The organism is Sphingomonas adhaesiva, assembly GCF_036946305.1.
GTDB classification, from domain to species: Bacteria; Pseudomonadota; Alphaproteobacteria; order Sphingomonadales; family Sphingomonadaceae; genus Sphingomonas; species Sphingomonas adhaesiva_B.
Window position 1 is genome coordinate 1 of sequence record NZ_JAQIJJ010000010.1, and the last position, 57,671, is coordinate 57,671.

Sequence of the window (57,671 nt, forward strand, 5' to 3'; positions counted from 1 at the left end):
CCTATGAGGTGCTCGCGCGCCACGGCGGGTAGGCGCCCCACCCAGGGGCGCCGGGCCGGTCGTCAGAGCGGAAAGTAACCCGATTTGGGGCGACGTCTTGCCAAGGCGTCGAAGCAGATCAGATAGGAGATCATTGGCACCAGCCACATCACCCGCGACTGGTATCGCTCCGCATTGCCCGAGATAGCCCCGCAAATCATGGCATTGATCGTCAGGCACAGCAGGATCACGACCAACAAGGCGCCCCCACTTTCGCACCATGGAGCGGTTTTTGGCCATGACCACCGCGGCGGCCGCGGTCGAGATTATCAGAAAAAAACCAATGATGCTGTTCGCCAAGCGATAATCGATCTTTGCGGCGCAACTCATCTGTCCGGTACGACAAGCATCCGATGGGGGACAATGGCGGTGAAGACGGAGAATGCCGGATCCCGCCAGCGATAACTCCGGTCCTCCAAAACCTCTTGGACACGAAAATTGACGAGAAGCCGACCAACGTTCTCCACCACTGCGCTCATCAATTCGACCGGTCGCTCCAACAAAACGGCAGTCACGAAGGCCGGTTGTTGCTTGATAAGACGCACCCGGCTGTCATAGTCAGCATTCTGGAACGATCCAGAACGAATGCTATCGTCCCACAGGATAGTGTTATTATCCGTCAGATCTTGTCGAGATAACGACACCATTCCGAGACAGGACGCTTTGGACAGTTCTGCTGGAGATAATGCAGTCCCGGTCCATCCGCAATAATGCGTGCGGCGACAAACGGCGGAGAGTAGATATCCTCACCACGCGTTTTCTTCACGAAGATCGGGAGGCGGCGTTAGCAAACAACGACACGCCACAAATCACCGCAACGAGAACGGCGCCACGGCGCGACAGCACATCAGGATGGCGTCTTATCAAGAGTAGACAGCCGTCATCGCCATCAGCGTACACACGAGAAGCAGATTGGATGTATGAAAAACGCACGCAATCAATAACGTGACGGACAAAAGCGCGATACGTGCCCAAGACAGCATATTCCATTTCAGGACAAGCAACGCGAACGCCAGGATGCCAAGCGGAGAGGCGAAATCAGGCATGATGAAAAAGATGAAAATCGCCGCTGACGTGGTGAATGCCAGCAGCGCAACCGTCAGTTCATAGAATAGCCAAACCTCGAACAAATCCACGACAATCCAGATCAATGCCGACGTCAGCAACGATTGCAGGGCAACGAGCAGCCATGCCGACCCAATCCGCGACCCGCTATAAAGATACAAACTATAGTACGGCGACCGGGATGCGGATACGGTATAGGCTAGCCTAACTTCACGCGCTTCGGCCGCCGCCCCACCGCCTTTCCCACGCAAGCTGACAGCCTCGGACTGCACCGGTGCGATCCCGAGCTTCTCCCCGACCGCCTGCCCCAAGACATAGTATGACTTGGTATCCGAAAAGACCTGAGGCTGCCCCGAAATGATGCAAGGCACCATCAGGATGATGGTCGCCAGAAGCAGGCGACCTAAGAAAAAGCTGTTTCCTTGCAACGCCCTAGCAAAAAAAACCATGCGCCCCCGGCTCAGTTCATCGCCTAGCGGATCAATGCTGCACCTGCACTGCTAGCAATCCAGCCGGGTCACCGCTACAGGAAATCTTGTAGCAACGATCCGCTTCTGGGGAATCGACGAACATGGCTGCCAAGATTGCGGTGCTGCTACCGTGCTATAACGAGGAAGCCGCCATTGGCGAGACGGTCGCGGGTTTTCGCGCCGCACTGCCGGAGGCGACGATCTACGTATATGACAACAACAGCGTCGATCGAACGGTAGAGGTCGCCAGTGCCGCCGGAGCCGTCGTGCGACGCGAGCGCGCCCAGGGCAAAGGGAATGTCGTACGCCGGATGTTCGCGGACATCGATGCCGATATTTACGTCATGGCGGATGGCGATGCGACCTATGATGCGACGTCTGCCCCCGCCCTGGTCCGTCGCCTTGTCGATGAGCAGTTGGACATGGTCGTGGGCAGCCGTATATCGACGGCGGACCTTGCGTATCGCCGGGGCCATCGCTTCGGCAATGCGCTGCTGACGGGCATGCTGGCCAGGCTGTTCGGTCGCAGCTTCACTGACATCCTGTCCGGCTACCGGATTTTCTCCCGTCGGTTCGTAAAGAGCTTCCCGTCCCTCTCTGCAGGTTTCGAAATCGAGACGGAGATCAGCGTTCATGCGTTAGAGCTTAAAATGCCCTGCGCGGAGATGGAAACGTCTTACTTCGCGCGCCCGGAAGGCTCCATCTCCAAACTGTCGACGTACAGCGACGGGATCCGTATCCTACGAACCATCGTCATGCTGTATCGGGTCGAGCGTCCGTTGCTGTTCTTCGGTGCCTTTGCTTTAGCCCTCGCCTTGCTGGCAACCGCCCTTACCATCCCGCTCGCAATCACCTACGCCCAAACAGGATTGGTACCGCGTTTCCCGACCGCCATCGCGGCAACGGGATTGGTAATCCTCGGCGCGCTGAGCTTATTTTCGGGAATTATCCTCGACACGGTGGTACGCGGCAGGCTGGAGGTTCGGCGACTGGCCTATCTGAGCGAACCTGCGGTGAACTCCGACCTGTTCGAAGATGAGAGAGCCGTTGCACCTGTATCACCTTCGCACGACGCCACACCCGAATTAGCGCGCTAGAATGGATGAGACTTGGCCCGGATGAAGTCGGCAAGCGGTGACACCGTCATCCCGATCGTGAACCAGAGCGCATTCCCTAGACGACGGCCGGAAGAGAAGATCGCTCTTTTCCCTCAATAACTCCGCGGCAGCCCCAGCACATGCTCGCCGATGAAACTCAGGATCATGTTCGTGCTGATCGGCGCGACCTGATACAGCCGCGTCTCGCGGAACTTGCGCTCGACGTCATATTCCTCCGCGAAGCCGAAGCCGCCGTGGGTCTGGATCGCCGCCTCGCCCGCAGCCCAGCTCGCCTCCGCGGCCAGCATCTTCGCCATGTTCGCCTGTTCGCCGCACGGCTCGCCGGCCTCGAACCGGCGCGCGGCGTCCTGCACCATCAGTTCGGCGGCGCGCATCTGCGCATAGGCGCGCGCGATCGGGAATTGCACGCCCTGGTTCTGCCCGATCGGGCGCCCGAACAGCACGCGCTCCTTCGCATAATCGCGCGCCTTTTCGATGAACCACTTGGCATCGCCGACGCATTCCGCCGCGATCAGGATGCGCTCCGCGTTCATCCCCGACAGAATGTAGCGGAACCCCTTGCCCTCCTCCCCGATCAGATTGGCGGCGGGCACCTCGACATTGTCGAAGAAGACCTCGGTGGTGGAATGGTTCATCATCGTGCGGATCGGACGGATGGTCAGGCCACCCGCCGCCTTCGCCGCGTTCATGTCGAGCAGGAAGATCGACAGTCCCTCGATCCCGCGCGCCACCTGGTCGCGCGGGGTGGTGCGCGCCAGCAGCAGCATCAGGTCGGAATGCTCGGCGCGGCTGGTCCAGATCTTCTGCCCGTTGACGATATAGCGGTCGCCATCGCGCACCGCGACCGTCTTGAGCGCGCCGGTATCGGTGCCGCTGGTCGGCTCGGTCACGCCGAACGCCTGTAGCCGAAGGTCGCCGCTGGCGATGCGCGGCAGATACTCCTGCTTCTGCGCGTCGCTGCCGTGGCGCAGCAGCGCGCCCATGATGTACATCTGCGCGTGGCAGGCGGAGCCGTTGCACCCGGCGCGCTGCACCTCCTCCAGCACCGCCGCCGCGGCCGACAGCGGCAGGCCGGAACCGCCATATTCCTCCGGGATCAGCGCGGCGAGATACCCCGCTTCGCCCAGCGCGGCGACGAACTCCGCCGGATAGGCCATGTCGCGGTCCAGCCGCCGCCAATATTCGCCCGGAAATTGCGCGCACAGCTTCGCCACACCGGCGCGGATCTCGGGAAAATCGGTTCCTTGCAGGCTGCCCGTCATCGCCTCTCCTCTCGTCGCCCACGCTGTCGCGTGGTCGACCGGCGATGTCCAGCCGTTTAAGCCGGGCGCCTTACGTCAGGCAGCGGTATCCTGCACGCGCGGCGGCTGGCGTCCGATCTTCTGGGCCAGCGCGACCGGATCGGTCAGCGTCACGCGGCCGCCCTTCCATTGCAGGTCGCCGTCGCGGCGTGCCTGCTGGACCATGCGATTAACGTGGACGGAGGTCAGCCCCAGCGCATCAGCCACCGCCTCCTGCGTCAGCGGCACGTCGAACGCATTACCGCGCGCCAGCCCGTTGAGCGTCAGCCGCTCGTGCAGTTCCAGCAGCAGGTCGGCGATCCGCTCCTGCGCGTTGAAGCGACCCAGCCGCACAATCTGCGCCAGCAGCTGCGCCTCGTCCATCGCCCGCGCGATCGCATAGGCGGCCGCCAGATCGGGCAGCTGTGCGGCATCCGGCGGGGTGCACACCATCACGTCGGTCACCGCCACCACGGTCGCGGTGGCCAGCGGCTGCGGCACATCCGACAGGCCGATCACGTCGCCGGGCACCAGGAAATTCAGGAACTGGCGGCGCCCGTCCGGCAGCAACCGGACGCGGGCCGCCCAGCCGCGCACCAGCAGCTGCGGCGCCTCGATCGCGCGCCCCTCGCTCAGCAGCTCGCGGCGCGCGCGTACCGTTTGCACATGCGCCACCGCCACGGCCAGCGCGGACAAGGTCGCGGGGGCGAGCGGCGACAGCGCCGCCAGCCGCAGCAGCGCGGCTTCATGTCCCTGCATCGACAAAGCGGTGCGCATCATTGCTTCTCCGGTGCGGCAACCAGCCGTTCGATGGCGCGCACCACGGCGCCCGGTGGAAACGGCTTGGCAAGCCGTGGCGTGTCGCGATAGGCGCGCGGCATCGCCCAGTCATCATAGCCGGTCACGAACATGAACGGAACACCCAGTTCCGCCAGGCGGTCCGCGATCGGATAGGATTCCGCGCCGTCCAGATTGACGTCGAGGACCGCCAGATCGATCGGCTCCGCCGCCGCCACCGCGGCCAGCCCGGCATCCAGCGACCCCACCGGCCCCAGCACCACCGCATCCTGATCGCCCAGGGCACGCTTCAGGTCGGACGCGATGAAATATTCATCCTCCACGATCAGGATACGCTTTCCAGTCAACGGATGGACATTCATCGACGACCCTCGGCCTCCTCGACCAGCGGCAGGACGATGGTGCATCGTACACCACCGCCCAGAAATTCCAGACTGGTCTTGGCCCCCAGCCGATACGGTAGCGCCTCCTCGATCAACTCGCTGCCAAACCCCTGACAAGACGGGCGAACCGACAAGGCGGGCACACCCTGTTCCGTCCATGTAAGGGTGAGACGGCGGCGATTTCCTTCATCTGTATCAACCTGCCAGTGTATGCAAACGGTTGCATTGGCGAACTTGAACGCGCCATATTTCACCGCGTTGATCGACAGCTCGTGGATCGCCAGTCCGAGCGACTCCGCGACCGATGGCCGCAAGGTCACATCCGGCCCCTCCAGCGTCAGACCGCGCCCGTCGCTGACGCCGACGCTCAGCAATTCGTCGCGGATCAGGTTCTCCAGATCGACGTCCTGGCTGGCGGTCTGCGTGACGATCACCTGCGTCCGCGCGAGCGCATCCAGCCGGCCGCGGAAATGGTCCGCCACATCCTCCAGCGTGCCCCCGTTCTCCGCGGTGCGTGCGAAGACGGAGCGGACGACGGTGAGGATGTTGCGCACGCGGTGCTGCAACTCGCCCACCAGCACGCGCTGCTGCTCCTCCAGCATGCGCAGGTCGTGGACATCGGTCGCGGCGCCGAACCAGTGGGTGATTACCCCGCGGCGGTCGCGCACCGGCACCTGGCGCACCAGGAACCAGCGATAGCCGCCGCACCGTTGGCGCATCCGGTATGGCAGCTCCATCGGCGCGCCGGTGTCGTAGCTGCTGCGGAACGCCTCCGCGACGCGCGTGACATCTTCCGGATGGACCGTGTCGAGCCAGGTCCAGTGCTGGACGTCGTCGATATCCGCGCGTCCCGTGAAGGCGGTCCATTGCCGGTTGGAGGTCGCACCCTCACCCTGCGGCCCGCTGCGCCACAGCATCGCGGGCACCAGTTCCAGGCTCAGCCGGCGGATCTCCTCGCTTTCGCGCAGCGCCTCCTCGCCGCGCTTGCTGCGCAGTGCCTGGACGATCGCTGGCGCCAGTTCCTCCACCGCCTCGCGATCCTCCTCGCGGAACCCGCCGTCGCGATTGCCGAGCGCAATCAACCCGATCGTGCGCCCGTCGTGACGCAGCGGCACGCCCAGAAAACTGCGCAGCGGCGGATGCCCCGACGGCACGCCGATCCGGTCGGGATGACGATCCGGCTCGTTGGCGATCAGGCTGGCGTCGTCCAGGATCACGCGCCCGTGCAGCCCATTGACGTGCAGCCCGACCGGCAGCTTGCCATCGGGCCAGCGCGGATCGTCGGCGGTGAACGCCTGCCAGCCGCGCTCGCTGATCGCCAGATCCTCCAGCCGCCCGCTATCCTCGTTCACCTCGCCCATGAAGCTGAACGCGGCGCCGGTGATATCCTCCGCCACGCGCAGACACACCTGCCCCAGCGCCTCGATGGAATGCGCCGACAAGGCTTCGCCGAAGATGCGGTTGATCCCTTCCAGGACCGCATTCTTGCGCTTCAGCGCATCGGTCAGAATCGCGTTACGCTGTTCCATACACGTCACCCACCGGTCGCGGTTTGAGGCTCCGTCCCTTTGTTTACAATGACATGATTAACGCACGCCGACCGTTTGGCCGGTCCGATAGCGGTCGAACCAGCCCAGAATCGCGGATGCCTTGGCCGCCGCCTGCGACGGGCGCGCGGCGATGCCGCCGTGGCTCGCGCCGGGCACCTTCACCAGCGCGGTGGGCACGCCCTGAATCTGGAGCGCGGCATAATATTGCTCCGCCTCGCTCACCGGGGTGCGATAATCCTCGCTGCCCACGACGACCAACGTCGGGGTCTTCACATTGCCGATCAGGCTGATCGGGGATCGGTTCCAATAGCCGACCGGGTCCTCCCACGGCTTCTTGGTGAACCAATATTGCGAGGTGAACAGCGTGTTGTCCATGGTCAGCGCCTCGCTGATCCAGTTGACGACCGGCTTCTGCGTCGCCGCCGCGCGGAAGCGGTCGGTCTTGCCGACAATCCACGCGGTCAGCAGCCCGCCGCCCGATCCGCCGGTGACGAACAGGTTGGCGGGGTCGGCAGTGCCGTCCGCGATCGCGGCATCCACCGCGGCCATCAGGTCGTCGTAATCCTGCGCCGGATAGGTCTTGTTGATGAGGTTCGCGAACTCCGCGCCATAGGAGGTGGACCCGCGCGGATTGGTCCACAGCACGGCATAGCCGCCCGCCGCATACAGTTGCACGTCGGTGCTGAACGAGGGACCATAAGCGGAATGCGGCCCACCGTGGATCTCCAGGATTAGCGGCAGGCGCTGCCCCGGCTGGTGTCCCGGCGGCACCGCCAGCCAGGCGTCGACGGGACGGCCGTCGGGCGCGGTCACAGCCAGCTTGCGGATCGGTGCAAGCGCCTTGGACGCCGCCATCACCGCATTCAGTTGCGTTAGTCGCCGCGCCTTCCCGCCGGACCAGACCCAGACGTCCGCCGGAACCGAGGCGTCACCTCCTGTAAACGCAACGGTGCCGTTGCGCGCGACCGAGAACTCGCCGCCGGTATAGGGCCGGTCGAGCCCGTCGCCCGCCAGCGTATCGGTGATCGGCGTCACCCGGCCGTCCAGCGCGATCCGTGCCAGCTTGCGCCGGCCATGATCGTCGTAGCTGGCATACAGGCTGCGCCCGTCCGCGGCCCATTGCGCGGCCTCGATGCTGCGGTCGAGCGATGCGGTCAGCGAACGCGGCGCGGCGCCATCGCTGCCGCCGACGTACAATTGCTGGTTCTCATAGGCGCGGCGGGTATCGTCGAACCCGGTCCAGGCGAGTCGCGTGCCGTCGGGTGACCAGATCGGGCTACCGTCCGGACCATCGCGCGTGGTCAGTTGCGTCAGCTGGGCGGAGGCGACATCGACCGCGTAAAGGTCGCTGTTCATCACCTGACGCTCGGCATCCTTGCCGCGGATCGCGGAGAAGACGACGCGGCGCCCGTCCGCGCTCCAGTCGATCGGGCCACCGTCATCGAACCGCCCGAAGGTCAGCTGCCGCGCCGCGCCGCCGTCCGCCGCCACGACGAAGACATGGTCATAGCCCGGCTTGCGATAACCCGGACCGTCGTTGCGATAGGTGACGCGGTCGATCACCTCCAGCGGCGGCGCCCAGTTCGCACCCTCCGGCTTGGGCGGCGCCTTGCCCAGCGTACTCGCCTCGCCCGCGACATTGGCGACATAGGCTAGGCGCATCCCGTCGGGCGACCAGGCGAGCGAATTGGGTTCGTTGGGCAGCGCGGTGACGCGCGTCACCGCACCGCCCGCGCCGTCCGACCCGACCCAGCGCACGAACAGCTGCGACCGGTCGCCATCCCGCGCGACATAGGCGATGCGGGTGCCGTCGGGCGACCAGCGCGCGCCCGATCCGTCGCTGGCGAACGGCACCTGCCGCCCGCTCGCCACGTCGATCAGCCACAGCGACGACACCATGCGATCGCTCATCACGTCGCCGCTGCGCCGGACATAGACGATGCGGCGGCCGTCCGGGCTGATCTGCGGATCGGCGGCGATCGCCAGCCCGAACAGGTCGCCGCCGGTGAAGCCGCGCACCGGCGCGTCGGGCGCCGCTGCGGTCGGCTGAACCTGCGCGACACTGGGGGCGGAGACGAGCAGCGCGATCAGGGCAAGGGTGGCACGCAAGGCAATCGACTCCCGGAATGGATATGCGCGCAGTCAATGCCGCACGGCCGCCGGGGTGCAAGCCGTTTCGTTACGGGTGCCGTACCAACCTATGTTGGACCATCGGGCGCAAGCCGGCCCGTCGGGTCAGCGCTGCCCCGCCAGATAGCGCGCCAGCGGGTCGATCATCTCCTCCGGAATACGCCGCGCGATCACAGCCATCGCATCCTGCGGCAGCCGGGCGTCGACCTCGCCTTCCTCCGCGCGCCAGTCGCGCAGCCGCTGCGCCAGATAAGTTGCGCGCTGGCCGGCGAGCACCGGTTGCGCCTTGCCGGGGGCGTGACAGGCGGCACAGGCGGGCAATTGTCGTTCGGGCAGGCCGCGCTCGACGATCCGGCGCGCTGCCGCCGATCCGGCAGGCGTCGCGCCCAGTCCCGGCATCGCCGCGAGATGCGCCGCCAGCGCGCGACGCTCCGGCGCGGTCAGCGTCGCGGCGGCGTTCGCCATCACGGCGCTGGCACGGCGACCATCGGCATAGGCCGCCAGTGCCGCCTCCAGATAGCGCGGATTCTGCCCGCCGAGGATCGGGATGTCGGGCTGGCCGCGCCCGCGCCCATCGCTGCCGTGGCAGGCGACACAGCCCGCCAGCACCTTGCCGCCCAGCGCACGCGCATCGGTCGTCCCCGCGCCCGTCGCCGCGCCGCTCAGCCGGCGATACTCCGCCGCCGACATGCCCGGCAGGCGGCGGACGAAGGCGACCATGCGGCGCACCTCGTCGTCGCGCCCCCCGGCACCCCAGGCCGGCATGCCGGTGAACTTCACGCCGTGTTTCAGGATGTAGAACAGCTCGGCATCGCTCCACTTCTCCTTCGTCTCGCCGGTGGTCAGGTCCGGCGCGTGCGGCGTGGCGCGCTGCATCACCGGCGAGGGACGCTGCCCCGGCGCGCCGTGACAGGTGGCGCATGCCGCGGCAAAATGCCCCGCCGCACTCACCAACTGCCCGTCCGTGGCGATCGGGTTCCGAGGCGCCTCCAGCAGCGTATGCGTGCGCACCGAATTGCGCATCGTCCAGTGCAGGAACCAGTTGCTGATCGCCCAATGCCCGGACGAGGCGGCGATGTTGAACACCCCCGACCAGGCGAACAGCAACCCTGCCAGCGCCAGTGCCACCAGCGCCGCCGCGACGCGCCTCCAGGTCACGCGGATCGTCATGCGGGTCGCGCCTCCCTCAGGATCGTGCCAAGCATCCACAGCCCGCCCAGGCAGTAACTGGCGCCCCCCACCAGCAGCATGACCACCCCGCCCAGCTGCTGGTCCGCCAGCGCGTCCAGTCCCGGCGCGGGATGCATCGCCATCATCGCATAGAGCGGCCGGTCAGCCAGCCCGATCAGCGCACCCAGCAACGTCATGTGCATCGACGTCAGCAACAGCGCCGCCGCCCCCGCCGCGGGCTGCGCCAGCGCGGCGCGCCACAACGCGATGCCCAGCACCAGGAACATCGCCTGCTCCAGCAGCGCCGCCGCGACATACATGTCCGCGACATCGCGCAGCGCCGGTGCGTGCCAGCCCCATACCACCACGAACTCCGCCATCGCCCAGGCCAGCGGCGCGCCGGCATGAACCGCGCGCGGGCAGCGCAGCGCCGCCGCGATCACCGGCGCGGCGACCGCCACAGCAACCATGTGCGCGGCCATATGCCCGGTCATCCCCAGTCCCGCGAACGCCAGCAGCGTCGCCGCCAGCGCGATGATCCACCCGGTCGCGCGCGCCGCCATCACCGGCAATCCGTCAGCATCAGCGCGGGCGCCGCGGTGAACACGACCGCGACGAAGCTCAGCGCCGCCAGCAGCATCGTCGCATGCGCCAGGAAGCGCAGCCGGTCGATGTCGGTGCCCTCGTCGTGCGGGGGCGGATCGCCCGGCGTGCGCGACTGGATCCAGGCGACCCACCCCGATGCCGCAATGATCGCCAACGCCACGCCGGTGCCGATCAGGAAGGCGGTGGTGAAGCGCGGGAACGCCCCCAGCTTCGCGCAACTGACCGCGACCCACAGATAGCAGAACAGGAAATGGACCGCCCATACGCCCGGCGGAACGATCAACGTCCATAAGGTGACGCGCAGCCCGCGCACCCGCTCGCGCAGCCCGCCGCGCCCTTCGTTGGGGGTTTCGTTCTTCATGACACCCCCGGGAACAGCCCGATCGTCGCATAGGTGACGATCGCGGTGACGGCCATGAAATGGTGATAGACGGTGATGTTGCGGACGTCGGCGTCATAGCGCGGCGTCATCCGCCCCGCGAGGCTGCGCGCCATGGTGTAGAATTGCATGATCGCGCCGACCGCATTGTGCGTCACCGTCCAGATCACCAGCGTATAGACGATCGCGGGATAGACATGCAGGCTGGGCTGCAGCCCGGTCGTCACCGGCCCCGCCACCCCCGCGCCGATCGCCGCCAGCGACACCAGCCCACCGATGCCGAGCAGCGCCCGCGCCGCGCCCTCGCCGCCGCGCGCGTTCAGCTCGCGCGCGGCGACGGTCATCGCCCAGGCGGCCAGCGTCAGCGCCAGCGCGACCATCGGCCAGAACGTCCCCGGCCCCTCCATGCCCACGCCCGTCGGCGGGAAGTCATCCGCCCGCGTCCAGAAGAAGAAATAGCCGAAGACCAGCCCTGAGAAGGCGGTAGCATCCGCCATCATCGTGATGAACATCGCCCACCACCCGCTCGACGACGCACCCGAGCAATAGAGCGGCACCGACAGGCCGTGGCCGATCGCCTTGCGCTCCTTCTCCGGGATCTCGCCGGTGCCGGTCCACAGCCAGTAGAGCACGCACGCCAGCGTCGCCGCGACGCCGACCGCCGCCAGCCAGTAGAGGTGGTAGGTCGTCAGGATGAACACGCTGCCCAGCACGCCCGCGGTGACCATCGGCACCACGCTGGGGGTGCCCAGCCGGATCACCTGGATCGGCCGCGCGTCCAGCACGGTGGTGACGATCGTCTCGCGCCGGCCCTCTTCCGCATCGGGCAGGAAATAGCGCCCCTCATCGACGTTCCTGACGAAGTTCTTCTGGTCCCAGATCGGATAGCGGCTGCTGATGAGCGGGACGGAACGGATGCCCCAATCCTCGTCGTCCGGATGTGCCAGCCATTCCAGCGTCCCCGCCTGCCACGGGTTGCGCTCGGATTTGGCACGCCATGGGCTGCGCGCCAAATCGATGCAGATCATCAGCACGCCGGCCGCGAACACGAACGAGCCGATCGTCGAGGCCATGTTCAGCCCCCCGATCCCCAGTTCCGCCGGATAGGTGAAGACGCGCCGCGGCATCCCCATCAATCCGCTGAAATGCATCGGGAAGAACGTCAGGTTGGCGCCCGCGAACAGGAACCAGAAGGCGGTGCGCCCGATCCGGTCGGACAGCTTCTTGCCGGTGATGAGCGGCCAGTAATAATACAGCCCGCCGAACAGCGGGATCAGCGTGCCGCCGATCAGCACGTAATGCAGATGCGCGACGATGAAATAGGTGTCGTGCGCCTGCCAGTCGAACGGCGCCACCGCCACCATCACGCCCGTCAGCCCGCCGATGACGAAGATCGCGATCGATCCCGTGGCGTAGAGCAGCGGCGTCGACCACACGACGCGCCCGGCCCATAGGGTGGCGATGAAGGCGAAGATCTGGATCCCGGTCGGAATCGCCACCGCCTCCGACGCCGCGGAGAAGAACGCCAGGCTGATCTTGGGCAGCCCGGTCGTGAACATGTGGTGGACCCACAGCCCGAACGACAGGAACGCCGTCCCCACCGCCGCCAGCACGATCCAGGGATAGCCCAGCAGGTGCCGCCGCGCGAACGTCGGCACGATCATCGCGAACAAAGCGATCGACGGCAGGAAGACGATATAGACCTCCGGGTGGCCGAAGATCCAGAACAGGTGCTGCCACAGGATCGCGTCGCCGCCCTTCGCCGCGTCGAAGAACGGCCAGCCCATCAACCGTTCCAGCTCGAACAATATATCCCCGGCGATCAGCGGCGGGAAGGCGAACAGGATCATCACCGCCACGACCAGGATGTACCAGGCGTAGAGCGGCATCAGGTTGAGCCGCATCCCCGGCGGCCGCGTCTTCAGCACGCCGACGATCAGTTCCACCGCGGCGGCGACCGACGACACCTCGATGAAGCTCAGCCCCAGCATCCAGATGTCCGCGCCCAGCCCGGACAGGTCGGTGCGCGTCGTGAACGGCGGATACATGAACCACCCGCCATCGGGCGCCACGTCGAAGAAGATCGATCCCGCGACGAACACCCCGCCGATCAGGAAGCTCCAGTAACCGAACGCCGACAATCGCGGGAACGGCAGGTCGCGCGCACCCAGCAGCTGCGGCAGCAGGATCACCGCCACCGCCTCGAACATCGGCACCGCGAACAGGAACATCATCATCGACCCGTGCAGCGTGAACAGCTGGTTGAAGGTCGATGGCGTGACCAGATCGTTGCCCGGGGCGGAGAGCTGTGCGCGCATGATCAGCGCCAGCACGCCCGCGAACAGCATGAAGGTGAAGGCGGTCAGCGTGTACCACACGCCGACGCGATTGTTGTTGACGTCGGTCCAATGCCCGAACCACCCGCTCGGCGGCTTCCACACCGCGCGCAGCCGTTCCTCCTGCGCGCGCCGCAGTTCGATGTCGTCCTGCGCGTGGAGGCTCACTGCAACGTCTCCAGATAGGCGGCGATCGCCGCGGCATCGGCCGCGGGCATGTGCGGATAGGCAGGCATCCGCGCGCCGGGCTTCACCGCCGGCGCCGCGCGGACGAAGCGCACCAGATTGGCGCGCGTCATCGGCATGATCCCCGCACCCAGCGTCGTGCGCGCGCCGATATGGTTCAGATCAGGGCCGATCGAGCCCCAGCGCGCCGCCGCATCGCCCCCGATCGCATGGCAGGCGGTACAGCCATAAGCGGCAAACGCCCGCGCCCCACGCCCGGCAACGGCCGGCGCAACACGCTCGCGCGACGCCAGCCAGCGATCGAACGCCGCCGGTTCCATCGCGATCACGTCGAACGCCATCAGCGCGTGGCTCAACCCGCAGAATTCGGCGCATCGCCCACGGAAGCGCCCCGCCTTCGTCGCCTTCACCACCAATGTGTTGGTGCGCCCGGGCACCATGTCCATCTTGCCCGCCAGCCCGGGCACCCAGAAGCTGTGCAACACGTCGCCCGCGGTCAGCCGAAACACGACCGTCCGCCCGACCGGCACCCGCACCTCGTTCGCATCGACCACGGCCGCAGCGCCGGCGGGCTGGTAGCGCACGCGCCACCAGAATTGCTCACCTTGCACCGCGATGCGCAGGTCGCCGGGCGTCGCGCGCAGCGGGCGCATCTGCGGCAGCGTCACGACCAGCAGCGTGAGGAGCACGATCGTCGGCACCACGCCGCCGGCCCACAGCACCAGCCGCATCCCGCCACGATGCGTCAGCGCGTTCGGCCTGGCGCGCATCGCCAGTATCATCAGCACCGCGACCGCGACGAAGATGACGACCGCACCCGCGACCATCCACCAGGTCAGCGAGGCGAGCGCCGCCGCTTCCGCACCGAAGGTCGAGAAGACCGACTGCCGCCCCACCTCCATCTACCCGCTTTTCCCGCTGCCCCCGATCGTTTCACAAACGTCCTGATCGAGGTCAGTTCCGTAAGCTTTTGTTGCCGGGTGGCCGGCGACCGCCATCAAGGGTTAGGACAGCCGCATGACGATTCCCGAGGACACGCCATGGTGGCGGCACGGCACCATCTATCAGGTCTATCCACGCTCCTTCCAGGACAGCGACGGCGACGGCATCGGCGATCTGGCCGGGATCGAACGCCGGCTCGACCATATCGCGACACTGGGCGTCGATGCGATCTGGCTGTCGCCGATCTTCCCCTCGCCGATGGCCGACTTCGGCTATGACGTCGCAGATTATTGCGGCGTCGAGCCGATGTTCGGCGATCTCGCCGCGTTCGACCGGCTGCTCGCCGCGGTACATCAGCGCGGGCTGAAGCTGCTGCTCGATTTCGTCCCCAACCATTCCTCCGACCGGCACCCCTGGTTCGTCGAGAGCCGCTCCAGCCGCACCAGCCCCAGGCGCGACTGGTACATCTGGCGCGACGCGGCGCCGGACGGCGGACCGCCCAACAACTGGATCAGCGATTTTGGCGGCTCGGCATGGGAATGGGACGAAGCGACCGGGCAATATTACCTGCACGCCTTCCTGAAGCAGCAGCCCGACCTCAACTGGCGCAACCCGGAGCTCAAGCGCGCGATGCTCGACGTCATGCGCTTCTGGTTCGATCGCGGAGTCGATGGCTTCCGCATCGACGTGCTGTGGCACATCGTGAAGGCGGAGGGGTTTCCCGACAACCCGCCCAACCCCGTGTGGCGACCGGGCATCACCGAGCGCGATCGCGTGATCCAGCAGCATTCGACCGACCAGCCGGAGGCGCACGCCATCTCGGCGGAGATGCGCGCGCTCGCCGATGCATATGGTGGCCGCGTCCTGATCGGCGAGATCTTCCTCCCCAACGATCGCCATGCGCGCTGGTACGGCACGCCCGAGCGCCCGCAGGTCCATTTGCCGTTCAACTTCCAACTGATCGAGAATGCGTGGGATGCGGCGACGCTGCGCAGCATGATCGCCGCTTATGAGGCATCGCTGCCCCGGCACGGCTGGCCCAATTGGGTGATCGGCAGCCACGACGCGCCACGCATTGCCGCGCGCATCGGCGAGGCACAGGCGCGCGTCGCGGCGATGCTGCTGCTGACACTGCGCGGCACGCCGACACTGTACCAGGGCGATGAGATCGGCATCGGCCAGGTCGACATCCCGTCCGACCGCGTGCGCGATCCGCAGGAGCTGCGCCAGCCCGGGATCGGCATCGGCCGCGACCGGTCGCGCACGCCGATGCCGTGGGACGACAGCGCCTTCGCGGGCTTCAGCACCGCCGAACCGTGGCTGCCGCTCAACCCGGACTGGCGCACCCGCAACGTCGCCGCGCAGGAGCGCGATGCGGGGTCGATGCTGGCACTCTACCGCCATCTGCTGGCGCTGCGCCGCGCGCACCCGGCGCTGTCGCTGGGCGAGTTCGCGCTGGTCGATGCCGACCGTGACGTGCTCGCCTATGAGCGGCGTCAAGGCGACGAACGGCTGCTGGTCGCGCTCAACCTGTCGGACCGACCGCGCGCGATGCCGTTCGCGGGCGAGGTGCTGCTGTCGACGCTGGACGGGACCGCCAGTGCGGCGTTGCGCCCGAACGAGGGGGTCATCCTCTCCGCATCACCCCGGGCTTGACCCGGGGTCCCGCTTCCTTTCCACCGCTCGATAAGAAGCGGGACCCCGGCTCACGGCCGGGGTGACGTAGCAGGATAGCCGATATGAAGATCGCGATGCTCGCGCCGATCGCGTGGCGCACGCCACCGCGCCATTACGGTCCGTGGGAACTCGTCACCAGCCTGCTGACCGAGGCGTTGGTCGCGCGCGGCGTCGACGTCACCTTGTTCGCCACGCTCGACAGCGTCACCGCCGCGACGCTCGACGGCGTGGTGCCCGCACCCTATTCCGAAGACCCCGCGATCGACGCGAAGGTGTGGGAATATCGCCACCTGTCGCACCTGTTCGCGCAGGCCGGCCGCTTCGATCTGATCCACAATCAGGCCGATTTCCCCGCGCACGCCTTCGCTCCGCTGGTCGACACGCCGATGGTGACGACGATCCACGGCTTCTCCTCCGACCGCATCCTGCCGATGTACGCGCCGTGTCAGGATCGCGTGCATTATGTCGCTATCAGCGATGCCGACCGGCATCCCGCGCTGCGCTATGCCGCGACCATCCACCACGGCATCCCGCTCGACGATTTCGCGTTCGATGCGCACGGCAGCGACGACCTGCTGTTCTTCGGTCGCCTCCATCCCGACAAGGGTGCGGCGGAGGCGATCGCCGCGGCGCGCGCAGCCGGCCGCGCGCTCGACCTGTACGGCATCGTGCAGGATCAGGGCTATCACGATCGCGCGGTCGCGCCCGCGGTCGACGGCACAACGATCCGCTATCATGGCGCGGTCGGCGGGGAAGCGCGCGTGAGGGCGCTGGGCGGTGCGCGCGCGCTGCTCCACCTCATCAACTTCGACGAACCGTTCGGCTTGTCGGTGGTGGAGGCGATGGCATGCGGCACGCCCGTGATCGCCACCCGGCGCGGCTCGATGCCCGAACTGATCGACCACGGCGTCACCGGCTTCCTGGTCGACACGCCACAGGACGCCGTCGCCGCGATCGCCCGCGTCGGCGAGATCGACCGCGCCGCCTGTCGCCGCGCGGTGGCGGAACGGTTCAGCGTAGCGCGGATGGCGGACGATTATATCGCGCTGTACCGGCGGATCTTGGGGGAGTGACCTCCCTTGCGTCACCCCGAACTTGATCCGGGGTGACGGCGTGGTGACGTGACCCTTGCCATCCCCCGCCCCACCGCCCAATGCATGACGATGCGCCTGCGCGATTTCCTCCTGCTCGTCGCGATCTGCCTGATCTGGGGCTTCAGCAACGTCGTCAGCAAGATCGTGGTCAGCGACTGGCAGGTGCCGCCGCTGTTCTTCGCCGCGGTGCGCTTCGCGATCGTCGCGACCGCGACGCTGCCGTGGCTGTTGCCGATGCCGCGCCCGGCGTGGCGCATCATGGCGATCGGCCTGCTGATGGGCGGCGGCAATTTCGCCTTGCTGTTCCTCGGCCTTCAGACCGCGTCGCCGTCCGCCGCGGCGGTGGTGATCCAGATCGGCGTGCCCTTCACCACGTTACTGTCGGTCGTCATCCTGAAGGAAAGCATCCATCGCCGCCGCGCGATCGGCATCGCGCTGACCTTGGCGGGCGTGGTGCTGGTGGTGTGGCGGCCGGAAGGCGTCGCGCTGTCGGGCGGGTTGTTCTACATCGTCGCCTGCGCGTTCGCGGGATCGCTCGGCGCGATCCTGATGAAGCAGATGGAGGACGTGCCCCCGCTGCGTTTCCAGGCGTGGGTCGGGCTCGTCTCGCTGGTGCCGCTCGCGATCGCGTCCGCACTGTGGGAGCATGGCCAGTGGAGCGCCGCGATCGCCGCGGGCTGGCCGTTCCTCGCCGCGCTGCTGTTCGCGGCGCTGTTCGTGTCGGTCTTCGCGCACACCGCATATTACGGGCTGATCGGCCGGTACGAGGCCAATCTGCTCGCGCCGCTGACGCTGATGACACCGCTGGCGACGATGGCGCTGGGCGTTGCGCTGACCGGCGATCACCTCGACGCGCGGATGATCGCGGGCGCGGCACTGGCGCTGGGCGGCGTGCTGATCGTGGCGCTGCGGCGCAAGCGCGCGACCGAGGTTCTGCTGATGAACGAGCGCGCCTGACCCGCTATATCGTGGGCATGAAGACCGCCACGCTCCACCGCATGGTCATGCCCGACCATGTCTGCCCCTATGGCATCAAGGCCAGAGACCTACTGCGCCGCCACGGCTATCATGTCGAGGACCATCACCTCACCACCCGTGCCGAAACGGACGCGTTCAAGGCCGCGCACGACGTGAAAATGACGCCGCAGGTGTTCGTCGACGGCCAGCGGATCGGCGGTTACGACGACACGCGCCGTTTCCTGGGGCTGCGCGTCGCACGACCGGGCGCGACCAGCTATCGCCCCGTCGCCGCGGTCTTCGCGATGACCGCGCTGATGGCGCTCGCCGCCAGCACCGCGGCGTTCGGCACGCCGTTCACGATCCGCGCAGGCGAGTGGTTCGTGGCGTTCAGCATGTGCGTGCTGGCGCTGCTGAAGCTGCAGGATGTGGAAACCTTCTCCACGATGTTCCTCAACTACGACCTGCTGGCGCGGCGCTGGCCGCGCTACGGCTATGTCTATCCGTTCGCGGAAGGGCTGGCGGGCGTGCTGATGGTCGCGGGCACGTTGCGCTGGCTGTCGGTGCCCATCGCGCTCGTCATCGGCGGGATCGGCGCGGTGTCGGTGTTCAAGGCGGTCTATATCGATCGCCGCGACCTGAAATGTGCCTGCGTCGGCGGCAGCAGCAAGGTGCCGCTGGGCTTCGTCTCGCTGACCGAGAACGTCATGATGGTGGCGATGGCGGTGTGGATGGCGGCGATGTGAGAGGGGCCGCTACCGTCACCCCGGCGAACGCCGGGGTGACGGAGGATGTCAGAACTTCGCCCCCAGCCGCAGGCCCAGCGTGCGCGGCGCGATCGGCACCGCATAGGGCCGCTGATAGCACGACCCGCACTGGATGAAGCGCGAGATCTGCCCGCGTTCGTCCCATATGTTCCGCGCGAACACCTCGACCGTGTAATTGCCCCATTCCGCGCCGACCGCGAGATTGCCGGTGGTATAGGCGGGCAGCCGCCCGATCTCCGCCGCCGGATTGGCGATCCGCCCCGTCCCGGCCTCCACCGCGCGCAGCCGGATGTCGGACGCCGCCGAACTCTGATGCGCCACCAGCGCCTGGATATAGGCGTTGGCGGCGCCGATCGGCACGGTGTAGCGCGCCGTCCCGCTGATCTTGAACCGCGGCGTGATCGGCAGGCGCGTGCCCGCGGGCGAGACCACGTCGTCCGGATCGCCGCTGCACACCGCGGTGGTGCACAGGTCGGTACGCGTCACCGCATCGGTATAGGCGCCGGTCACCCCCAGCGTCAGCCCGCCCGCGGTCAGGTTGGCGTCCATCTCGACCCCGCGGATGCGCGCATTGGGGCCGTTCTGGATTACGGTGAAGCTGTTCTCGCCCAGGAACGAGAACTGGAACTTGTCCCAATCCTGCTGATAGACCGCACCGTTGAAGCGCAATTGCCCGCCCAGCAGCGTCGTCTTCCACCCGATTTCGTAATTGGTCAGGAAGTCTGCGGCATAATCGGCCACATCGCCGCGCCGGTTGATCCCGCCCGGACGGAATCCCTTCGACACCGTGCCGTAGAACAGCAGCCCCTCGGCCGGCTTCCACGTCGCGTTGAAGCGATAGGTGACACCCTGCCCCTCCGCCTCCTTGGGCACGACGCCGCCGGCGTTGTTGGGCACGCCCAGGTTGACGCACGGGATGTTGTCGACGTCCGGCGTCGTCAGGAAGCCGGTGATCGGCCGCCCCGCCAGATAGGCGTCGCGCAACGTGCCCCCACCCGCGAGATAGCAACCCGCCACGCCGGTGCGGCTGCTGCCCGCGGCGTTGAACGGCGACGCGGTATAGGGGCGGCCATCGGCGGGATCGACGCCGGGATTGCGCCCGAAGCCGAAGAAGCCGACCAGCGAATTGTCGTAGATGAACGCCCGCGCGCCCGCCGTCAGCGTCAACGTCGGCGCCAGATCGAAGCTGGCCTCGCCGAAGACCGCATAATCCTTGTCGACGCGATGCTGACGCGTCAGCCACAGCGTCCCGGGATAGCCGTTCGCCGACACCGTGCTGCCCAGCCCCGGGATCTGATAATCCTGGAAGATCAGGTTGCTCTGCCGCTGGTAGAAGGCGCCGGCGACCAGCCGGAACGGCTCGTCCGCGGGCGAGGCGACGCGCAGTTCCTGGCTCGTCTTCTTGAAATGATCGGTGCCGACGATGCGCTGGCGCGGATCGATCGTGTTGCCGGCATTGTCCTGATAATAGAAATAGCCCGCCAGTCCGCCGACCGACGAATAGAGGTTGTCATAGGCCTCCGCATAATCGGTATAGTCGCTGGATTGCAGCGCCTTGCGATCGAGATACGCGCCCGAATAGGTCACGTCCCAATTGCCCAGTTGCCCCTCGATCGTCAGCGCCGCCTGCACGAAGCGGTCGCGGCGGAACTCGGGATAGAAGCGCTGCACCTTCAGGTCGCCGACGCGCGCGTCATAGCCGTAGCTGCCGTGGCTGCGCTGCTCCTGATAGAGCACCGTCGGCGTGACCGTCCAGCTGTCGTCCAGATCGATCTTCAGTGCGGCGCGACCGCCATAGGTCTCGGTATCGTTATAGTCGTTCTTGACGAAGGCGGCGTTGGTGACGGTGCGCCCACCGATGAACGTCCGCGATCCGGCCACGTTGTCGATGAAGCCGGCGTCTTTCTGATAGAAGCCGACGACGCGCAGCGCCATCGACGCCGATAGCGGGATGTTGAGCATCCCCTCCGTCGTATAGCCGATGCCGCCCTTCTCGACCGTGTTCACCTCGCCGTCGACACGGCCGTAGAAGCCGGACAGATCAGGCTTGTTGGTGATGATGCGGATCGTCCCCGCCTGGCTCGACGCGCCGTACAACGTGCCCTGTGGTCCGGCGAGGCTCTCGATCCGCGCGATGTCGTAGATATGGATGTCGAGCGTGCCGCCGATCGTCGTTACCGGCTGCTCGTCCAGATACGTGCCGACCGACGGCAGCGAGCCGGAATGGTTGCCGTCGCCGCCGCTCGCCACGCCGCGCATATAGACGGTGGTGACGCCCGGCTGGCTCGACTGGAACGCGACCGAGGGCAGTAATTGCGTATATTGGTTGAAGTTGGAGATGTTCAGCTGGTCCAGCCGCCGCGTGCCGATCGCCTGGATGCTGATGGGGACGTTCTGAATATTCTCGTCGCGCTTCTGCGCGGTGACGATGATATCGTCGCCCTGCGTCGCGCCGGGCGTCTCCGCTGCGGTGGTCTGGCCCGATCCGGTGCCCGGCGCCTCCTGTGGAACCCCCTGTGCCAGTGCCGGCATCGCCGCGGTCGCCAGCAGCGACACCAGAATTCCCCGACCCAATCCCGTCACCGCCTACCCCCGTCGCAGTCGCTTTTGCCGGGATGCTGTTCCCGCGTGCGCACGTCGTCAATCGGATGTCACGGAAATGTTCGGAAACATCGCCAAGCGTTGCGGATATGTCACGACCGCCTGCCCGTCCCGGAGGCAGGTGCGTCAGCCCGCCCGAAATGCGGGCACGTCGGGATAGGCGTCGACCACCTCCGCCAGCGCCGCGCGCAACGGAGCGAGATGCGGCGCGAACGGCTGCCACGCGCGGTCGCCGCCGCGGAAGATCGGCTGGCGCACCTGCTCCGAACTGGCGGTGCGCACCGCACGCTCGGTTTCGTGGAACGACAGGCACGCCGCCTCGAACGGCAGCCCGACGCGCGCCAGCAGGTCGCGGATCCCCGCCTCCGGCGCCTCCACCAGCGCCTCGTGGATCACGCGGATCACGCGCCCCGGCTGCACCGTGTCGAGATGCGCCATCAGCCGCACATAGTCGCGATAATAGCGCCCCATGTCGTCCAGCGCATAGCTGAACCCCTGCCCGCGCGCGAAATGCTGCTTGAAGTTGGAGAAGCAGCACGCCAGCGGATCGCGCCGCGCGTCGATGATCGTGGCGTTGGGGAGGATCAGGCGGATCAGCACGACATGCGCCCAGTTGTTGGGTAGCTTGTCGATGAAGAACGGCCGCTCGGTACGTCGCTGCACGCTGGCGCGGCGCAGATATTCCGCCCCCAGTTCGTGCGCACGCTCGGCGGTCAGCGTCGCTAGTCCTTCCGGATAATCGGTTACGCGCCGCACCATCGCCGGCAGGTCAGGCAGCTCGCTCGTCCCCTCGACCTGGCTGTGGCTGGCGAGGATCTGCTCGATCAGCGTCGAGCCTGCGCGCGGCATGCCCAGCACGAAGACCGGATCCGCGGAGGGATGCCCCCAGCCCGCACGCGCAGCGAAGAAGTCGGGCGTCGCCAGCGCGATCACGCGATCGACGAACCGCTCCGTCTCATCGGCGTCATAGCCCATCTGCGCATGCCGCAGCGCATTGCCCGCGGCATAATGCGCGAACGCGCGGTCGGCCTGCCCGCGATCCTCCCACGCCTTGCCCAGCGCGAAGTCGAGGTGCAGCCGATCCTCGTCCGACAAATCGTCGCGCGCCCGCTCGCGCGCCATCGCGTCGAGGTCGCCCTCGTCGAACTGCACCGTCTTCAGGTTGGCGAGGCTCCACCACGCTTCCCCCAGTTCCGGCCGGAGCGCGATCGCGCGACGATAAGCCGCGACCCCGTCCGCCTGCCGCCCCACTGTCTTGAGCATATGCCCCAGGCTCATCCATACCTTCGGCTGCGCCGGTGCGGCGGCGAGCACGCGGTCGTAGAGCGCGATCGCTTCCTCGAACCCGCCCAGCCGCCCCAGCGCCGCCGCCTTGAGATTGGCGTGGCCGAGATGCTCCGGCTCGTCGCGTTGCAGCGTGTCCAGTTCGGCCAGCGCCTCGGTTGCGCGGTTCTGGCGGTATAGTACCAACGCGAGATTCGCGCGCGCCGCGGTGAAGGCGGGTGCCAGTTCCAGCGCGCGACGCAGCAGCGTCTCCGCATCGCGATGGCGCCCGATCCGCCCGGCGAGTTCCGCCAGCATCCGGATCGCGCGCGCGTCGAACGGATCGCGCTTCAGATACTGGCGCAGCAGCGGCTCCGCCACCTCCAGCCGATTGTCGTGGAGCGCCAGTGCGGCGTCGACTAGCATCGGCGGAAAGCGGGCGGGATCAGGGGACATCATGGACGACAGGAAAGACCACGCCGCGCGCGCCGGATCAAGCGCGAGGGCGCTGGGCTTCTGGGCCGCGCTGGCGCTGGTGATGGGCAACCTGATCGGATCCGGCATCTACCTGCTGCCCGCCACGCTCGCGCCGCTGGGGGCCAACGCCGCCTGGGGCTGGGTGGTGACGATCGCAGGCGCGATGACGCTGTCGTTCGTCTTCGCGCGTCTCGCCGCCGCGGTGCCGGCGGGCGGCGGTCCCTATGCCTATGCCGATGCCGCGTTCGGCCCCGCGATCGGCTTCGCCACCGCGTGGAGCTACTGGACGCTCGTGTGGGCGGGGAACGGCGCGGTGGCGGTGGCGGTGGTCAGCGCGCTCAGTCTCGCGATCCCCTCGCTCGCGCCGCATGCCGCGATCGCGGCGGTGGCGCTGGTGTGGCTCGCCGTGCTGGTCAACATCCGCGGGGTCGGCGTCGCCGCCCGCGTGCAAATGGCGACGATGGTGGTGAAGCTGGTCCCGCTCGCCGCGGTCGTCGCGCTGGCGGGCTGGTGGTGGCTGACGCGCGGCGCGGGTGCGCCCGATTTCGCCCCCGCCGTCCCGGTCACCGCCGGCGCGGTGGCGGGGGCGGCGGCGCTCACCTTCTGGGGGTTCCTGGGCGTCGAATCCGCCACTGTCCCAGCCGAGCGCGTTGCCGACGCACGCCGCACCGTGCCGCGCGTGACGATGATCGGCGCCGCCGCGACGGGCGCGATCTATCTCGCGGTATCGGGCGCGGTGACGCTGCTGATGCCGCGCGAGGCGCTCGCCGCCTCCCCAGCGCCGATCGCCGCCGCGCTGGGGCTGGCGTTCGGCGACGGCATCGCGCGCATCGTCGCGCTGTTCGCGGCGGTCAGCGCGCTGGGCGCGCTCAACGGCTTCGTGATGCTCCAGGGGGAGGTGCCGCGCGCAATGGCGCTGGGCGGCGTCTTCCCGCGCTGGTTCGCGAAGGAGACCGCGGCAGGCACACCCGCGCGCGCGCACCTCGTATCGGGTGTGATGGTCACCGCGGTGACGCTCGCCAACTACACCCGCGGCATGGGCGACCTCTTCGCGTTCGTCGCCGCGGTGTCGCTAGCGGCGGGCATGTTCGCCTATGGCGCCAGCGCGCTCGCCGCCGTTCGGCTGCTGCGCGGCGATCGCGCGGCACAGGGGGCGGGTGTGGTCTGCGCCATCTTCATCGCCTGGCTCAGTTGGGGACTGGGCGCGGAGGCGAACCTGTGGGCGCTCGTCCTGCTCGCCGCGGGCGTGCCCGTCTATCTCGCGGTCAGGCGCGGCGGCGCAATCGGCCGATGAGGCTGCGGTCCGCCAGGATCGCATGTGCCGCATTGTGCCCCGGCGCGCCCGTCACCCCGCCCCCGGGATGCGTCCCCGACCCGCACATATAGAGTCCCGGCACCGGCGCACGATAATCGCCATGCCCCAGCACCGGGCGCGCCGCCCATAGCTGGTCCAGGCTCATCCGCCCGTGGAAGATGTCGCCGCCGATCAGCCCGAACTTGCGCTCCAGATCGAGCGGCGAGTGGACCTGGCGCGCAATCACGCTCGCCTTGAAATTGGGCGCATGGTCGTTGACCGTGTCGATGATATGGTCCGCCACCTCGTCGCGCACCGCGTCCCAGCTGCGGCCATCCGGCAGCTCGGGCGCGAATTGCTGGCAGAACAGGCTGGCGATGTGCATCCCCGGCGGCGCCAGCGTGTCGTCGACCGTGGTCGGGATCTTCATCTCGATGATCGGCTTCCTCGACCAGCCGTGGACCCTGGCATCGTCATAGGCGCGATCCATGTAATCCATTCCCGGCGCGATGATGATGCCCGCGGTGTGATGCTCCGCCTTCTCGCGCCCGGGCATCACGGTGAAGTCGGGCAGCTCGCTCAGCGCCACGTTCATGCGGAACGTGCCCGACCCGGTCTTGAACCCCGCCATCCGCCATCGGAAATCCTCCGGCAGTTCGTGCCCGTCGACCATGTCGCGGTACAGCATCGCCGGCCCGACATTGGCCGCGACGATCCCCGCCGCAATCTCCTCGCCGCTCTCCAGCCGCACGCCCGCGGCGCGCCCGCCCTCGACCAGCACCCTGGCGACCGGCGCCTCCAGCGTGATCTCGACACCCGCATCCATGCATGCCGCCGCCATCGCCTGCGTGATCGCGCCCATCCCGCCGACCGAATGACCCCAGGCGCCGAACTTGCCGTTCACCTCGCCGAAGACGTGGTGGAGCAGGACATAGGCCGATCCCGGCGTCGACACGCCCGCGAAATTGCCCACCACCGCGTCGAACGCGAAGGCGGTCTTGACGTGATCGTCCTCGTACCAGCCATCCAGGAAGTCGCGTGCCGACTTGGTGAACACGTCCAGCAGGTCGCGCTGTGCCGCAATGTCCAGCTTCGCCAACGGCCATCCCTGCCGCGCCGCCGCGACCAGCTCCAGCAGCCCGCCGCCGGCATTGGGTGGAATCTGCAACGCCAGGTCGCGCAGCACCTGCGCCACCCGCTCCAGCGCGGCATCGTAGCGCGGATACGCCTCCGCATCGCGCCGGCTGAACCGCGCGAACTGCTCCTGCGTGCGCTGCGTACCCCCGCCCAGCGTCAGATACGTGTCCTCGAACGGGAAGAAGTTGCTGATCGTCCGTTCGATGATGCGAAAGCCGCGATCGTGCAGCTTCATGTCCGCGATTACCTTGGGGCGCAGCAGGCTGACCGTATAGCTGGCGGTGGAGTTGCGGAACCCGGGGTGGAATTCCTCCGTCACCGCCGCACCGCCGACGACATGCCGCCGCTCCAGCACGCGCACCGTCAGCCCCGCCCGAGCTAGATAGAAGGCGCAGACGAGGCCATTGTGCCCGCCCCCGATGATGATCGCATCGTATCGCTTGGTCATTCCCGCCCCTTCCACATCCCCGTCATGCCGGACGTGATCCGGCATCCCGCTTTTTCTTTCTTTCCTGCCGGGAAAGGCCAGCCCCGGATCACGTCCGGGGTGACAACTCGTTGGTCACACGCCTCGCACCCGCCGCGACCAGCCCGGTGCCGGCGCGCGATGCAACCGCGCCTCGGGAATGCGGTCGCGCACCTTCGCCGCGAAGCTGCGCAGGCACACCTCGCTCGCCCCGATCGGCCCGGCGGTATAGCTCGACGACGCCATCCCCTGTTGCACCCGCTCGATCAGCCAGGTGTCCTCGGCATTGACCGTGCGGTTGATCCGCCAGTTGGCATAGCGCACCAGCGTCATCTCGCGCCGCGCATCGGGCAGCGCGAACGTCATCTCGCGCAGCACGCACGTCGTCGGCGACAGCGGCAGCCATTGCATGAAGTCGATCTGGTCGGCGTAGATGTCGAATGCCATGTTCGGCCACAGCTTGTAATATAGCCACAGCCGCTGATTCTCCTCCGGCAGATGCGGGACATGCGGCAGATACTTTTGATAGAAGCGTTCCCACGGATCATCCGACACGCGATCGACCAGCCGCCCCGACATCTTGTCGACCCAGCCCGCCGCCTCGATCGCATAGCTCTTGCCGAACAGCCGCGTCAGCCCGTCATGCGCCACGGGAATATGGAGATTGTCGGAATAATTGTCGCCGACGTTCTTCCAGTTCACGCGCCGCTCGCGGCAGCGCACGTCGCCCAGCCGGCGCATCTCCTCGAAGCGATACGGCGCGATCTCGTGATCATAGGGCGCCATCATCCGCGCCACCGACGGTCCGCCGTCATCCTCCAGCCGGATGAAGACGAAGCCGCGCCATATATCGACCTCGACCGGCACGAGGCCATGGTCCTCCAGCACCAGCGCGGGATAGTCGCGCCGCATCGGCACGCCGGTCAGCCGCCCGTCGAGTTCATAAGCCCAGGCATGATAGGGGCAGACCAGCTTCTTCGCGCAGCCGCTGTCGCCATCGACCAGCCGCATCGCACGATGGCGGCAGGACGTTGTGAAAGGCGCGGATCGCGCCGTCGTCGCCGCGCAGCACGACGATATTCTCGCCCAGATAGGCCAGCGTCCGCCATTCGCCTGGCGCGGCGATGTCGCTCTCATGGCACACGATCTGCCACGACGGGCGAATGATCCGCGCGCACTCCACCGCGAAGAACTCGGGATCGGTGTAGAGCCAGCCGGGCAGGCTCCAGTCCGCGTCCGGATCGTGATGCGGCAGGTCGGCAGGTCGATGCGCCATCACAGGCTCCGGTTGCGTGTTGCACGATCGTATAATAACGCTGACGGATGAGCAAGCCGTCGCGCGCCACGCCCGAGGCCCGCCGCCTCGACCTGATCGCGGCGACCGCGCGCGTGCTGGCGTCGCACGGCGCGGGCGGCGCTTCCGTTCGCACGATCGCGACCGAAGCGGGCGTGTCGCCGGGGCTGGTCACGCATCATTTCGGCGGCGTGGCGCGGCTGGTGGAGGCGACCTACGATCATGTCGCGGCGCAGGTCGCACAGGCGCTGGAAGCGGCGGTCGCGCGCGCCGGTGACGACCCGCGCGCGCGGCTCGCCGCCTATGTCGAGGCGAGCTTCGCGCCGCCGATCGCGGATGCGGCGCTGCTGGCGACCTGGATCGCCTTCTGGAGCATGGCACGCGCCGATGCGGCGATGGCGGCCAGCCATGCGCGGCATTATGCGGGCTATCGCGCACGGCTGGAGGCGCTGCTGGCCGCCTGCGGTGTCGCGCCTGCGCGCTGCCGGCTGGCGGCGGTGGGGGTGGCGGCGCTGGTCGACGGACTTTGGCTGGAATTGTGCCTGTCGTCGGGAACGTTCGACGCGGCGGAGGCGCGGGCGCTGACGGGCGATTACCTCGCGATGCTCGTAGCGGGTTGAGACGGGCGCACGTGGCCTGACAGCTCGCCGTCATGCCGGACTTGTTCCGGTATCCAGGGTACGCGAGCGCTGAGCCGGGGTGGTTGGCGTGGCCGTGCGACCTTCGCTGATTGACTGCACCGGATAAAAATCGGGCCATTCGGTGCGCGGAACCCTGGATGCCGGAACAAGTCCGGCATGACGACGAGGATGCGGTCAAATTTCGTCCCGCGCACGATGTTCGGGCGAACGGCGGAACCCGGTGTCACGCAGCAAAACGCCCGTTGCTCCCGCATAACCCCCGGCTCCTGCCTGCGCAGGAGCACGGGAACGCGAGCAACTGCCGCCGCGCTACTCCGCGGCATTCTCCACCACGGTCAGCTTCGTCAGCGGCCGTACCGCCTGTTCGCCGACCGGCAGCGTCTCGATCGACTTGGTCCCGGTATCGATGTTCAGCGCCTCGAAGCGGCGGGCGCTGGTCAGGACCTGGCTTTCCAGACTGCCGACGAAGGCGTTGTAGGCGCCCATCGCGGTGTCGAGATTCTTGCCCAGCTTCGCGACATGCCCGCCCATCACCGCCAGCCGCTGGTACAATTCCTTGCCTAGCGCGCCGATCTCCTGCGCCTGCAACGCCAGCTTCTCCTGCCGCCATACCGCCGCGACGGTGCGCGCGATCGCGATCAGGTTCGTCGGCGTCGCCAGCAGCACGCGGCGCTCGAACGCGAAATCCCACAGCCCCGCGTCATGCTCCAGCGCGGCGGAGAGGAAATGCTCGCCCGGCACGAACATCACGACATATTCGGGCGCATCGTCGAACTGCGTCCAATAGGCCTTGGCACCCAGCGCATTGACGTGGTTGCGCATCGACTGCGCATGCGCGGCGAGCCCGATCCGCCGTTCCGCCTCGTCCACCGCGCCGAACGCATCCTGATAGGCGTTGAGCGACACCTTGGCGTCGATGATGAGCGACTTGCCGCCGGGCACGCGGACGATCGCATCGGGGCGCAACCGGCCGCCATCCTCGCCCGCGACCGACACCTCCATCGCGAAGTCGGTATGTTCGGCGAGGCCACAGGCCTCCAGCACGTTGCGCAACTGCTGTTCGCCCCAGCGCCCGCGCGCCTTGGGGGCGTTGCGCAGCGCGTTGACCAGCTTCGCCGCCTCGCCCGACACGCGCTCCTGTCCCTCGCGCATCGCCGCGATCTGACCATGGAGCTGGCCGAAGGCGTCGCGGCGCTCCGCCTCGATCTTCGCCACGCCCTCTTCATAACGCGTCAGCCGATCGTTGACCGGCTGCAACAGCGCGCGGATGCCCTGCCCCGCCTGCTCCTCGGATTGTTTCAGCCGCGCCTCGGCACGTTCCAGGAACGCCTTCTGCGCATCGGTTAGCGCGGTCTGTGCCACCTCACGGAAGCGCAGCGTCATGTCGTCGGCCGCGACCTTCAGGTCGGCGATGCGCTGCTCCGCGGCGCGCCCCTCCGCGGTCAGCCGCGACACCTCCAGCCGTGCCGCCTCGCGCTCGTCACGCACCAGCGCCAGTTCGGCGCGCAGCCCCTCGGCCGCGCGGGCGCGCTCCTCCGCACCGGCGAGGTCGACGATCGCGCGCTTGAACTGCTCGGCCTGCGCATCGCGCTCGACGCGAAAGGCATCGCGCTCGCTGCGGAACGCCTGCGCCTCGCGCCGACCCGCGAACCAGCCCAGCAGCGCACCCAGCGCCACCGCCATCAGCGCGATCAGGAGATAGTCGACCATCGTCGGAACATATACCGAACACGGCCGCCATGCAACCGCGAACCCGCCATCACCCCTGCTTGCGCAGCTTGTCCAGCTTCTTCATCAACATGCCACGCTTCAATCGCGAGATATGGTCGATGAAGAGCACGCCGTTGAGGTGATCGATCTCGTGCTGCATGCACGTCGCGAGCAGGCCGTCGAACTCCTCCTCGTGCCGCTCGCCCTGCGTATCCAGCCAGGTCACGCGGCAGCGCGCCGGGCGCGTCACCTCGGCATATTGCTCCGGGATCGACAGGCAGCCCTCGTTATAGGTCGACTGTTCCTCGCTGACCGACACGATCTCCGGGTTGATATACGAGCGCGGATCGCGCGCCGCCTCCTTCGCGGCGCCTTCCTCCGTCTCGCGATCCTGAAGGTCGATCACGACGATGCGGCGCATGATCCCCACCTGCACCGCGGCGAGGCCGATGCCGTGCGCGTCGTACATCGTGTCGAACATGTCGGTGACGATGCCGCGCACCTCGTCATCCACCTGCTCTACCGGGGCGGCGGTCTCGCGCAGGCGCGCGTCAGGAACTTCTACGATCGGAAGAATGGCCATGCGCGCGGCCCTAAACGACCGGACGCCGCGCCCGCAAGGCCTGCGCCAGCGTCCCTTCGTCGAGATAGTCCAGCTCGCCCCCCACCGGCAGGCCGTGCGCCAGCTGGGTGAGGCGCACCGGATGCTTCTCCAGCCGCTCGGCGAGATAATGCGCGGTCGTCTGCCCCTCCAGCGTGGCGTTCATCGCCAGCACCACCTCGTCCACCGCGCCGCCCGCGACGCGCGTCAGCAGCGATTCGATCGCGAGATCCTCCGGCCGCACGCCCTCCAGCGCCGACAGCCGCCCGCCCAGCACATGGAAGCGCCCGGGGAACAGCCGCGCGCGCTCCAGCGCCCACAGGTCGCTGACATCCTCCACCACGCACAGGCTGCGCGCGTCGCGCCGCGGATCGGCGCAGATTGCGCACGGATCGGTGGTGTCGACATTTCCGCAGGTCGAACAGGTGGATAGCCGCTCCTCCACCGCGGTCAGCGCGGCGCGCAGGGGGACCAGCGCCACCTCGCGCTTCTTGACCAGGTGCAGCACCGCGCGGCGCGCGGAACGCGGCCCGAAGCCGGGAAGCCGCGCCAGCGCGTTGGTCAGCGCCTCGATCTCGGGGGATGCCATGCGGAACAGATAGGGGGTTGCGCCGCGCCCCGCCAGCGTCGAAGCGTGCGCGATGCGGATCATCTTCATGGGAACCCCCGACTTCGCGGCGCCGACGCTGGACGCGCTGGTGGGCGCGGGGCACGAGGTGGTCGCCGCCTATACCCAGCCGCCGCGGCCGGGCGGGCGGCGCGGGCGCGAACTGGTGCCCTCGCCGGTGCAGCGGCGCGCGGAAAGCCTTGGCATTCCGGTGCGTTCGCCGGTGTCGTTCCGGGAGGAGGGCGCGAAGGAGGCGTTCGCCGCGCTCGACGCCGATGTTGCCGTTGTTGCCGCCTATGGCCTGATCCTGCCGCAGCCGGTGCTGGATGCGCCGCGGCTGGGGTGTATCAACGTCCATGGCTCCTTGTTGCCGCGGTGGCGGGGGGCGGCGCCGATCCAGCGGGCGATTTTGGCGGGGGATGCGGAGACGGGCGTCGGGATCATGCAGATGGAGCGGGGTCTGGATACCGGGCCGGTTAGGCTGGAACGCCGCACCCCGATCGGGCGCAGGACCGCGGGCGAGCTGACGGTGGAACTCGCCGAGATGGGGGCGCGGATGTTGGCGGAAGTGCTGGCGGATGTGGGGCGTTACCCACCCGTTGCGCAGCCGGACGATGGCATTACCTATGCCGCGAAGATCGACAAGGCGGAGGCGCGGCTGCGCTTCGACGGCACCGCGCAGGACGCGGAGCGCGCGGTGCGCGCGTTCAACCCCGCGCCCGGCGCCTATGTCGAGATCGCGGGCGAGCGCATCCGCGTCCACGCCGCCGACGTGGTCGAGGGCAGCGGCGCGGCGGGCGAGGTGCTGGACGACCGGCTGACGATCGCGTGCGCGGGCGGCGGTGCGCTGCGCCCGACATCGGTCCAGCGCGCCGGGCGCGGGGCGATGACGGCGGCCGAGCTGCTGCGCGGCTTTCCGGTCGCGCCCGGCACGATCCTGTGACGCGCTTCGCGCTGACGGTGGAATATGACGGCCGCCCGTTCATGGGGTGGCAGCGGCAGGCACACGGCCCCAGCGTGCAGCAGGCGATCGAGGAATCGGTGACGACGATCACCGGCGAGGCGACCACCTGCCACGCCGCCGGGCGCACCGATGCGGGCGTCCATGCGCTGGGGATGCGCGCGCATGTCGAGGTGGCCAAGCCGATCGAGGCGTTCCGGCTGATGGAGGCGCTGAACGCCCGCCTGCGTCCGGCGCCGGTCGCGATCCTGGCGTGCGAGGCGGTGCCCGACGACTGGCACGCGCGGTTCAGCTGCGTCGGGCGATCCTATGAATATCGCATCGCCAACCGCCGCGCGCCGCTGACGTTCGAGAAGGGGCTGGCGTGGCAGGTGCCGCAGCCGCTGGACGCCGACGCGATGCACGACGCGGCGCAGCGGCTGGTCGGGCGGCACGATTTCACCACCTTCCGCTCAGCGCATTGCCAGTCGGCCAGTCCGGTCAAGTCGATCGACCGGATGGCGGTGACGCGCGCGGACGATCGCGTCACCGTGCGCGTGGCGGCGCGATCGTTCCTGCACCATCAGGTGCGCTCGATGGTCGGGTGCCTCACATTGGTCGGCATGGGACGGTGGTCGGCGGACGATCTGGGCGACGCGCTGGCCGCGGCGGATCGCGCGCGGCTGGGGCTGAATGCGCCGCCCGACGGGCTGTTCTTCGTGAACGCTACCTACTGAAGCGGGACGCCAGCTCGACATGCGTGGACCAGCGGAACTGCCCGACCGGCTGCACCCAGTCGAGGCGGTAGCCGCCCTCGCACAACATCTTCGCATCGCGTGCGAAGCTGCTGGGATTGCATGAGACATAGGCGATGACGGGCGCCGTCGAGGCGGCCATCTGCACCGCCTGCTCGCGCGCGCCGGCACGCGGCGGATCGATCACGATCGCGCCGAAGCGATCCAGCTCCGCGGTGGTCAGGGGGCGGCGGAACAGGTCGCGGTGTTCGGTGAAGACCGGGCGTTGCGCGCGGCCTGCCGCGGCCTTGAGCGCCATGATCGCATCGCGTGCGCCCTCCGCGGCATAGACGCGGCCGGGCAGCGCCAGCGCGAAGGTGCCGAGGCCGGCGAACAGGTCGGCGACGACCCCCGCGCCCGTCACCGCCTCGCGCACCGCGGCGACCAGCGCCGCCTCGCCCTCGCGTGTCGCCTGGAGGAAGGCGCCGTGGGGGAGCGGGACCGGGACGCCGCCCAGCGTGATCGTGACCGGATCGGGTTCCCAGCGCGTCTCCGGCGTCATGCCGTCGTCGAAGGCGACGCGCGCGACGCCATGCGCCTGCGCGAAGGCGGTGATCGCCTCGTGCGCGGCGAGGCCATCGGGCGCGATGCCGGTGACCAGCACGTCGGCGCCCTGATCCGCCAGCGCCAGATGCACGTCGAGCCGGCGCCGCGCCTTGAACCCGGTCAACAGGCGCTTGAGCGGCTTCACCAGCGCGAACAGCTCGGGCGCCAGCACATGGCATTCGTGGAGGTCGATCAGCTGATGGCTCTTCTCCGCCGCGAAGCCGAGCTTGCCAGCGGGATCGAAGTGCAGCGTCGCCCGGCGCCGGGTGCGCGGCGGCGACAGCAACGGCGCGCGGATCGGCGCCGCGACGCCCTGCGCCGCGAGCGCGGCGCCGATGCGATCGATGATGAAGGCGGACCAGCTGTCGTCGTCGAGATGCTGCAACTGGCACCCGCCGCACGCCGGGAAATGGCGGCACGGCGGGGGTGGCGTGATGCGGCCCGGGGACGATGCTGCCGTCCGCGGCGATCGTATCGCCCGGCGCGGCGAAGGCGACATGTCGCCCGTCTTCGGTGACGCCGTCGCCGCGACCGGCGACCCGCACGACCACGCTCATCGCGCGGCCCTGACGTCGGAGAGCGCGTGCGCGAGATCGTCGGCGACGAAGGCGGTATCCAGCCGCCGCGCCGCCGCGCCATGCATCCATACGCCCATCGCGGCGGCATCGACCGGCGAGACGCCGCCCGACAGCATCGCCGCGATCGCGCCCGCCAGCACGTCGCCGGTGCCCGCGGTCGAGAGCCAGCCGCTCGCCTCCCCGGCGACGACGACGCGGCCGTCGGGACCGGCGATGACCGTGTCCGCGCCCTTGAAAACGACGGTCGCGCCGCTGCGCGCCGCCGCCGCGCGGGCCGCGTCGATCTTCGAGGCCACGGGCGTGCCGAACAGCGCGGCGAACTCGCCCGCATGGGGGGTCAGGATCATCGTGCCCCCGCGGGCCTTCAGTTGCTCCGGCGTGACGAGGTGGAGGGCGTCGCCATCGATCACCAGCGCGCTATCGGTCGCGAGCGCGCGGTGGAGAAGGCCACGCATGTCGTCGTCGCGGCCCAGCCCCGGGCCGATCACCAGCGCGCCGATGCGCGGGTCGGACAATGCCTCGTCGTCGAGCGGACGCCGCACCAATGCGTGCGGCACGCCGGGCATGGTGGCGCCGAGCAGCGCGACATAGCCGGCGCCGGCGTGCATCGCCGCGATGGCGGCCAGATGCGCGGCACCCGCCATCCGGCCCTTCACCACCGCGACCATGCCGCGGGTGAATTTGTGCGCGTCGGGGCGCGGCGGGGCCAGCACCTCCGGTCCGTTCACGCTGGCGTTCGACGCGATCGGAATATCCAGTTCCAGCAGCCGCACCGCGCCGCACCGCGCGGCGGCGGGTTGCAGCAGATGCGAGGGCTTCACCGCGCCCAGCGCCAGCGTCACGTCGATTGCGGGCACCCCGCCCAACAGGCGACCGTCGTCGCTCGCCACCCCGCTCGGCAGGTCGACCGCGATCGACAGCACCGCCGCGTTGGTCAGACGGATGAGGGCGGCCACCTCGTCCTGCGCCAGCGGTCGCGACAGGCCGGTGCCGTAGAGCGCATCGACCACCACCGGCGCGGGTGCGGCGGTGACGAGCGGCTCGACCGCGCCGGCCCAGCGCGCGCGCGCGGCGATGGCGGCGGGGGCGCGCGGCTCGCCGGCCGCGGCGACGCGAACCTGCCGCCCCATCGCCGCGAGCCGGGCGGCCGCGACATAGCCGTCGCCGCCGTTGTTGCCGGGGCCGCAGAGGATCAGCACCGCATGGTTCGCGGCCAGCCGGTCGACCGCGTGCGCGACCGCGACGCCGGCACGCGCCATCAGCGCCTCGGGCGTCTCACCGCTGGCGTCTTCCGCGGCGCGCATCTCCGCCGCGGTCAAGATCGGCTGATGGAAGATCGGGATCATTTCTTCACCATTGCGGGCAGGCGATAGGTGTCGTTGCCCAGCGCCACCTCGATTTCGTTCACGTCGACGATCGCCACCCGGGCCGGCTCCGCGCCGTCCGCCGCGACCACGCCGCGACCGTCCTTCGTCACCAGCAGGCGGCGGAACCCGCCGTCAGGGTGGTGGACGGTCAGGATCAGCCCGCGGTCGCCGGTTTCGCGATCGATCGTGCAGACGCGCTGAAACGCATCCGATCCGGCGAGCGCGCATTTGATGCGGCCGTCCTCCGCCGCGGCGTCGTTCTGCGCCGCCTCGACCTTGGCCAGCACCTGGGTGTCGGTGGTCTTTTCCTGACAGGCGACGAGCATCGTCAACGTCATCGCGACGCTCGCAATGACGGTGTGCGCCTTAAATATCCGCGTAAACATGCCGCTCCGCTGCCGCGCCGGGGTGGGTGACCGCCCCCTGATACGCCGGACCGACATTCTGCGCATAGCGCCACAAGGCCCCCGCGCCATAATCGTTCTGCCGCGCGGTCCAGCGCGCGCGCCGCTCCGCCAGCACGGCCTCGTCCACCAGCAGGTCGATCGTGCCGGCCTCGGCATCGATACGGATCGTGTCGCCGTCCTCGACCAAAGCGATCGGGCCGGCGTCCGCCGCCTCCGGCCCGACATGGCCGATGCAGAAGCCGCGCGTCGCACCCGAGAAGCGCCCGTCGGTCAGGAGCGCGACCTTCTCGCCCATGCCCAGCCCATAGAGCGCGGCGGTGGTGGACAGCATCTCGCGCATCCCCGGCCCGCCCTTCGGCCCTTCGTAACGGATCACGACCACCTCGCCCTCGCGGATCGAGCGCGCCTCGACCGCGGCGAAGGCGTCTTCCTCGCAGTCGAAGCAGCGCGCCGGCCCCTCGAACTGGAGCCGCGCCATGCCCGCCACCTTCACGATCGCGCCGTCGGGCGCCAGCGTGCCGCGCAGCCCGACGACGCCGCCGGTCGGCGTGATCGGCGCCTTCGCGTCGTAGATCACCTTCTGGTCGGGGTTCCACGTCACCTGGTCGATGTTCTCGGCCAGCGTCTTGCCGGTGACGGTGAGGCAGTCGCCGTGCAGCAACCCTTCCGCCAGCAAGGTCTTCATCAGCATATAGACGCCGCCGGCCTCGTACATGTCCTTGGCGACATACTTGCCGCCCGGCTTCAGGTCGGCGATGTAGGGCGTGGTCCTGAAGATCTCGGCCACGTCGAACAGGTCGAACGCGATCCCCGCCTCATGCGCCATCGCGGGCAGATGGAGCGCGCCGTTGGTCGAGCCGCCGGTCGCGGCAACGATGCGCGCCGCATTCTCGAACGCGTCGCGGGTGCAGATGTCGCGCGGGCGGATGTTCTGCGCCAGCAGCTCCATCACCTGCGCGCCCGCGGCGACCGCGATCTGCTCGCGCGAGGTATAGGGGGCGGGGACCATGTTGCTGTTGGGCAGCGACAGCCCGATCGCCTCGCCGACGCAGGCCATGGTGTTGGCGGTATATTGCCCGCCGCACGCGCCATGGCCGGGGCACGCGACCTTCTCCAGCGCGTGGACCTCGCTGATCGGGCAGGCGCCGGCGGCGTACTTGCCGACCACCTCGAACACGTCGACGACGGTGACGTCGCGGTCCTGGAACCGGCCGGGCAGGATCGAGCCGCCATAGACGAAGATCGACGGCACGTTGAGCCGCAGCATCGCCATCATCATGCCCGGCAGCGACTTGTCGCAGCCCGCGAAGCCGACGAGCGCGTCGTAGCAATGGCCGCGGACGGAGAGTTCGACCGAGTCGGCGATCACCTCGCGGCTGACCAGCGAGGATTTCATCCCCTGATGCCCCATCGCGATGCCGTCGGTGACGGTGATCGTGTTGAAGCGGCGCGGCATGCCGCCGCCCTGCTCCACCCCGCGGCGCGCGGCATCGGCCTGCGCGTCGAGCGTGGTGTTGCATGGCGCGCTGTCGTTGCCGGCGGAGGCAAGCGCCACGAACGGGCGCGCGATCTCCTCCTCGGTCAGGCCCATCGCATAATAATAGCTGCGGTGCGGCGCGCGCTCGGGACCCACCGACACATGGCGGCTGGGCAGGCGGGACTTGTCGAAGGTGTTGGTCATGGCGCGCACGCCTATGTCGCGGGAAGCGGGGTGGACGCAAGGATATTAGCGTTTGAAATCGCCCTCACCCTTCCCACCCGGCTACGCCGGGCGCCGGAGGGGTGAGGGTGACCGGCTTTCTCAGCCCAGCGCCGCCAGCGCCTTCTCCACGCCGTCCATCGTGAACGGTTTCGCCAGCCGCGGGCGGTCGCGGTGTTCGGGGGCGATCTCCTCGCCGCCGCCGCCGGTCGCGAAGACGAACGGGATGTCGCGCGCCGCCAGCGCGTCCGCGATCGGAAAGCTCTTCTCCCCGCCGCGCAGGTTGACGTCGAGGATCGCGGCGTCGAACTCGCCCTTCTCCACGATCGACAGTGCCGCGCCGACCGACTCCGCGGTGCCGGCATGCGCCTTGTCCAGCGCCTCCAGGAAATCCTCCAGCATCATCGCGATGAGGGGTTCGTCTTCGACCAGCAATACGCGCATCGTCATGCATCAAGCCATAGCGCGGTTGCGCCGCGGTGCAACCGCCTCACGCGGCCCCCGCGCCCGCGCCCGCGCCCGCCACCCCACCCTGGGTCGACAGGATGTCGCGCGTCGCCTCCGCCAGCTGCTGGACGGAGAACGGCTTGGGCAGGAAGGCGACATTGTCGAGGTCGATCGAGCGGCGCAGCTGCTCCTCGGCATAGCCCGACATGAACAGGATCGGGATGTTGGGGTACATCCGCCGCACCGCGCGTGCCAGCGTCGGCCCGTCCATCACCGGCATCATCACGTCGGTGATGATGATCGTCGGACGGTCGACCCCGGCCAGCAGCTCCAGCGCCGCCTCGCCATTCTCCGCCGCCAGCACGGTATAGCCCTGCCGCGCCAGCGCGCGTTCGGCGACCGCGCGCACCATATCCTCGTCCTCCACCAGCAGGATCGTGCCGGTGCCCCACAGGTCGCCGCCCGCCTTGGCGCGCGCGGAGGGCTTGGCCGCAGGGGTCGCCTCGCCGGCGCTGGCGGTATGGACCGGCAAATAGATGGTGAAGGTCGCGCCCTGCCCCGGCTTCGAATCCGCGAAGATATAGCCGCCCGACTGTTTGACGATGCCATAGACGGTCGACAGCCCCAGCCCGGTGCCCTTGCCGACCTCCTTGGTGGTGAAGAACGGCTCGAAGATCTTGCCGAGCAGGTCGGGCGGGATGCCCGTGCCGGTGTCGGAGATTTCCAGCGCGGTATAATCGCCCAGCGGCATGATGTCGCTGCCGCGGCGGCGGATCTCCGCGATCGGGACCGAGCGGGTCTGGATCGTCAGTTTGCCCCCCCCTGTTCCTCCATTGGCCCCCTTGCTCAGCATCGCGTCGCGCGCGTTGACGGCGAGATTGACGACCACCTGTTCGAGCTGCCCCGGATCGGCGCGCACCGCGCCCAGGTTGCGGCCGTGCTTCACCTCCATCGTCACCGTCTCGCCCATCAGCCGCTTTAGCAGATTGGACACTTCGGACACGACGTCGGGCAATTGCAGCACCTGCGGGCGCAGTGTCTGCTGACGGCTGAAGGCGAGCAGCTGGCGCGTCAGGCTGGCGGCGCGGTTGGAATTGGCGCGGATCTGCTGGATGTCGTCGTAGTCGCTGTCGCCGGGCGAATGACGCATCAGCATCAGGTCGCAATGGCCGATGATCGCGGTCAGGATGTTGTTGAAATCGTGCGCGACGCCGCCCGCCAGCTGGCCGACCGCCTGCATCTTGGTGGCCTGCGCCACCTCGCGCTTCAGGCGATTCTCCTCGTTATTATCCTTCAGGCTCAGCAGCACCGCCGCCTCGCCCAGCCCGCGCGCCGCCGCGATCGACAGCGCCACCGGCTCGTCGGGATGATCCTTCAGCCGCACCGCGAGATCGGTCGAGCGCGCGGCGCCGCCGGCGAAGCGACGGATCGCGTCGGCGACGACGCCCTTGTCCTCGCGCACCACCAGATCGCCGGGATAGACCGGCAGCTGCCCCGGCTCGACCCCCGCGGCGCGCGCGAACGCCTGGTTCATCTGCACGAACCGCCCCTCGCGATCGACCAGCGCGACGCCGAAGGGCATCAGCATCAGCAGCCCCTCGATATCGCCGCCCTGCCCCATCATCGAACTGTCGACATCGACCATCACCACCAGGATCGGCGCGTCGGCATCCTCGCCCAGCGGGATCTGGAGCAGCCGCAGCGGATTGGCGGCATCGCCCTCCGCCACCAGCCGGACGGTGCCACCCTGCCCCTCCGCCAGGAAGCGCGCGAGATCCTCGCCCTGCAACACGCCGTCGTTGCTGCCGGTCGCGCGGATCTTCGCCACCGCATTGGCGGCGAGCACATAGCCCTCCGCCGTCACCAGCGCCGCCATCACGCCCGACGCGCCGAGCTGCGCGCCGAGCGCCCCCTCCAGCGATTCCGCCAGCCGTGCCGGCTGCCCGCCGGGCACCGCCGCACCGGCGAAGCGCCACACCAGCATGTCCTGCTGCTGCCCGGCGCGGGTGATCGTCGCCTCGATCGCGCCCGCCGCGCCGCGCAGCGCGACTTCGGCACGCCCGTCGCGCCATGCCGCACGCCCCGCGACCGCCAGTTCGCTCGCGCCGTCGCCCGCCAGCGGGATCGACGGCGGGGTGGGAAAGCCGCCGAACAGCTGCTCATAGCGGTCGTTGGCGCACACCAGCCGGCCGCCGCGATCGGTCACCGCGACACCGTCCGCGCTCGCCTCCGCCAGGTCGCGGATCAGCGCCCAGTCATGCTCCGCGGTCGGCTCCACCACCGGCGCCGGGCGCAGCGCCATGACCGCGATCGCGACCGCGACCAGCAGGATGGCGGCGGCGGCGAACCCCGCCGCCACCGCCATGTCGCCGACCAGCCACAGGATCAGTCCGCCCGCGGCCAGCGCCGCCAGCACGCCCGCCGCCCAGGCGATCCGCCGCCCGGTCCTGAGCGCGTCGCCCCCCTCGATCGCGCGATACGCCATCTACCAGATCTTCACCCGCGCCGCAGGCGCCAGGTACAGCCGGTCGGTCGGTGCCGGACGGTAGGCGGCGTACCACGGGTCCATGTTGCGCACGATCCAGCTGCGCTGTTCGGACGGCGCGTGCGGATCGGTCAGCAGCCGCTGGCGCAGGTTCGCCTCGCGATAATTGCGCCGCCACACCTGCGCCCAGCCGAGATAGAAGCGCTGGTCGGCGCTGAACCCGTCGATCACGCGCGGCCTGGCCCCCTTGAGCGAGGCGAGATAGGCGTCGTGCGCCGCCGCCAGCCCCGCCAGATCGGCCGAATTCTCGCCCAGCGTCAGCGCGCCCTTCACGTGCATCCCGGGCAGCGGCTGATAGGCGTCATATTGCGCCACCAGCTTCTGGCTGAGCGCCTTGAACCGCGCCACGTCGGCGTCGCTCCACCATTGCACCAGCCGCGCCTGCGCATCGTATTTCGCGCCCTGGTCGTCGAAATGGTGGCTCATCTCATGCCCGATGACCGCGCCGATCCCGCCATAATTGACCGCCGCATCCGCCTTCGGATCGAAGAACGGCGGTTGCAGGATCGCGGCGGGGAAGGTGATCGCGACCAGCCCGAAATTGGCCTGGGCGTTCACGGTCATGGGCGTCATGCCCCATTCCCAGCGGCGGATCGGCTGCCCCAGCTTCGCCACCATGTCGTCATGCCGCCACTGGTTGGCGCGCAGCGCATTGCCAAATGCATCGCCGGAGCGAATCTCCAGCGCGCTGTAATCGTGCCACTTTTCCGGATAGCCGATGCGCGGCACGAAGGCGGCGAGCTTCGCATGCGCCTTGACCTTGGTCGGCGCGTCCATCCACGCCAGCTTGTCGATGCGACGGTTCATCGCGGCGATGATGTTCCTCACCATCTCGTCCGCCGCCGCCTTGGTCGCGGGCGGGAAGTAGCGCGCGACATAGACCTTGGCGACCTCGTCCGACAGCGCCGCGGAGGTGAAGGCGACGCCGCGCTTCCACCGTGCCTGCTGCTCGGGCGTGCCGTTCAGGACGGTGTCGAAGAAGGCGAACCGCTCCTTGTCGAACGCCGACGGCAGCACCGCGGCGAACCCGTCGAGGCTGCGCACCAGCAACTGGTCGCGCAGCACCGCGACCGGCGTTTGCGCGATCAGCGCGGCGATGCCGGTGACCGCGCTCGGCTGCGCCACGATCAGCGTGTCGGCGGGCGTGCGGTTAGCGCGCAGATAGGTGGCGAAGTCGAACCCGGGCGCGGCCGCGGTCAGTTGCGCCAGCGTCATCTTGTTATAGCGCTTGTCGGCGTCGCGGCTGTCGATGCGGGTCCAGTGGACCTGCGCGATCGCGGTCTCGAACGCCAGGATCGCGGCGGCGCGCGCTTCCGCATCCGGTTCGCCCGCCAGCGTCAGCACCCTGGCGAGATGCGCCTGATACGCGACCTTCGCCTGCGCCAGCTTGGGATCGGCGGAGAGGTAATAATCGCGGTCGGGCATCCCCAGCCCGGCCTGCCGCACGCTGACGACATAGGTGTCGGGCGCCTTGTCGTCCTGCCCGACATAGACCGCGAAGGGCACGTCGATGCCGTTGCGATCGGCCTCCGCCAGCAGCGTGGCATAGCCCGCCTTATCGACCGCCTTCACCTTCGCCAGCCATGGCGCGATCGGCGTCAGCCCTGCGCGCTCGATCGCGGCGGTGTCGAGATAGGTGGCATAGGCGCGCCCGATCGTGGTGTCGGGTGCCGCCTCCAGCAGCCCGCGGGTCTGCTCGCGCGAGCGGTCCTGCAACGTGTTGAACGCGCCATAGGAGGATTCGTCGCCGGGGATCGCGGTGTTCTTCGCCCAGGTGCCGTTGGCATGGGCGTAGAAATCGTCGCCGGGCTTGACGCTGCGGTCCATCCCGGCGGTGTCGAAGCCGAAGCTGCCATAGGCGGGCTTGTCGGCAACGGGCGTTTCCGTGGTGTTTTGCGCGATCAGCGCGGCGGGCACCGCCGCCCCGGCGGCGCAGAGGGCAATCAAGACGTTACGCGAATACTTCGGCATGGAAATCGGCATCCTGTGGCGTTCCGCCCCCCTCCGGATGCCGTCTCTTAGAGCGCCGATTCGGTGCGCGCTAGGCGGGAGTTGCGAACACCGCCGTTCGCCCTGAGGAGCCGTTGAGCCTGTCGAAACGGCGTCTCGAAGGGCGCTGATGCTTCGAGACGAGGCTTCGACAGGCTCAGCCTCTCCTCAGCACGAACGGAGGTGGTCGAAACGGCGGCCCAACCCAGGGTCTAGATCCTACCCCCTGTCGTGCCGGTGGCGCCACTTGCGCGCGATCCACAGGCGCCAGCCCAGCGCCGCCGCGGCATAGCCCAGCAGCGAGGCGACCGCGGTGATGACCAGCAGCCCGACCACCAGCGGCGGCCCGGCATCCCACAGCCATTGCAGCCACCCGGTCGCCGCCTCCGCCACCGGCTGCGCCACCGCAGGCGCGTTGGAGCGCAGCAGCCACGCGCCGCTCTGATAGGCGGCGAACAGGATGAAGGGCGTGGTGAAGGGATTGGTGATGAAGGTGACCAGCGCCGCCACCGGCACGTTGGCGCGGAACGGCAGCGCGATCAGCGCCGCGATCGCGATCTGCGCGACCGGGAACAGGATGCCCGCGACCATCCCCAGCGCGACGCCGCGCGGCACCGAGCGGCGGGTGAAGCGCCACAGTTCCGGCGCCAGCACGCGGTGCGCGACGGGGCGCAGCAGGCGGCTGTTCTCCATCGATTCGCGCGTCGGCAGGTTGCGCCGGCTCCACGCCGCCATCCGCTCCCATCCGGTCATCGGTCGCGAGGCCACCTCACCCGTGCTCGCGCATGACGCGACCGGCCTCGCGCTTCCAGTCGCGCTCCTTGATATGCTCGCGCTTGTCGTGCGCCTTGCGCCCCTTCGCCAATGCCAGCTCCACCTTCGCGCGTCCCTGCCCGTTGAAATAGACGGTGAGCGGGACCAGCGTCATGCCCTCGCGCGCCACCGCCCCGTGCAGCTTGTTTATCTCGCGCTCATGAAGCAGCAGTTTACGGGGCCGCTTGGGTTCGTGATTGAAGCGGTTGCCGTGGCTGAATTCCGGGATGTTGGAATTGACCAGCCACACCTCGTCGCCCGACACCTCGGCATAGCTTTCCGCGATCGAGCCCTCGCCGAAGCGCAAGGACTTCACCTCGGTCCCGGTCAGGACGATGCCGGCCTCGTAGGTGGTGTCGATGGCGTAGTCGAACCGGGCGCGGCGGTTCTCGGCGACGACCTTCTTCTTGTCGAACGTGGCGGGCTTGGGACGCGGCATGGGGGCGATGTAGGGGCTGAGGGCGCGCGGGGCAAAGGGAGATCATCCGCAAACGCCCGTTCGTGCTGAGGAGGCGCTGAGCTTGTCGAAGCGCCGTCTCGAAGCACCTGCGCATACCCTTCGAGACGAGGCTTCGACAAGCTCAGCCTCTCCTCAGGGCGAACGGGGGTCGTGAAAGCGACTACCGCCCCGCCGCCGCCAGCCCCGCGTCCACCGCGGCACGGCTGGCGTCGGACGGCCAGGTCATCGGCAGGCGCAGGCCCTCGGGGAAGCCGGGGCGGACCTTGGTCATGGCGTACTTGACGGGGCCGGGCGAGGCATCGGTGAACAGCGATACATGGAGCGCGAAGAGGCGGTCGTTGAGGTCGCGCGCCGTCGCATAGTCGTCGGCCGCGCAGGCCGCCTGAAAGTCGGCGCACAGCCGCGGCGCGACATTCGCGGTGACGGAGATGCACCCCACCCCGCCGGTGGCGTTGTAGCCCAGCGCCATGTCGTCATTGCCCGACAGCTGGCAGAAGCCGTCGCCCAGCGCGACACGATGCTCCGAGACGCGCTGGAGCACGCCGGAGGCGTCCTTCACCGCGACGAACACCTGCGGAAAGGCCTGAACGATCCGCACCAGGGTCGCGGGCTGGATGTCGGTGACGGTGCGGCCGGGCACGTTGTAGAGCACGATCGGCAGCGGCGACGTGGGCGCCAGCGCGGCGAAATGTTGGTAGATGCCGTCCTGCGAGGGGCGATTGTAATAGGGCGGGACCATCAGCGCGGCGTCGGCGCCGGCCTCCTTCGCGGCGATCAGGTTCGCCGCGGCGACGCGCGTGTCGTTGGAACCCGCGCCTGCGATCACCGGCACGCGGCCGCGCGCCTGATCGACGCAGACGCGCACGATCGCGAACTGCTCCTCCTTGGTCAGCGTCGCCGCCTCCCCGGTCGTGCCGCACGGCACCAAAGCGGACGATCCTTCCGCGATCTGCCATTCGATCAGGTCGCGATAGGCTTTCTCGACGAACGCGCCCGCGGCATCGAACGGGGTCACCAAAGCGGGGATCGAACCGGAAAACATGTTGTGCTGTCGCTCCTGGAGCCGAAAAGAGGGGGCGGTCGTTCAGCGCAGATACGGCTAACATCTTTAGTCTGTCCACCGATGGTGTCCGTCGAACAGTGAAGGCAGGTGCGTTGATCCTTTTCGTTGCCATGGCGGGTGCCGCCACGATGCTGGGCCAGTATGCGCCCGCCCCCACTCCCGCTCCTGCTCCACCCGCCGTCGCGCCCGCCGCGCTGCCGGGACTGGCGCAGCCGATCGCGACGTGGAAGGCGATCCAGCAGACCGAGGCGCTGCCGTTCGACACCTATGCCACGTTCCTGGCGCAGCATCCCGGCTGGCCCGGCGAGGCGGGCATCCGCCGCATCGTCGAGCGCAAGCTGGCGAGCGATCCCAACGTCAGCCCGTCGAGCGCGATCGCCTTCTGCCGCCGCTTCGCCCCGCTGACCGCGGCGGGCTGGGTCGGGTGCGCGCGCGCCTATGCCGCGACGGGGGCGACCGGCGAGGCGAATGCGGCGGCGCGCACCGCGTGGCGGCTGGGCAGCCTGTCGGCGCAGGACGAGGCGACGGTGCTGAACCAGTTCGCCGGCGCGCTGTCGCCCGCCGACCACGACCGCCGCATGGACGCGCTGCTGTGGCAGGGCGCGACCGGCAGCGCGGCCCGGCTGCTGCCGCTGACCAGCGCGACCGCGCGACCGCTGTTCGAGGCGCGGCTCGCCTTCCGCACCAATGCCGCCACCGCCGCGACGCTGGCCGCGACCGGCGATGCGGCCGGCGCGCGCGACCCCGGCTATATCGCGGACAAGGCGACGTGGTGGCGCAACAACGGCGCCTCGAACAGCGCGCGGTCGTGGCTGGCGCGCACGCGCAGCGGCATGACGCTGCCGGGCAATGTCGAGAAATTCTACGAGGTGTTGCTGACCAACGCCCGCGCGGCGGCGGCGGACGGCCAGTGGCAGACCGCCTATGACATCGCGCGCCAGATCGACGATGCCTATCCCGCCGGCACCGACGTGTCGCGCAAGAGCTATGGCGAGCGCGACGATTACACCAGCCTCGCCTGGCTCGCGGGACAGGCGGCGATGAAGATCGGCCGCCCCGCGGACGCTCGCGCGATGTTCGAACGCTATGGCCGCGGCAGCCAGTCGCCGCAGACGCGCGCCAAGGGCTTCTACTGGGCCGCGCGCGCCGCGGAAACCGCGCGCCAGCCGGACGCGACCGCATTGTTCGAGCGGACCGCGGGCTATCGTGACCAATATTACGGCCAGCTCGCGATCGAGCATCTCGGCCGCGCGCTCACCGCCCCGCCGGCGCCACCCGCGCCCGCGATCGCACCCGCCGCACGTCAGGCCTTCTATGCGCGCGAGACGGTGCGCGCGGCACAGTTCCTGGGCGGCAGCGGGCTGTATCAGGACCAGACCGCGTTCGTCCGCCAGATCGCGAGCGACGCGACCAGCGACACCGACCATTATCTCGCGGACGAGCTGTCGCGGTCGCTGTCCCGCCCCGATCTGGGCGTGCTGGTGGGGCGCAGCGCGATGCAGAACGGGCTGACCGAATATAGCCGCAACGGCTTTCCCACGGTCGCGGTACCCGGCGGGTATGAGGATCAGTGGACGATGATCCATGCGGTCGCGCGGCAGGAAAGCCAGTTCGACCGCGCCGCGCGCAGCCCGGTGGGCGCCAGCGGGCTGATGCAGCTGATGCCCGGCACCGCGCGCGAGCAGGCGGGGAAGCTGGGCCTGCCCTATGATCCGGCGCGGTTGGTGAGCGACACCGGCTATAACATCCAGCTCGGCTCCAGTTACTTCCAGCGCATCTTCGCGCTCTACGGCAGCTATCCGCTGGCGATCGCGGCGTACAATGCGGGACCGGGCAATGTGAACAAGTGGCTGCGCGCCAACGGCGACCCGCGCACCGGCGGGGTCGATGCGGTCGACTGGGTCGAGGCGATCCCGTTCGGCGAGACGCGCAACTACGTCCAGCGCGTGCTGGAGAATGCCGTCGTCTATGACCTGATGAACCCGCCGCGCGCGAAGAGCCGCGGGCCGAACAACCTGAGCTGGTATCTCGGGCGGTCGCGCGCGGGGTGAGCAAGGAATTGTTGTTCGCGCAGAGACGCGGAGGCGCAGAGATGGTTCGCGCGCGACAGCGCGCCCGAAAATCCCGGGCCGGCAACAGGTAAAGCCGCTATCGCGGCGTCCACATCATCTCTGCGCCTCCGCGTCTCTGCGCGAACATCCATCCTCGCGTCGTCGCGGCTTCGCGTGACCATCCTCTTCCGCTACCGCCAATGAAATGACCGACCGCCCCAACCACATCACCCCCGCCGGCTATGCCGCGCTGCGTGCCGAATATGAGAGGCTGTTCGCCACCGAGCGGCCGGCGCTGGTGGAGACGATTTCCTGGGCCGCGGGGAATGGCGACCGGTCGGAGAACGGCGATTACATCTACGGCCGCAAGCGGCTGCGCGAGATCGACCGGCGGCTCGGCTGGCTGTCGCGGCGGATGAAGGCGGCGAAGGTGGTCGATCCCGCGCAACAGCAGGATCGCGCGCGGGTGTGGTTCGGTGCCACCGTGACGATCGCGGACGAGGATGACAAGGAGCGCGTCCTGACGCTGGTCGGCGACGACGAGGCGGAGGCCGGCGCCGGGCGGGTCGGCTGGAACGCCCCGCTGGCGCGCGCGCTGCGCGGCGCGGCGGTCGGCGACCTGCGCCGCGTCGCGCTGCCCGCCGGCGAGCGCGAATATGAGGTTGTCGCGATCACCTATCCGACCGGATGAGGAACAGGCATCGCCGCCGATCGCTTTGATCCCAAAGGAGAAAGACGATGGCGGACGAACATCCCCGCGTGACCTCGGCACGCGACCACGACGACAAGGACGTGATTGAGGGCATGATCCCCGGCGGCGAGGCGGTGCCCTCCACCGGCGGCGGCGCGCTGGCGCGCGACCTGGGGTCGCAGGCGGACCTGAAGCAGGTCGACGATCCCGACGGCACGACGCGACCGACCAAGCAGGATGCGATCGACGCGGGCCAATCCTATCGCAGCGACCGGGCGGGGCCAAACGGTTGAATGCCGGCGGTTGAGCGATTGACGCGGTGGCCGTGCCGGACAATGCATCCGGCATGGCCACCGACGACACGCCCACCCGCAACATCGCGCTGCTGATCGATGCGGACAACGCCTCCTGGCACGCGCTCGACCCGGTGCTGACCGCGCTCGCGGAGTTCGGCAGCGTCAACATCCGCCGCGTCTATGGCAATTGGTCGAAGGACGCGCTGAAGGGCTGGCGCGAGATGACCGTCGCGCACGGGATCGAGCCGCAGCAGCAGTTCGACCTGACCAAGGGCAAGAACGCCACCGACATGAAGATGACGATCGACGCGATGGACCTGCTCCACCGCGGGCGCGTCGATGCGTTCGGGATCATGTCGTCGGACAGCGACTTCATGCCGCTGGCCACCCGCATCCGGCAGGACGGGCTGGACGTCTATGGCTTCGGCAATGCCAGCACGCCCGCAGGCTTCCGCAACGCCTGCACCCGCTTCATCGACGTCAACGCGCTGCTGGAGACGACCAAGCCGAAGCGCGCGCGCCGCGTCGACGTGCCGTTCGACCAGTCGGTGCCGCCCGCGATCGGCGCCGCCGCGCCCGCCCCGGCCGCGACCACCGCGGGGACGGTGAACGATCCCGAACTGCTCCACCTGCTCCACGACGCCTATGAGTCGCTGAAGCCCGATGCCAAGGGCTTCGTCGGCCTGTCCGCACTGGGGCAGCGCGCCGCCAACCGCTCCAGCTTCGACGTGCGCAATTATGGTTTCAAGCGATTGTCCGACCTGGTCGACGCGATCCCCTCGATCGACGTCGACCGGCGCGAGAACCACGTCTATGTCCGGTGGAAAGAATAAGGAAACCGGACCTATGCGGCGCGCCCTGTGCCTTCTTCCCGCGGTGATCGCCGCCACCCCCGTGATGGCGCAGAAGGCCGATCCCGCACGGCTGTCGCAGGATGTCCGCACGCTCGCCTCGCCCGATTTCGGCGGACGCGCGCCGGGCACCCCGAGCGAGACAAAGACGCTCGACTGGCTGGTGGCGCGGTTCAAAGCGCTCGGCCTCTCCCCCGCCGGGCCGGACGGGCAATGGGTGCAGAAGGTGCCGCTGGTCCACACCCGCATCGCCGATGGCGCGACGATGCGCGCCGGCGACACCGTGTTGACGCAGGGGCGCGAGATCGCGGTGACGACGGTGCGCGCCGCGCCCGCGGTGTCGATCGCGGCGTCGCCGATGGTCTTCGTCGGATACGGCGTGTCCGCACCCGAGGCGAAGTGGGACGATTTCAAGGGCATCGACGTCCGCGGCAAGACGATCGTCTTCCTGGTCAACGATCCCGATTTCGAGGCGCAGGCGGGCGACGACGCCAAGGGGCGGTTCGGCGAGCGCCGCATGACCTATTACGGCCGCTGGACCTACAAGTTCGAGGAGGCGGCCCGGCGCGGCGCCGCCGCCGCGCTGATCGTCCATGACACGGGGGGCGCGGGCTATCCGTGGTCGACGGTCAATGCGTCGAACGGCGAGAATTACGACATCGTGCGCGGCGCGGACGATCCGCGCGTGCCGTTGCAGGGCTGGATCGAGCATGACGCCGCCGAACGACTGTTCGCAGGCGCAGGGCTGGACTTGGCCAAGCTGCGCGTCGCGGCGCGGCAGGCGTCGTTCCGCCCGGTCGAGATGAAGATGGCCTTCTCCGCCGACGCCAAGGTGTCGGTGGAGCGGATCGAGAGCGCCAACGTGCTGGCGATGATCCCCGGCACGAAGCGCGCGGACGAGAGCGTGATGTTCGCGGCGCATTGGGACGCCTATGGCGAAGGCCCGGCGGACGCGTCGGGCAGGACGCTGCGCCCCGGTGCCAACGACGATGCGTTGGGCGTCGCGGGCGTGGTCGAGCTGGCGCGGCTGTTCAAGGCGGGGCCGGCGCCCGACCGCTCGCTGGTCTTCGCGCTGTGGACCGGCGAGGAGCGCGGGCTGCTCGGCTCCGAATATTATGCCACGCACCCGGTGATGCCGCTGGCGAAGACCGCCGCCAACCTGACGCTCGACATCCTCCAGACCGCCGGCCCGGCGAAGGACGTGGTGCTGGTGGGGGCGGGCCAGTCGTCGCTCGACGCGCTGCTGACCGACGCCGCGCGCGCACAGGGGCGGACGATCACGCCGGAGACGTTCAGCGAGCGCGGGCTGTTCTATCGCGCCGATCATTTCTCGGTCGTGCGCCGCGGCGTGCCGTCGCTGCTGCTGATGGCGCTGGGCGGGGCGAGCGACCTGGCCGCCGGGGGTCGGGCGGCGGGGCAGAAGTGGCTCGACGACTACATGGCCTGCTATCACAAGACCTGCGACACCTGGGACGCGCGCTGGAACCTGACGGGCGCGGCGGCGGACGTCGAGCTGTTCCACACGATCGGGGCGCGACTGGCGAAGGTCGGGATGTGGCCAAAATGGAGCGCGGGGAGCGAGTTCCGCGGCGTGCGCGAGGCGAGTGCGGCGGAACGGAAGTAGGCGCGGATTGCCGTTCGCTCATTTGATGATAGTCTGTCCCCATGACGGTGCAGGAACGCCTTAGCCCCGGCAAATACCGATTGACGGTCGAAGACTATCTCCGGCTGGCCGCGGACGGCTCGTTCGGCGATCGACGGACCGAATTGATCGAGGGGGACATCTGGATCATGAGCCCGGCCTATACGCCGCACGCCAGAGTACAGGGGGCGCTGGCGTCGGGCATTGGTCGGGCGATGGCATCGCATACGGATCTCGTGCTGCTGATCGCCCCGTCCGTCCGGCTCTCCGACAATACGATGCCGGAACCCGATCTCGTCATCGCGCTGGACCATCGCGACGGACCGTTACCGGGCGAGAAGGCCCAATTGGTCGTCGAGGTGTCCGATGCGACGCTGAGCACTGACCTCGGCACGAAAGCGCGTCTGTATGCCATGCATGGCGTGCCCGAATATTGGGTGGTCGATGTGCGCGCGGGCGTGATCCACCAGATGTGGCAGCCGGCGGGCGATGCCTATGCCGAACGGCGGGAGCTGCCTTTCGGTGATGCGGTGATGGCCGCCACAATCGAGGGCGTTGTGATAGAGACGGGGGCGCTGCTGCCGCGAGGTTGAGCGGGGAAGGTTAGGCCCCACGCAGCCAAAACCCGTTCGTGCTGAGGAGAGGCCGAGCTTGTCGACGCCTCGTCTCGAAGCACCCTTCGAGACGCCGTTTCGACGTCGCTCAACGGCTCCTCAGGGCGAACGGGGAGTGGGCGGTGGCCGGACGTCGCCCCGCCCCCTCACCTCACCGCGTCAGCTTCTTGTACGCCAGCCGCGTCGGGCGATCCGCCGCGTCGCCCATGCGGCGGCGCTTGTCTTCCTCGTAGCTTTCGTAATTGCCCTCGAACCATTCGACATGGCTGTCGCCCTCGAACGCCAGGATATGGGTGCACAGGCGATCGAGGAAGAAGCGATCGTGGCTGATAACCACCGCGCAGCCCGCGAACGTCTCCAGCGCCTCTTCGAGCGCGCGCAGCGTCTCCACGTCGAGGTCGTTGGTCGGCTCGTCGAGCAGCAGGACGTTGCCGCCCTCCTTCAGCATCTTGGCCATGTGGACGCGGTTGCGCTCGCCACCCGACAGCTGACCGACCTTCTTCTGCTGGTCCGGACCGCGGAAGTTGAACGCGCCGACATAGGCGCGCGTCCCCAGCTCCTGCTTGCCGAAGCGGAAGACCTCCAGCTCGTCGGAGATTTCCTGCCACACGTTCTTGTTGGGATCGAGGTCGTCGCGGCTCTGGTCGACATAGCCGAGCTTCACCGTCGAGCCGACCTCGATCGTCCCGGCATCGGGCTGCTCCTGCCCGGTGATGAGCTTGAACAAGGTCGACTTGCCCGCGCCGTTCGGCCCGATCACGCCGACGATGCCACCGGGGGGCAGCATGAAGTCGAGGTTCTCGAACAGCAATTTGTCGCCATAGGATTTGGTCAGGCCCTTGGCCTCGATCACCTTGCCGCCGAGCCGCTCGGGTAGCTGGATCAGGATCTGCGCCTTGCCCGCAACGCGATTCTCCTGCTTGGCCATCAGCTCGTCGAAGGCGCGGATACGCGCCTTGCTCTTGGTCTGGCGCGCCTTGGGGGTCTGGCGCATCCACGCCAGCTCGTCGGCGATCGCGCGCTGCTTGCCGGCTTCCTCGCGCTCCTCCTGCTCCAGCCTTTTGGCCTTCTTCTCCAGATAGCCGGAATAGTTGGACTCGTAGGTGTAGTAACGCCCGCGATCCAGCTCCAGCACCCAGTTGACGACGTTATCCAGGAAGTAGCGGTCGTGGGTGACCAGGATGACGTTGCCGGTATATTCCTTCAGGAAATTCTCCAGCCACGCGACGCTCTCGGCGTCGAGATGGTTGGTCGGCTCGTCGAGCAGCAGGATGTCGGGCTTCTCCAGCAGCAGCCGGCACAGCGCCACGCGGCGCCGCTCGCCGCCCGACAGCTTCGTCACGTCCGCGTCGCCCGGCGGGCAGCGCAGCGCCTCCATCGCGACCTCCAGCTGGTTGTCGAGCGTCCAGCCGTCGACCGCGTCGATCTTCGCCTGAAGGTCGCCCATCTCCTCCATCAGCGCGTCGAAGTCGGTGTCGTCCTTCGGATCACCCATCTCCGCGGAAATGGCGTTGAAGCGGTCGACCAGATCCGCGATCGGGCGCACGCCGTCCTTGACGTTGCCCATCACGTCCTTCGACGGATCGAGCTGCGGCTCCTGCGCCAGATAGCCGACGCGCACGCCCTCCGCGGCCCAGGCCTCGCCCTGGAATTCGGTGTCCATGCCCGCCATCACCTTCATCAGCGTGGACTTGCCCGCGCCGTTGGGGCCGATGATCGCGATCTTCGCGCCCGGGATGAATTGCAGGTGGATGTTGTTGAGGACGGGCTTGTTCGCGCCCGGGAAGGTCTTGGTCAGACCCTTCATGACATAGGTATACTGAACGGCCATGGGGGGCTGCGTGCTCCGTACTGCGATGCTGCGAAAAGTTCCGTCGCATGTAGGCGGCCGACGCGGCGTTGGCAAACGCCACGCCAGCCGATACGCCATCGCACCATGAACCACCGCCTTCCGCTCGCGCTCGTCGCATCCGCCCTGCTCGCCGCGCCTGCCGTCGCGCAGCGCACCGCACCCCCCGCCCCCGCCGCGGTCGATCCGCAGGTGGCGGCGCTGCGCGATGCCGCGCTGAAGGACGATGTCGCCTATGCCCTCGTCGAAGGCCTGACGACCGAGGTCGGGCAGCGGATGGCGGGCACCGAGGCGGAGGCGCGCGCGCGCCGCTGGGCGCAGGCGAAGCTGACCGCGCTGGGCTTCCACAACGTCCGCATCGAGACATATCAGATGCCCGTGTGGGTGCGCGGCGAGGAGGAAGGCGAGATCGTCGCGCCCGTGCCGCAGAAGCTGCACCTGACGGCGCTGGGCAATTCGGGCGCCACCCCGGCGAAGGGCATGACCGCCGAGATCGTGGTCTTCCCGACCTATGGCGACCTGGCGCGCGCCGCCGACGGCAGCCTGAAGGGCAAGATCGCCTATGTCGGCAGTGCGATGGCGCCGACGCAGGACGGCTCCAGCTATGGCACCTCCGGCACGGCGCGGTTCGTCGGGCCGGCGCTGGCGGCGAAGAAGGGCGCGGCGGCGATCGTGATCCGCTCGATCGGCACCGACCATCACCGCCTGCCGCATACCGGCACCACCAATTTCCCCGACGGCGTGGCGCCGATCCCGGCCGCTGCGCTGTCGGTGCCCGATGCCGAACTGATCGAGCGGCTGGCGGCGCGCGGGCAGCCACTGCGGATGCGGCTGCTGCTGACGCCGAAGCAGGTCGGCATGCGCGAATCGGGCAATGTCATCGCCGAGGTGCCCGGCACCGACGCGGACGCCGGCGTCGTCTTGATCGGCGGGCATCTCGACAGCTGGGACCTCGCCACCGGGGCGATCGACGATGCCAGCGGCGTCGCCATCACCGCGGCCGCCGCCAAGCGCATCCTCGACAGCGGCCGCCGCCCGCGGCGCACGATCCGCGTCGTCTGGTTCGGCGCGGAAGAGGTCGGCGGCTATGGCGGGCGCGACTATCAGAAGCGGCACGGCACCGAGCGCCACGCCGCCGCGGCCGAAAGCGATTTCGGCGCGGATCGCGTCTGGCGCGTCCAGTCGACCCTGCCCGCCGGCGCCGCGCCGGTCGCGGATCGCCTCGCCAGCGCGCTGGCACCGCTGGGAATCGTCCGCGGCGACGGGCCGGGCGGCGACGGCGCGGACATCGCGCCGACGATCCGCACCGGGGTGGCCGGGATCGACCTGAACCAGTCGGGGCTGCACTATTTCGACGTGCATCACACGCCCGACGACACGCTCGACCGCGTCGAGCCGGAGGCGCTGCGCCAGAACGTCGCGGCCTGGACCACGATGCTCGCGATCGTCGCCGACGCGCCGGAGGAGATCGGGCCGGTGACCCGCCCGTGACGCCCCGCCGCCTTCCCGCGACGGGACGGCAGTATGTCGGGACGGGTACATTCGGTTCGCCGCAACCTTTCTGAATGATGAACTTTGCGATTGACCCCCGTAATCGGTAGAGTATTGCGGGCGTTCGCGACGGCGTTGGGGTCGGGCGCGATTGGTTTATGCTGCTTGGGAGCATCCCTATGAAGAAGATCCTGCTCGTTGCCGCCGCCGCTGGCCTGATGTCGGTCGCCGCCTGCTCGAAGACCGAGACTCCGGTCGAGAACAACGCGGACATGGTCGCCGACAACCTCGACGCGATGGCCGACAACCTGGCGGACGTCTCGAACACCACCGCCAACCCGTTCGCCGAGGACAATGCCGAGGCGGCGTCGGAGAACCTGGCGGCTGCCGCGGACAACGTCCGTGAGGCCGGCGAGGACGCGGCGGCGAACGCCAAGTAATCGGCTGACCTGATCGGTTCGGACGGCACCATGCGCTTGCTCGCTGGCCTGCTCGCCATCACCGCGCCCCTGGGCACGGCGGCGTGCGACCGCGCCGCCGAACCGGTTTCGGTCGCCAACAATGCCGAGGCGGTCGCCGATGCGCTGGAGCGCAAGGCGGACAACCTCGAGGCGATGGCGGATGCCAGCGCCAATGCGTCGGCCGCGGCGATGCTCGAAGGGGCCGCCGACCATCTCGACGATGCCGCGGACAATGTCCGCGACGCCGCGGAGAACGCGTCCTGACGACGCGAACGATCTGACGTTGCATGCAATCAGGGGGCATCTTCGGATGCCCCCTTTTTTGTGGGCTCCCCTGCTTGCGCCGCCAGCGAGCGCGGCCTAACCGGAGCCCGGCGTCGGGGAGTGGCGCAGTCTGGTAGCGCGCCTGCTTTGGGAGCAGGATGTCGCAGGTTCGAATCCTGTCTCCCCGACCATCGACAGCGGCTCGCGATACGGGCAAGACAGGCCGGCCCAAGGGCATCCGCGTCACCTCACGTCGCGGAATCGCAATCGTGTCTCCCTGAAGCTGGCTGTCACCGGTCGACGCGAGGAGGCGCGCGGCGACCTGTCGGGACGAACCGGTCGTTCTGCGGCGACACGATGGCACCCATCGTACAGCGCTTGGCACCACGCAGGATGGCCCGGGGGATTCGTTACCCATTCCCGATAGACCTTGCGCTCGGCGATCATGCCCCCGCGCGGCGAGCCGTTCGGGGGGAGTCCCGCTCCCGCGCCGACGTCCCCCGCCCGCATATTGCATGTGCGCCCGTTCGACCGGATAGTGCGACCGGGCGCCGCGATCCGCGAGTGAATGATGCCGAGGTTGAGCCGGACACGATCGTTCGATGACGGCCAGGATCGCTGGACCTTCACCGATGCCGCGCCCGACCCTGCGCTCGCGGGCGCGATCGGCGGCTATGGCTGGTGGAGCGAACGGACCGCGACCTTCGACACCCGGCGCGAACTGGCGGGGACGGACGGCACGCTGATCGTCAATCTCGCCAGCGATCTCGAACTGGTCGATGCCGCGGGGTCGGTCCGCCGTCTGCCGGCGGGTGGCGCGTTCGTCGCGGGATTGTCGCAGCGGACGTCGCTGTCGCGCTCGACCGGCGCGATGGAGGGTATCTATCTGCGCGCGCCGCTGGCCATGCTCGCGCGGATCGCGGGCACGTCGGTGGCCGAGCTGACCGACCGGGTCGTCACGATCGACGACCTGCCCGCCCTGCGTCGCCTGGCCCCCGGCGAGCGGCTGCTGGAGGCGCGCGACGACGAAGGGCGCTGGCGGGTGCTGGACGATATCGTCGCGGCGCGCCTGTCGGCCAGTGCACCGCAGCCGCCCGCGCTGCACCGGATTGCCGCGGGATTGTCGGCGGGGATCGCGGTGGAGACGCTGGCGGGGGAGCTTGGCTGGAGCCGCAAGCGGCTCGCCCGCACCTTCTTCGACGCGTTCGGCCTGCATCCGCGCACCTTCGCCGGCCTCGCCCGCTTCGAGCGGTTCGCGGCGCTGCTGCAGGGTGACCCGCACCTGTCGCTGGCGGCGATCGCGATCGACGCGGGCTATGCGGATCAGGCGCATCTGACGCGCGAGGTGCGCCGCTTTGCCGAGGTGACGCCCGCGGCGCTTCGCCGGCAGGTGATACCCGCGGGCGGCGGCGTGCGCGATTGAGCGCAACCGTTCAAGATCGCTCCCGACCCACCGCCTACACCCGCTCCCATCGACCAACGAGGAGCAACGTCATGTCCGTCACCCCAGCGATCATCCCCGTCCTGCGCTACGCCGATGCCCCGGCGGCGATCGCCTTCCTCTGCACGGCCTTCGGGTTCGAGCGGCATGCGGTCTATCCCGATCCCGCCGACGCCAACCGGATCGCGCATGCCGAATTGCGCCGGGCCGGACAGATGGTGATCCTGTCGACCGCGATGGCGACGCCGTTCGCGGAGGCGGCGGGCATGCGGACGGCGGAGGAAATCGGCGGGATCACCCAGGCCATCTACGTCGTCGTGGACGAGGTCGACCGGCACGCCGCGGTGGCGCAAGCGGCCGGCGCGCGGATCTTCCTGCCGCCGCAGGATCAATCGCATGGCGGACGCAGCTACAGCGTATTCGACAGCGAGCGGAACGCCTGGACCTTCGGCAGCTACGATCCGCTGGCCTGACGGGGGGCCTGTTCCGGCCTTACCGCGCGGTCGTCGTCGCGACGAAGCGGCGGAGGTCGTCCGCGAACGTCTTGAGGCTGTCCTCCACCGTGTAGAACATGTGGCCGCCGTGATAGTCGTGCGTTTCCACGCGATCGAGCGGCAGGCCCGACTGGTTCACCAGATAGTCCATCGCCCCGATCGTGGTCTGGGTGTCGTAATAGCCGTTGGCGACGAACAGCCGCAGCCGCGGATTGGCCTCCATCGTCCGCTTGAGCTGGCCGACATAGGGCCAGTCGCCGAACGGCGTCTTGTTCTCCGCCCATTGCCAGTCCGCGAAATGATCCTCGGCCGGATTGTCGAGCGCATAGACACCCGCCGCCGCGGGCACCTTCAGGAAATCCTGGAAGTAGCGCGCCGCCTCCGGCTCGTAGCGCGAGGCGTAGGGTGCCGAATTCCTGCCGTCCGGCACGAAGTAGCGGGCGTCGTTCGTATCCAGCCGCTTCCCCGGGAACAGCAGGCGCTGGTACGCGGTCTTGGCGACCTTCAGGCGCTGGCGCAGGAATTCCTCCGCCGGCAGGCCGGTGAATTCCTGAAGCCGGCGCGCCACCGCGGCCTTGCGCTCGGCGGGCGCGCGATCGCCCTGGAACAGCACGGTCAGATACTCGCCCGCGCCATAGTCGCGCGCGTCCTTGATGAAGGCGTCGAAGCTCCGCCCCTTGCGCTCCACCTTGTCATGCGCCCAGCCGATCGCGGCGAGCGTCGGCAGCGACACGGCATAGCTGATGATATTGTTGGGCCGCTGGGCATATTCGATGATGTTCACCGCCTGGCCGAGCAGCGCGATGCCGGCGACCGGATCGCCGGCCTTCTGCAACTGGT

General features: G+C 68.7%; 49 protein-coding genes, 1 tRNA gene and 2 pseudogenes (1 of these 52 running past the window's edge). 21 read left to right on the top strand and 31 right to left on the bottom strand.

The features are described from left to right. Positions 1–62: 62 nt before the first annotated feature. Together PGN14_RS15350 and PGN14_RS15355 are read right to left on the bottom strand one after the other, a co-directional pair. On the bottom strand, positions 63–239 hold the full coding sequence (locus PGN14_RS15350) for a hypothetical protein (RefSeq protein WP_335300457.1): 177 nt from the start codon (positions 237–239) through the stop codon (positions 63–65). 663 nt (positions 240–902) lie between these two features. After that, on the bottom strand, positions 903–1,553 hold the full coding sequence (locus tag PGN14_RS15355) for a hypothetical protein (protein WP_335300458.1): 651 nt from the start codon (positions 1,551–1,553) through the stop codon (positions 903–905). 122 nt (positions 1,554–1,675) lie between these two features. On the opposite strand from PGN14_RS15355, the gene PGN14_RS15360 reads away from it, so the two are divergent. Then, positions 1,676–2,671 carry a glycosyltransferase family 2 protein gene (locus tag PGN14_RS15360; RefSeq protein ID WP_335300459.1) on the top strand — a complete coding sequence of 332 codons (996 nt, stop codon included), beginning with the start codon at positions 1,676–1,678 and terminating at the stop codon, positions 2,669–2,671. Between the two features lie 113 nt (positions 2,672–2,784). On the opposite strand, the gene PGN14_RS15365 is transcribed toward PGN14_RS15360, so the two are convergent. The 10 genes from PGN14_RS15365 to coxB all read right to left on the bottom strand — a co-directional run bounded on the left by PGN14_RS15365 (position 2,785) and on the right by coxB (position 14,412). Then, positions 2,785–3,954 (bottom strand): acyl-CoA dehydrogenase family protein, encoded by a 1,170-nt coding sequence (locus tag PGN14_RS15365; protein ID WP_335300460.1) that lies wholly within the window; start codon positions 3,952–3,954, stop codon positions 2,785–2,787. 75 nt (positions 3,955–4,029) lie between these two features. Beyond that, a complete protein-coding gene (locus PGN14_RS15370) occupies positions 4,030–4,752 on the bottom strand; it encodes a Crp/Fnr family transcriptional regulator (protein ID WP_335300461.1) in 723 nt (240 codons plus the stop codon). Beyond that, a complete protein-coding gene (locus PGN14_RS15375) occupies positions 4,749–5,117 on the bottom strand; it encodes a response regulator (protein WP_335300462.1) in 369 nt (122 codons plus the stop codon). The genes PGN14_RS15370 and PGN14_RS15375 overlap by 4 nt, the downstream gene beginning before the upstream one ends. Before the next feature lie 11 nt (positions 5,118–5,128). Continuing rightward, positions 5,129–6,682 (bottom strand): sensor histidine kinase, encoded by a 1,554-nt coding sequence (locus tag PGN14_RS15380; RefSeq protein ID WP_335300463.1) that lies wholly within the window; start codon positions 6,680–6,682, stop codon positions 5,129–5,131. A 57-nt stretch (positions 6,683–6,739) separates the two neighbouring features. Further along, entirely contained in the window at positions 6,740–8,812 is a 2,073-nt protein-coding gene (locus PGN14_RS15385; protein ID WP_335300464.1) for a S9 family peptidase, read from the bottom strand. 126 nt (positions 8,813–8,938) lie between these two features. Further along, positions 8,939–9,991 carry a c-type cytochrome gene (locus PGN14_RS15390; RefSeq protein ID WP_335300465.1) on the bottom strand — a complete coding sequence of 351 codons (1,053 nt, stop codon included), beginning with the start codon at positions 9,989–9,991 and terminating at the stop codon, positions 8,939–8,941. Between the two features lie 8 nt (positions 9,992–9,999). Next, entirely contained in the window at positions 10,000–10,566 is a 567-nt protein-coding gene (locus PGN14_RS15395; RefSeq protein WP_335300466.1) for a cytochrome c oxidase assembly protein, read from the bottom strand. Beyond that, positions 10,566–10,970 (bottom strand): hypothetical protein, encoded by a 405-nt coding sequence (locus PGN14_RS15400; protein ID WP_335300467.1) that lies wholly within the window; start codon positions 10,968–10,970, stop codon positions 10,566–10,568. The genes PGN14_RS15395 and PGN14_RS15400 overlap by 1 nt, the downstream gene beginning before the upstream one ends. Continuing rightward, a complete protein-coding gene (gene ctaD, locus PGN14_RS15405; RefSeq protein WP_335300468.1) occupies positions 10,967–13,492 on the bottom strand; it encodes a cytochrome c oxidase subunit I in 2,526 nt (841 codons plus the stop codon). Before ctaD ends, PGN14_RS15400 begins: the two co-directional genes overlap by 4 nt. After that, positions 13,489–14,412: a cytochrome c oxidase subunit II gene (gene coxB / locus PGN14_RS15410; RefSeq protein ID WP_335300469.1), complete on the bottom strand. Its 924-nt coding sequence runs from the start codon at positions 14,410–14,412 to the stop codon at positions 13,489–13,491. The genes ctaD and coxB overlap by 4 nt, the downstream gene beginning before the upstream one ends. Before the next feature lie 115 nt (positions 14,413–14,527). Here coxB and PGN14_RS15415 point away from each other — a divergent pair, with 115 nt between their 5' ends. The 4 genes from PGN14_RS15415 (at position 14,528) to PGN14_RS15430 (ending at position 18,926) form a co-directional block, all read left to right on the top strand. After that, positions 14,528–16,108, top strand: coding sequence for an alpha-amylase family glycosyl hydrolase (locus PGN14_RS15415; RefSeq protein WP_335300470.1), 1,581 nt, complete (start codon positions 14,528–14,530; stop codon positions 16,106–16,108). Positions 16,109–16,191: 83 nt separating this feature from the next. After that, positions 16,192–17,202, top strand: coding sequence for a glycosyltransferase family 4 protein (locus tag PGN14_RS15420; RefSeq protein WP_335300471.1), 1,011 nt, complete (start codon positions 16,192–16,194; stop codon positions 17,200–17,202). 84 nt (positions 17,203–17,286) lie between these two features. Continuing rightward, positions 17,287–18,180, top strand: a complete 894-nt coding sequence (locus tag PGN14_RS15425; RefSeq protein ID WP_335300472.1) for a DMT family transporter — start codon at positions 17,287–17,289, stop codon at positions 18,178–18,180. A 17-nt stretch (positions 18,181–18,197) separates the two neighbouring features. Next, positions 18,198–18,926, top strand: coding sequence for a glutaredoxin (locus PGN14_RS15430; protein WP_335300473.1), 729 nt, complete (start codon positions 18,198–18,200; stop codon positions 18,924–18,926). 48 nt (positions 18,927–18,974) lie between these two features. Here the strand turns inward: PGN14_RS15430 and PGN14_RS15435 are convergent, their stop codons facing one another. Continuing rightward, positions 18,975–21,530: a TonB-dependent receptor gene (locus PGN14_RS15435; protein ID WP_335300474.1), complete on the bottom strand. Its 2,556-nt coding sequence runs from the start codon at positions 21,528–21,530 to the stop codon at positions 18,975–18,977. Positions 21,531–21,674: 144 nt separating this feature from the next. Next, the gene (locus PGN14_RS15440) at positions 21,675–23,237 is read right to left on the bottom strand and encodes a tetratricopeptide repeat-containing sulfotransferase family protein (RefSeq protein ID WP_335300475.1); all 1,563 of its coding nucleotides are present in this window, start codon (positions 23,235–23,237) and stop codon (positions 21,675–21,677) included. A 31-nt stretch (positions 23,238–23,268) separates the two neighbouring features. On the opposite strand from PGN14_RS15440, the gene PGN14_RS15445 reads away from it, so the two are divergent. Next, complete coding sequence (locus PGN14_RS15445) at positions 23,269–24,582, top strand: amino acid permease (RefSeq protein WP_335300476.1); 1,314 nt, start codon at positions 23,269–23,271, stop codon at positions 24,580–24,582. Here the strand turns inward: PGN14_RS15445 and PGN14_RS15450 are convergent. Next, on the bottom strand, positions 24,554–26,167 hold the full coding sequence (locus PGN14_RS15450) for a phytoene desaturase family protein (RefSeq protein ID WP_335300477.1): 1,614 nt from the start codon (positions 26,165–26,167) through the stop codon (positions 24,554–24,556). The two genes, PGN14_RS15445 and PGN14_RS15450, sit on opposite strands and share 29 nt — an antisense overlap. 114 nt (positions 26,168–26,281) lie before the next feature. After that, positions 26,282–27,461: pseudogene (locus tag PGN14_RS15455) on the bottom strand (aromatic ring-hydroxylating oxygenase subunit alpha). 47 nt (positions 27,462–27,508) lie between these two features. Between PGN14_RS15455 and betI the strand changes: the two are divergent. Next, the gene (gene betI / locus PGN14_RS15460; RefSeq protein ID WP_335300478.1) at positions 27,509–28,099 is read left to right on the top strand and encodes a transcriptional regulator BetI; all 591 of its coding nucleotides are present in this window, start codon (positions 27,509–27,511) and stop codon (positions 28,097–28,099) included. 330 nt (positions 28,100–28,429) lie between these two features. On the opposite strand, the gene rmuC is transcribed toward betI, so the two are convergent. Genes rmuC through recR form a run of 3 tightly spaced genes read right to left on the bottom strand, consistent with a single transcriptional unit; the run spans position 28,430 to position 31,020 of the window. Next, positions 28,430–29,830: a DNA recombination protein RmuC gene (gene rmuC, locus PGN14_RS15465; RefSeq protein WP_335300479.1), complete on the bottom strand. Its 1,401-nt coding sequence runs from the start codon at positions 29,828–29,830 to the stop codon at positions 28,430–28,432. A gap of 49 nt (positions 29,831–29,879) precedes the next feature. After that, on the bottom strand, positions 29,880–30,413 hold the full coding sequence (gene def / locus PGN14_RS15470) for a peptide deformylase (RefSeq protein ID WP_335300480.1): 534 nt from the start codon (positions 30,411–30,413) through the stop codon (positions 29,880–29,882). Positions 30,414–30,423: 10 nt separating this feature from the next. After that, positions 30,424–31,020 carry a recombination mediator RecR gene (gene recR, locus PGN14_RS15475; RefSeq protein WP_335300578.1) on the bottom strand — a complete coding sequence of 199 codons (597 nt, stop codon included), beginning with the start codon at positions 31,018–31,020 and terminating at the stop codon, positions 30,424–30,426. Between the two features lie 52 nt (positions 31,021–31,072). Between recR and fmt the strand changes: the two genes are divergently transcribed. Both fmt and truA read left to right on the top strand, forming a co-directional pair. Continuing rightward, positions 31,073–31,981, top strand: a complete 909-nt coding sequence (fmt, locus tag PGN14_RS15480) for a methionyl-tRNA formyltransferase (protein WP_335300481.1) — start codon at positions 31,073–31,075, stop codon at positions 31,979–31,981. After that, positions 31,978–32,715 (top strand): tRNA pseudouridine(38-40) synthase TruA, encoded by a 738-nt coding sequence (truA, locus tag PGN14_RS15485; RefSeq protein WP_335300482.1) that lies wholly within the window; start codon positions 31,978–31,980, stop codon positions 32,713–32,715. Before fmt ends, truA begins: the two co-directional genes overlap by 4 nt. Here truA and PGN14_RS15490 read toward each other — a convergent pair. The 10 genes and pseudogenes from PGN14_RS15490 to dapA all read right to left on the bottom strand — a co-directional run bounded on the left by PGN14_RS15490 (position 32,705) and on the right by dapA (position 44,665). After that, positions 32,705–33,875: pseudogene (locus PGN14_RS15490) on the bottom strand (class I SAM-dependent RNA methyltransferase). The gene truA and the pseudogene PGN14_RS15490 sit on opposite strands and share 11 nt — an antisense overlap. Then, positions 33,872–35,242: an NAD(P)H-hydrate dehydratase gene (locus PGN14_RS15495; RefSeq protein ID WP_335300483.1), complete on the bottom strand. Its 1,371-nt coding sequence runs from the start codon at positions 35,240–35,242 to the stop codon at positions 33,872–33,874. The pseudogene PGN14_RS15490 and the gene PGN14_RS15495 overlap by 4 nt, the downstream one beginning before the upstream one ends. Beyond that, on the bottom strand, positions 35,239–35,601 hold the full coding sequence (locus tag PGN14_RS15500; protein ID WP_335300484.1) for a hypothetical protein: 363 nt from the start codon (positions 35,599–35,601) through the stop codon (positions 35,239–35,241). Before PGN14_RS15500 ends, PGN14_RS15495 begins: the two co-directional genes overlap by 4 nt. Before the next feature lie 28 nt (positions 35,602–35,629). Further along, a complete protein-coding gene (gene ilvD, locus PGN14_RS15505; RefSeq protein WP_335300485.1) occupies positions 35,630–37,351 on the bottom strand; it encodes a dihydroxy-acid dehydratase in 1,722 nt (573 codons plus the stop codon). A gap of 120 nt (positions 37,352–37,471) precedes the next feature. Then, the gene (locus PGN14_RS15510) at positions 37,472–37,819 is read right to left on the bottom strand and encodes a response regulator (RefSeq protein WP_335300486.1); all 348 of its coding nucleotides are present in this window, start codon (positions 37,817–37,819) and stop codon (positions 37,472–37,474) included. A gap of 40 nt (positions 37,820–37,859) precedes the next feature. Next, positions 37,860–40,301: an ATP-binding protein gene (locus PGN14_RS15515; RefSeq protein WP_335300487.1), complete on the bottom strand. Its 2,442-nt coding sequence runs from the start codon at positions 40,299–40,301 to the stop codon at positions 37,860–37,862. Further along, positions 40,302–42,332 carry a M13 family metallopeptidase gene (locus PGN14_RS15520; RefSeq protein WP_335300488.1) on the bottom strand — a complete coding sequence of 677 codons (2,031 nt, stop codon included), beginning with the start codon at positions 42,330–42,332 and terminating at the stop codon, positions 40,302–40,304. 237 nt (positions 42,333–42,569) lie between these two features. Continuing rightward, positions 42,570–43,118, bottom strand: a complete 549-nt coding sequence (locus tag PGN14_RS15525) for a DUF2062 domain-containing protein (protein ID WP_443019537.1) — start codon at positions 43,116–43,118, stop codon at positions 42,570–42,572. Position 43,119: 1 nt separating this feature from the next. Next, positions 43,120–43,602, bottom strand: coding sequence for an SsrA-binding protein SmpB (gene smpB / locus PGN14_RS15530; RefSeq protein ID WP_335300489.1), 483 nt, complete (start codon positions 43,600–43,602; stop codon positions 43,120–43,122). Between the two features lie 181 nt (positions 43,603–43,783). After that, positions 43,784–44,665 carry a 4-hydroxy-tetrahydrodipicolinate synthase gene (gene dapA, locus PGN14_RS15535; RefSeq protein ID WP_335300490.1) on the bottom strand — a complete coding sequence of 294 codons (882 nt, stop codon included), beginning with the start codon at positions 44,663–44,665 and terminating at the stop codon, positions 43,784–43,786. A 149-nt stretch (positions 44,666–44,814) separates the two neighbouring features. Here dapA and PGN14_RS15540 point away from each other — a divergent pair, with 149 nt between their 5' ends. The 6 genes from PGN14_RS15540 to PGN14_RS15565 all read left to right on the top strand — a co-directional run bounded on the left by PGN14_RS15540 (position 44,815) and on the right by PGN14_RS15565 (position 50,810). Beyond that, positions 44,815–46,737, top strand: a complete 1,923-nt coding sequence (locus tag PGN14_RS15540) for a lytic transglycosylase domain-containing protein (protein WP_443019541.1) — start codon at positions 44,815–44,817, stop codon at positions 46,735–46,737. A gap of 205 nt (positions 46,738–46,942) precedes the next feature. After that, complete coding sequence (gene greB / locus PGN14_RS15545) at positions 46,943–47,428, top strand: transcription elongation factor GreB (RefSeq protein ID WP_335300491.1); 486 nt, start codon at positions 46,943–46,945, stop codon at positions 47,426–47,428. A 47-nt stretch (positions 47,429–47,475) separates the two neighbouring features. Next, a complete protein-coding gene (locus PGN14_RS15550; protein WP_335300492.1) occupies positions 47,476–47,721 on the top strand; it encodes a hypothetical protein in 246 nt (81 codons plus the stop codon). Positions 47,722–47,774: 53 nt separating this feature from the next. Continuing rightward, positions 47,775–48,557, top strand: a complete 783-nt coding sequence (locus PGN14_RS15555) for an NYN domain-containing protein (RefSeq protein ID WP_335300493.1) — start codon at positions 47,775–47,777, stop codon at positions 48,555–48,557. Between the two features lie 13 nt (positions 48,558–48,570). Beyond that, positions 48,571–50,199 (top strand): M28 family peptidase, encoded by a 1,629-nt coding sequence (locus PGN14_RS15560; protein ID WP_335300494.1) that lies wholly within the window; start codon positions 48,571–48,573, stop codon positions 50,197–50,199. Between the two features lie 41 nt (positions 50,200–50,240). Continuing rightward, complete coding sequence (locus PGN14_RS15565; RefSeq protein WP_335300495.1) at positions 50,241–50,810, top strand: Uma2 family endonuclease; 570 nt, start codon at positions 50,241–50,243, stop codon at positions 50,808–50,810. Between the two features lie 172 nt (positions 50,811–50,982). Here the strand turns inward: PGN14_RS15565 and ettA are convergent, their stop codons facing one another. Continuing rightward, complete coding sequence (gene ettA, locus PGN14_RS15570) at positions 50,983–52,662, bottom strand: energy-dependent translational throttle protein EttA (protein WP_335300496.1); 1,680 nt, start codon at positions 52,660–52,662, stop codon at positions 50,983–50,985. A gap of 105 nt (positions 52,663–52,767) precedes the next feature. Between ettA and PGN14_RS15575 the strand changes: the two genes are divergently transcribed. The 6 genes from PGN14_RS15575 (at position 52,768) to PGN14_RS15600 (ending at position 56,810) form a co-directional block, all read left to right on the top strand. After that, entirely contained in the window at positions 52,768–54,171 is a 1,404-nt protein-coding gene (locus PGN14_RS15575; protein ID WP_335300497.1) for a M20/M25/M40 family metallo-hydrolase, read from the top strand. A gap of 179 nt (positions 54,172–54,350) precedes the next feature. Beyond that, positions 54,351–54,611 carry a hypothetical protein gene (locus tag PGN14_RS15580; RefSeq protein WP_335300498.1) on the top strand — a complete coding sequence of 87 codons (261 nt, stop codon included), beginning with the start codon at positions 54,351–54,353 and terminating at the stop codon, positions 54,609–54,611. A 30-nt stretch (positions 54,612–54,641) separates the two neighbouring features. After that, positions 54,642–54,896, top strand: a complete 255-nt coding sequence (locus PGN14_RS15585; protein ID WP_335300499.1) for a hypothetical protein — start codon at positions 54,642–54,644, stop codon at positions 54,894–54,896. A 114-nt stretch (positions 54,897–55,010) separates the two neighbouring features. Beyond that, positions 55,011–55,087, top strand: a tRNA-Pro gene (locus tag PGN14_RS15590). A gap of 389 nt (positions 55,088–55,476) precedes the next feature. After that, positions 55,477–56,319: a helix-turn-helix domain-containing protein gene (locus PGN14_RS15595; RefSeq protein WP_335300500.1), complete on the top strand. Its 843-nt coding sequence runs from the start codon at positions 55,477–55,479 to the stop codon at positions 56,317–56,319. 71 nt (positions 56,320–56,390) lie between these two features. After that, on the top strand, positions 56,391–56,810 hold the full coding sequence (locus PGN14_RS15600; protein ID WP_335300501.1) for a VOC family protein: 420 nt from the start codon (positions 56,391–56,393) through the stop codon (positions 56,808–56,810). 19 nt (positions 56,811–56,829) lie between these two features. Here PGN14_RS15600 and PGN14_RS15605 read toward each other — a convergent pair whose 3' ends face one another. Then, positions 56,830–57,671 carry the 3' portion of a S10 family peptidase gene (locus tag PGN14_RS15605; RefSeq protein ID WP_335300502.1) on the bottom strand. 634 nt of this gene lie beyond the right edge of the window, so 842 of the gene's 1,476 nt are visible here — the last part of the coding sequence; the start codon falls outside the window, past its right edge — the gene reads right to left on this strand; its stop codon occupies positions 56,830–56,832.

What these genes read in the sequence shown, in the direction of transcription:
- PGN14_RS15355 (WP_335300458.1), bottom strand. Translation starts at nt 1,553, where the DNA reads ATGGTTTTTTTTGCTAGGGCGTTGCAAGGAAACAGCTTTTTCTTAGGT.
- PGN14_RS15360 (WP_335300459.1), top strand. Translation starts at nt 1,676, where the DNA reads ATGGCTGCCAAGATTGCGGTGCTGCTACCGTGCTATAACGAGGAAGCC.
- PGN14_RS15365 (WP_335300460.1), bottom strand. Translation starts at nt 3,954, where the DNA reads ATGACGGGCAGCCTGCAAGGAACCGATTTTCCCGAGATCCGCGCCGGT.
- PGN14_RS15370 (WP_335300461.1), bottom strand. Translation starts at nt 4,752, where the DNA reads ATGATGCGCACCGCTTTGTCGATGCAGGGACATGAAGCCGCGCTGCTG.
- PGN14_RS15380 (WP_335300463.1), bottom strand. Translation starts at nt 6,682, where the DNA reads ATGGAACAGCGTAACGCGATTCTGACCGATGCGCTGAAGCGCAAGAAT.
- PGN14_RS15395 (WP_335300466.1), bottom strand. Translation starts at nt 10,566, where the DNA reads ATGGCGGCGCGCGCGACCGGGTGGATCATCGCGCTGGCGGCGACGCTG.
- PGN14_RS15400 (WP_335300467.1), bottom strand. Translation starts at nt 10,970, where the DNA reads ATGAAGAACGAAACCCCCAACGAAGGGCGCGGCGGGCTGCGCGAGCGG.
- coxB (WP_335300469.1), bottom strand. Translation starts at nt 14,412, where the DNA reads ATGGAGGTGGGGCGGCAGTCGGTCTTCTCGACCTTCGGTGCGGAAGCG.
- PGN14_RS15415 (WP_335300470.1), top strand. Translation starts at nt 14,528, where the DNA reads ATGACGATTCCCGAGGACACGCCATGGTGGCGGCACGGCACCATCTAT.
- PGN14_RS15420 (WP_335300471.1), top strand. Translation starts at nt 16,192, where the DNA reads ATGAAGATCGCGATGCTCGCGCCGATCGCGTGGCGCACGCCACCGCGC.
- PGN14_RS15425 (WP_335300472.1), top strand. Translation starts at nt 17,287, where the DNA reads ATGACGATGCGCCTGCGCGATTTCCTCCTGCTCGTCGCGATCTGCCTG.
- PGN14_RS15430 (WP_335300473.1), top strand. Translation starts at nt 18,198, where the DNA reads ATGAAGACCGCCACGCTCCACCGCATGGTCATGCCCGACCATGTCTGC.
- PGN14_RS15440 (WP_335300475.1), bottom strand. Translation starts at nt 23,237, where the DNA reads ATGCTAGTCGACGCCGCACTGGCGCTCCACGACAATCGGCTGGAGGTG.
- PGN14_RS15445 (WP_335300476.1), top strand. Translation starts at nt 23,269, where the DNA reads ATGGACGACAGGAAAGACCACGCCGCGCGCGCCGGATCAAGCGCGAGG.
- PGN14_RS15450 (WP_335300477.1), bottom strand. Translation starts at nt 26,167, where the DNA reads ATGACCAAGCGATACGATGCGATCATCATCGGGGGCGGGCACAATGGC.
- betI (WP_335300478.1), top strand. Translation starts at nt 27,509, where the DNA reads ATGAGCAAGCCGTCGCGCGCCACGCCCGAGGCCCGCCGCCTCGACCTG.
- rmuC (WP_335300479.1), bottom strand. Translation starts at nt 29,830, where the DNA reads ATGGTCGACTATCTCCTGATCGCGCTGATGGCGGTGGCGCTGGGTGCG.
- def (WP_335300480.1), bottom strand. Translation starts at nt 30,413, where the DNA reads ATGGCCATTCTTCCGATCGTAGAAGTTCCTGACGCGCGCCTGCGCGAG.
- recR (WP_335300578.1), bottom strand. Translation starts at nt 31,020, where the DNA reads ATGGCATCCCCCGAGATCGAGGCGCTGACCAACGCGCTGGCGCGGCTT.
- fmt (WP_335300481.1), top strand. Translation starts at nt 31,073, where the DNA reads ATGCGGATCATCTTCATGGGAACCCCCGACTTCGCGGCGCCGACGCTG.
- PGN14_RS15495 (WP_335300483.1), bottom strand. Translation starts at nt 35,242, where the DNA reads ATGATCCCGATCTTCCATCAGCCGATCTTGACCGCGGCGGAGATGCGC.
- PGN14_RS15500 (WP_335300484.1), bottom strand. Translation starts at nt 35,601, where the DNA reads ATGACGTTGACGATGCTCGTCGCCTGTCAGGAAAAGACCACCGACACC.
- ilvD (WP_335300485.1), bottom strand. Translation starts at nt 37,351, where the DNA reads ATGACCAACACCTTCGACAAGTCCCGCCTGCCCAGCCGCCATGTGTCG.
- PGN14_RS15510 (WP_335300486.1), bottom strand. Translation starts at nt 37,819, where the DNA reads ATGACGATGCGCGTATTGCTGGTCGAAGACGAACCCCTCATCGCGATG.
- PGN14_RS15515 (WP_335300487.1), bottom strand. Translation starts at nt 40,301, where the DNA reads ATGGCGTATCGCGCGATCGAGGGGGGCGACGCGCTCAGGACCGGGCGG.
- PGN14_RS15520 (WP_335300488.1), bottom strand. Translation starts at nt 42,332, where the DNA reads ATGCCGAAGTATTCGCGTAACGTCTTGATTGCCCTCTGCGCCGCCGGG.
- smpB (WP_335300489.1), bottom strand. Translation starts at nt 43,602, where the DNA reads ATGCCGCGTCCCAAGCCCGCCACGTTCGACAAGAAGAAGGTCGTCGCC.
- dapA (WP_335300490.1), bottom strand. Translation starts at nt 44,665, where the DNA reads ATGTTTTCCGGTTCGATCCCCGCTTTGGTGACCCCGTTCGATGCCGCG.
- PGN14_RS15540 (WP_443019541.1), top strand. Translation starts at nt 44,815, where the DNA reads ATGCTGGGCCAGTATGCGCCCGCCCCCACTCCCGCTCCTGCTCCACCC.
- greB (WP_335300491.1), top strand. Translation starts at nt 46,943, where the DNA reads ATGACCGACCGCCCCAACCACATCACCCCCGCCGGCTATGCCGCGCTG.
- PGN14_RS15550 (WP_335300492.1), top strand. Translation starts at nt 47,476, where the DNA reads ATGGCGGACGAACATCCCCGCGTGACCTCGGCACGCGACCACGACGAC.
- PGN14_RS15555 (WP_335300493.1), top strand. Translation starts at nt 47,775, where the DNA reads ATGGCCACCGACGACACGCCCACCCGCAACATCGCGCTGCTGATCGAT.
- PGN14_RS15560 (WP_335300494.1), top strand. Translation starts at nt 48,571, where the DNA reads ATGCGGCGCGCCCTGTGCCTTCTTCCCGCGGTGATCGCCGCCACCCCC.
- PGN14_RS15565 (WP_335300495.1), top strand. Translation starts at nt 50,241, where the DNA reads ATGACGGTGCAGGAACGCCTTAGCCCCGGCAAATACCGATTGACGGTC.
- ettA (WP_335300496.1), bottom strand. Translation starts at nt 52,662, where the DNA reads ATGGCCGTTCAGTATACCTATGTCATGAAGGGTCTGACCAAGACCTTC.
- PGN14_RS15575 (WP_335300497.1), top strand. Translation starts at nt 52,768, where the DNA reads ATGAACCACCGCCTTCCGCTCGCGCTCGTCGCATCCGCCCTGCTCGCC.
- PGN14_RS15580 (WP_335300498.1), top strand. Translation starts at nt 54,351, where the DNA reads ATGAAGAAGATCCTGCTCGTTGCCGCCGCCGCTGGCCTGATGTCGGTC.
- PGN14_RS15585 (WP_335300499.1), top strand. Translation starts at nt 54,642, where the DNA reads ATGCGCTTGCTCGCTGGCCTGCTCGCCATCACCGCGCCCCTGGGCACG.
- PGN14_RS15600 (WP_335300501.1), top strand. Translation starts at nt 56,391, where the DNA reads ATGTCCGTCACCCCAGCGATCATCCCCGTCCTGCGCTACGCCGATGCC.